At 70.9% G+C, this 47,672-nt stretch carries 52 protein-coding genes and 1 pseudogene; 30 read left to right on the top strand and 23 right to left on the bottom strand.

The features are described 5' to 3' along the window. Nucleotides 1-142 (bottom strand): annotated as a pseudogene (locus tag ACT4N7_RS20100) (4-hydroxy-3-methylbut-2-enyl diphosphate reductase); the annotation flags it as partial. Nucleotides 143-235: 93 nt separating this feature from the next. On the opposite strand from ACT4N7_RS20100, the gene ACT4N7_RS20095 reads away from it, so the two are divergent. The 4 genes from ACT4N7_RS20095 to ACT4N7_RS20080 are packed head-to-tail and all read left to right on the top strand — an operon-like array spanning nt 236 to nt 2,720. Then, nucleotides 236-850: a lipid droplet-associated protein gene (locus tag ACT4N7_RS20095; RefSeq protein WP_444830313.1), complete on the top strand. Its 615-nt coding sequence runs from the start codon at nt 236-238 to the stop codon at nt 848-850. Next, nucleotides 847-2,091 (top strand): exodeoxyribonuclease VII large subunit, encoded by a 1,245-nt coding sequence (gene xseA, locus ACT4N7_RS20090; RefSeq protein ID WP_444830312.1) that lies wholly within the window; start codon nt 847-849, stop codon nt 2,089-2,091. Before ACT4N7_RS20095 ends, xseA begins: the two co-directional genes overlap by 4 nt. A gap of 3 nt (nt 2,092-2,094) precedes the next feature. Further along, nucleotides 2,095-2,520 (top strand): sugar ABC transporter substrate-binding protein, encoded by a 426-nt coding sequence (locus ACT4N7_RS20085; RefSeq protein ID WP_444830311.1) that lies wholly within the window; start codon nt 2,095-2,097, stop codon nt 2,518-2,520. Then, on the top strand, nt 2,517-2,720 hold the full coding sequence (locus tag ACT4N7_RS20080; RefSeq protein ID WP_444830310.1) for an exodeoxyribonuclease VII small subunit: 204 nt from the start codon (nt 2,517-2,519) through the stop codon (nt 2,718-2,720). Before ACT4N7_RS20085 ends, ACT4N7_RS20080 begins: the two co-directional genes overlap by 4 nt. Here the strand turns inward: ACT4N7_RS20080 and ACT4N7_RS20075 are convergent. Next, nucleotides 2,717-3,304 (bottom strand): DUF4245 domain-containing protein, encoded by a 588-nt coding sequence (locus ACT4N7_RS20075; RefSeq protein ID WP_444830309.1) that lies wholly within the window; start codon nt 3,302-3,304, stop codon nt 2,717-2,719. The two genes, ACT4N7_RS20080 and ACT4N7_RS20075, sit on opposite strands and share 4 nt — an antisense overlap. A 136-nt stretch (nt 3,305-3,440) precedes the next feature. Here ACT4N7_RS20075 and glpX point away from each other — a divergent pair, with 136 nt between their 5' ends. Then, nucleotides 3,441-4,514, top strand: a complete 1,074-nt coding sequence (gene glpX / locus ACT4N7_RS20070) for a class II fructose-bisphosphatase (protein WP_444830308.1) — start codon at nt 3,441-3,443, stop codon at nt 4,512-4,514. A 165-nt stretch (nt 4,515-4,679) separates the two neighbouring features. Then, nucleotides 4,680-5,291, top strand: a complete 612-nt coding sequence (locus ACT4N7_RS20065) for a L,D-transpeptidase (RefSeq protein WP_444830307.1) — start codon at nt 4,680-4,682, stop codon at nt 5,289-5,291. Here ACT4N7_RS20065 and ACT4N7_RS20060 read toward each other — a convergent pair whose 3' ends face one another. Beyond that, nucleotides 5,292-6,275, bottom strand: coding sequence for an NAD(P)/FAD-dependent oxidoreductase (locus tag ACT4N7_RS20060; protein WP_444830306.1), 984 nt, complete (start codon nt 6,273-6,275; stop codon nt 5,292-5,294). 96 nt (nt 6,276-6,371) lie between these two features. Between ACT4N7_RS20060 and ACT4N7_RS20055 the strand changes: the two genes are divergently transcribed. The 3 genes from ACT4N7_RS20055 to ACT4N7_RS20045 all read left to right on the top strand — a co-directional run bounded on the left by ACT4N7_RS20055 (nt 6,372) and on the right by ACT4N7_RS20045 (nt 9,154). Next, nucleotides 6,372-7,763, top strand: a complete 1,392-nt coding sequence (locus ACT4N7_RS20055; RefSeq protein ID WP_444830305.1) for a class II fumarate hydratase — start codon at nt 6,372-6,374, stop codon at nt 7,761-7,763. A gap of 252 nt (nt 7,764-8,015) precedes the next feature. Continuing rightward, a complete protein-coding gene (locus ACT4N7_RS20050; RefSeq protein ID WP_444830304.1) occupies nt 8,016-8,570 on the top strand; it encodes a NucA/NucB deoxyribonuclease domain-containing protein in 555 nt (184 codons plus the stop codon). Next, entirely contained in the window at nt 8,564-9,154 is a 591-nt protein-coding gene (locus ACT4N7_RS20045) for a DUF6461 domain-containing protein (RefSeq protein ID WP_444830329.1), read from the top strand. The genes ACT4N7_RS20050 and ACT4N7_RS20045 overlap by 7 nt, the downstream gene beginning before the upstream one ends. Nucleotides 9,155-9,535: 381 nt before the next feature. Here ACT4N7_RS20045 and ACT4N7_RS20040 read toward each other — a convergent pair whose 3' ends face one another. The 4 genes from ACT4N7_RS20040 to ACT4N7_RS20025 all read right to left on the bottom strand — a co-directional run bounded on the left by ACT4N7_RS20040 (nt 9,536) and on the right by ACT4N7_RS20025 (nt 11,977). Then, nucleotides 9,536-10,102, bottom strand: a complete 567-nt coding sequence (locus tag ACT4N7_RS20040; RefSeq protein WP_444830303.1) for a DUF6461 domain-containing protein — start codon at nt 10,100-10,102, stop codon at nt 9,536-9,538. Further along, entirely contained in the window at nt 10,090-10,716 is a 627-nt protein-coding gene (locus ACT4N7_RS20035) for a NucA/NucB deoxyribonuclease domain-containing protein (RefSeq protein WP_444830302.1), read from the bottom strand. Before ACT4N7_RS20035 ends, ACT4N7_RS20040 begins: the two co-directional genes overlap by 13 nt. A gap of 157 nt (nt 10,717-10,873) precedes the next feature. Further along, nucleotides 10,874-11,071 (bottom strand): DUF397 domain-containing protein, encoded by a 198-nt coding sequence (locus ACT4N7_RS20030; RefSeq protein WP_444830301.1) that lies wholly within the window; start codon nt 11,069-11,071, stop codon nt 10,874-10,876. A gap of 21 nt (nt 11,072-11,092) precedes the next feature. After that, nucleotides 11,093-11,977 (bottom strand): helix-turn-helix domain-containing protein, encoded by an 885-nt coding sequence (locus tag ACT4N7_RS20025; protein WP_444830300.1) that lies wholly within the window; start codon nt 11,975-11,977, stop codon nt 11,093-11,095. An 87-nt stretch (nt 11,978-12,064) separates the two neighbouring features. On the opposite strand from ACT4N7_RS20025, the gene ACT4N7_RS20020 reads away from it, so the two are divergent. Beyond that, the gene (locus ACT4N7_RS20020) at nt 12,065-12,313 is read left to right on the top strand and encodes a hypothetical protein (RefSeq protein WP_444830299.1); all 249 of its coding nucleotides are present in this window, start codon (nt 12,065-12,067) and stop codon (nt 12,311-12,313) included. Here ACT4N7_RS20020 and ACT4N7_RS20015 read toward each other — a convergent pair. After that, the gene (locus ACT4N7_RS20015) at nt 12,259-13,191 is read right to left on the bottom strand and encodes a DMT family transporter (protein WP_444830298.1); all 933 of its coding nucleotides are present in this window, start codon (nt 13,189-13,191) and stop codon (nt 12,259-12,261) included. The two genes, ACT4N7_RS20020 and ACT4N7_RS20015, sit on opposite strands and share 55 nt — an antisense overlap. 134 nt (nt 13,192-13,325) lie before the next feature. Here ACT4N7_RS20015 and pdxR point away from each other — a divergent pair, with 134 nt between their 5' ends. Beyond that, nucleotides 13,326-14,732 (top strand): MocR-like pyridoxine biosynthesis transcription factor PdxR, encoded by a 1,407-nt coding sequence (gene pdxR / locus ACT4N7_RS20010; protein WP_444830297.1) that lies wholly within the window; start codon nt 13,326-13,328, stop codon nt 14,730-14,732. Between the two features lie 302 nt (nt 14,733-15,034). Then, nucleotides 15,035-16,549 (top strand): ATP-dependent DNA ligase, encoded by a 1,515-nt coding sequence (locus tag ACT4N7_RS20005; protein WP_444830328.1) that lies wholly within the window; start codon nt 15,035-15,037, stop codon nt 16,547-16,549. Here the strand turns inward: ACT4N7_RS20005 and ACT4N7_RS20000 are convergent. After that, entirely contained in the window at nt 16,546-17,388 is an 843-nt protein-coding gene (locus ACT4N7_RS20000) for a helix-turn-helix transcriptional regulator (RefSeq protein ID WP_444830296.1), read from the bottom strand. The two genes, ACT4N7_RS20005 and ACT4N7_RS20000, sit on opposite strands and share 4 nt — an antisense overlap. Before the next feature lie 100 nt (nt 17,389-17,488). Between ACT4N7_RS20000 and ACT4N7_RS19995 the strand changes: the two genes are divergently transcribed. Together ACT4N7_RS19995 and ACT4N7_RS19990 are read left to right on the top strand one after the other, a co-directional pair. Continuing rightward, nucleotides 17,489-18,202: an SDR family NAD(P)-dependent oxidoreductase gene (locus ACT4N7_RS19995; protein WP_444830295.1), complete on the top strand. Its 714-nt coding sequence runs from the start codon at nt 17,489-17,491 to the stop codon at nt 18,200-18,202. A 24-nt stretch (nt 18,203-18,226) separates the two neighbouring features. Continuing rightward, the gene (locus ACT4N7_RS19990; protein WP_444830294.1) at nt 18,227-19,663 is read left to right on the top strand and encodes a GuaB1 family IMP dehydrogenase-related protein; all 1,437 of its coding nucleotides are present in this window, start codon (nt 18,227-18,229) and stop codon (nt 19,661-19,663) included. 40 nt (nt 19,664-19,703) lie between these two features. Here ACT4N7_RS19990 and ACT4N7_RS19985 read toward each other — a convergent pair whose 3' ends face one another. Continuing rightward, nucleotides 19,704-21,092 carry a PhoH family protein gene (locus ACT4N7_RS19985; RefSeq protein WP_444830293.1) on the bottom strand — a complete coding sequence of 463 codons (1,389 nt, stop codon included), beginning with the start codon at nt 21,090-21,092 and terminating at the stop codon, nt 19,704-19,706. Nucleotides 21,093-21,705: 613 nt separating this feature from the next. On the opposite strand from ACT4N7_RS19985, the gene ACT4N7_RS19980 reads away from it, so the two are divergent. Further along, entirely contained in the window at nt 21,706-22,014 is a 309-nt protein-coding gene (locus ACT4N7_RS19980) for a hypothetical protein (protein ID WP_444830292.1), read from the top strand. Between the two features lie 54 nt (nt 22,015-22,068). On the opposite strand, the gene ACT4N7_RS19975 is transcribed toward ACT4N7_RS19980, so the two are convergent. Continuing rightward, nucleotides 22,069-22,845 carry an isoprenyl transferase gene (locus ACT4N7_RS19975; RefSeq protein WP_444830291.1) on the bottom strand — a complete coding sequence of 259 codons (777 nt, stop codon included), beginning with the start codon at nt 22,843-22,845 and terminating at the stop codon, nt 22,069-22,071. Between the two features lie 49 nt (nt 22,846-22,894). On the opposite strand from ACT4N7_RS19975, the gene ACT4N7_RS19970 reads away from it, so the two are divergent. Both ACT4N7_RS19970 and trhA read left to right on the top strand, forming a co-directional pair. Further along, the gene (locus ACT4N7_RS19970; RefSeq protein WP_444830290.1) at nt 22,895-23,332 is read left to right on the top strand and encodes a CoA-binding protein; all 438 of its coding nucleotides are present in this window, start codon (nt 22,895-22,897) and stop codon (nt 23,330-23,332) included. 76 nt (nt 23,333-23,408) lie between these two features. Further along, the gene (gene trhA, locus ACT4N7_RS19965) at nt 23,409-24,071 is read left to right on the top strand and encodes a PAQR family membrane homeostasis protein TrhA (protein WP_444830327.1); all 663 of its coding nucleotides are present in this window, start codon (nt 23,409-23,411) and stop codon (nt 24,069-24,071) included. 3 nt (nt 24,072-24,074) lie between these two features. Here the strand turns inward: trhA and ACT4N7_RS19960 are convergent, their stop codons facing one another. Both ACT4N7_RS19960 and ACT4N7_RS19955 read right to left on the bottom strand, forming a co-directional pair. After that, nucleotides 24,075-24,917: an N-acyl homoserine lactonase family protein gene (locus ACT4N7_RS19960; protein WP_444830289.1), complete on the bottom strand. Its 843-nt coding sequence runs from the start codon at nt 24,915-24,917 to the stop codon at nt 24,075-24,077. 25 nt (nt 24,918-24,942) lie between these two features. Then, entirely contained in the window at nt 24,943-25,566 is a 624-nt protein-coding gene (locus ACT4N7_RS19955; protein ID WP_444830288.1) for a TetR/AcrR family transcriptional regulator C-terminal domain-containing protein, read from the bottom strand. A gap of 69 nt (nt 25,567-25,635) precedes the next feature. On the opposite strand from ACT4N7_RS19955, the gene ACT4N7_RS19950 reads away from it, so the two are divergent. Further along, the gene (locus tag ACT4N7_RS19950; protein ID WP_444830287.1) at nt 25,636-26,058 is read left to right on the top strand and encodes an ester cyclase; all 423 of its coding nucleotides are present in this window, start codon (nt 25,636-25,638) and stop codon (nt 26,056-26,058) included. Here ACT4N7_RS19950 and ACT4N7_RS19945 read toward each other — a convergent pair. The 3 genes from ACT4N7_RS19945 to ACT4N7_RS19935 form a co-directional block, all read right to left on the bottom strand. Beyond that, nucleotides 26,055-26,582 (bottom strand): GNAT family N-acetyltransferase, encoded by a 528-nt coding sequence (locus tag ACT4N7_RS19945; RefSeq protein WP_444830286.1) that lies wholly within the window; start codon nt 26,580-26,582, stop codon nt 26,055-26,057. The two genes, ACT4N7_RS19950 and ACT4N7_RS19945, sit on opposite strands and share 4 nt — an antisense overlap. Nucleotides 26,583-26,665: 83 nt before the next feature. Continuing rightward, a complete protein-coding gene (locus ACT4N7_RS19940; RefSeq protein WP_444830285.1) occupies nt 26,666-27,226 on the bottom strand; it encodes a hypothetical protein in 561 nt (186 codons plus the stop codon). Nucleotides 27,227-27,314: 88 nt separating this feature from the next. Next, nucleotides 27,315-29,315: a thioredoxin domain-containing protein gene (locus tag ACT4N7_RS19935; protein WP_444830284.1), complete on the bottom strand. Its 2,001-nt coding sequence runs from the start codon at nt 29,313-29,315 to the stop codon at nt 27,315-27,317. A 57-nt stretch (nt 29,316-29,372) separates the two neighbouring features. Between ACT4N7_RS19935 and ACT4N7_RS19930 the strand changes: the two genes are divergently transcribed. Genes ACT4N7_RS19930 through ACT4N7_RS19905 form a run of 6 tightly spaced genes read left to right on the top strand, consistent with a single transcriptional unit; the run spans nt 29,373 to nt 35,400 of the window. Further along, entirely contained in the window at nt 29,373-30,782 is a 1,410-nt protein-coding gene (locus ACT4N7_RS19930) for a 3' terminal RNA ribose 2'-O-methyltransferase Hen1 (RefSeq protein WP_444830283.1), read from the top strand. Continuing rightward, nucleotides 30,782-33,319 carry a polynucleotide kinase-phosphatase gene (locus ACT4N7_RS19925; RefSeq protein WP_444830282.1) on the top strand — a complete coding sequence of 846 codons (2,538 nt, stop codon included), beginning with the start codon at nt 30,782-30,784 and terminating at the stop codon, nt 33,317-33,319. The genes ACT4N7_RS19930 and ACT4N7_RS19925 overlap by 1 nt, the downstream gene beginning before the upstream one ends. Next, nucleotides 33,316-33,993: a nucleotidyltransferase domain-containing protein gene (locus ACT4N7_RS19920; RefSeq protein WP_444830281.1), complete on the top strand. Its 678-nt coding sequence runs from the start codon at nt 33,316-33,318 to the stop codon at nt 33,991-33,993. Before ACT4N7_RS19925 ends, ACT4N7_RS19920 begins: the two co-directional genes overlap by 4 nt. Continuing rightward, nucleotides 33,974-34,720, top strand: a complete 747-nt coding sequence (locus tag ACT4N7_RS19915; RefSeq protein WP_444830280.1) for a nucleotidyltransferase domain-containing protein — start codon at nt 33,974-33,976, stop codon at nt 34,718-34,720. The genes ACT4N7_RS19920 and ACT4N7_RS19915 overlap by 20 nt, the downstream gene beginning before the upstream one ends. Before the next feature lie 12 nt (nt 34,721-34,732). Next, complete coding sequence (locus tag ACT4N7_RS19910) at nt 34,733-34,984, top strand: ribbon-helix-helix domain-containing protein (RefSeq protein ID WP_444830279.1); 252 nt, start codon at nt 34,733-34,735, stop codon at nt 34,982-34,984. A 5-nt stretch (nt 34,985-34,989) separates the two neighbouring features. After that, complete coding sequence (locus tag ACT4N7_RS19905) at nt 34,990-35,400, top strand: type II toxin-antitoxin system VapC family toxin (protein WP_444830278.1); 411 nt, start codon at nt 34,990-34,992, stop codon at nt 35,398-35,400. Between the two features lie 91 nt (nt 35,401-35,491). On the opposite strand, the gene ACT4N7_RS19900 is transcribed toward ACT4N7_RS19905, so the two are convergent. Together ACT4N7_RS19900 and mca are read right to left on the bottom strand one after the other, a co-directional pair. After that, entirely contained in the window at nt 35,492-35,728 is a 237-nt protein-coding gene (locus ACT4N7_RS19900; protein WP_444830326.1) for a hypothetical protein, read from the bottom strand. Between the two features lie 11 nt (nt 35,729-35,739). Further along, nucleotides 35,740-36,621, bottom strand: a complete 882-nt coding sequence (mca, locus tag ACT4N7_RS19895; protein ID WP_444830325.1) for a mycothiol conjugate amidase Mca — start codon at nt 36,619-36,621, stop codon at nt 35,740-35,742. A gap of 127 nt (nt 36,622-36,748) precedes the next feature. On the opposite strand from mca, the gene ACT4N7_RS19890 reads away from it, so the two are divergent. After that, a complete protein-coding gene (locus ACT4N7_RS19890) occupies nt 36,749-37,189 on the top strand; it encodes a DUF4307 domain-containing protein (RefSeq protein ID WP_444830277.1) in 441 nt (146 codons plus the stop codon). 178 nt (nt 37,190-37,367) lie between these two features. Beyond that, complete coding sequence (gene greA, locus ACT4N7_RS19885) at nt 37,368-37,862, top strand: transcription elongation factor GreA (RefSeq protein WP_444830324.1); 495 nt, start codon at nt 37,368-37,370, stop codon at nt 37,860-37,862. A gap of 48 nt (nt 37,863-37,910) precedes the next feature. On the opposite strand, the gene ACT4N7_RS19880 is transcribed toward greA, so the two are convergent. Continuing rightward, on the bottom strand, nt 37,911-38,396 hold the full coding sequence (locus ACT4N7_RS19880) for an Lrp/AsnC family transcriptional regulator (protein ID WP_444830276.1): 486 nt from the start codon (nt 38,394-38,396) through the stop codon (nt 37,911-37,913). Nucleotides 38,397-38,551: 155 nt separating this feature from the next. On the opposite strand from ACT4N7_RS19880, the gene hppD reads away from it, so the two are divergent. Together hppD and ACT4N7_RS19870 are read left to right on the top strand one after the other, a co-directional pair. Further along, a complete protein-coding gene (gene hppD, locus ACT4N7_RS19875) occupies nt 38,552-39,754 on the top strand; it encodes a 4-hydroxyphenylpyruvate dioxygenase (protein WP_444830275.1) in 1,203 nt (400 codons plus the stop codon). 136 nt (nt 39,755-39,890) lie between these two features. Continuing rightward, complete coding sequence (locus ACT4N7_RS19870; protein ID WP_444830274.1) at nt 39,891-40,154, top strand: hypothetical protein; 264 nt, start codon at nt 39,891-39,893, stop codon at nt 40,152-40,154. A gap of 8 nt (nt 40,155-40,162) precedes the next feature. Here ACT4N7_RS19870 and ACT4N7_RS19865 read toward each other — a convergent pair whose 3' ends face one another. From ACT4N7_RS19865 to ACT4N7_RS19855, 3 genes are all read right to left on the bottom strand, one after another. Further along, nucleotides 40,163-41,320: a cystathionine gamma-synthase gene (locus ACT4N7_RS19865; protein WP_444830273.1), complete on the bottom strand. Its 1,158-nt coding sequence runs from the start codon at nt 41,318-41,320 to the stop codon at nt 40,163-40,165. Nucleotides 41,321-41,434: 114 nt separating this feature from the next. Further along, complete coding sequence (locus ACT4N7_RS19860) at nt 41,435-42,712, bottom strand: hypothetical protein (protein WP_444830272.1); 1,278 nt, start codon at nt 42,710-42,712, stop codon at nt 41,435-41,437. 105 nt (nt 42,713-42,817) lie between these two features. After that, the gene (locus ACT4N7_RS19855) at nt 42,818-44,197 is read right to left on the bottom strand and encodes a cystathionine beta-synthase (protein ID WP_444830271.1); all 1,380 of its coding nucleotides are present in this window, start codon (nt 44,195-44,197) and stop codon (nt 42,818-42,820) included. Nucleotides 44,198-44,356: 159 nt separating this feature from the next. Here ACT4N7_RS19855 and ACT4N7_RS19850 point away from each other — a divergent pair, with 159 nt between their 5' ends. Together ACT4N7_RS19850 and ACT4N7_RS19845 are read left to right on the top strand one after the other, a co-directional pair. Further along, complete coding sequence (locus ACT4N7_RS19850; protein WP_444830270.1) at nt 44,357-45,145, top strand: SGNH/GDSL hydrolase family protein; 789 nt, start codon at nt 44,357-44,359, stop codon at nt 45,143-45,145. Nucleotides 45,146-45,228: 83 nt separating this feature from the next. Continuing rightward, a complete protein-coding gene (locus tag ACT4N7_RS19845; protein ID WP_444830269.1) occupies nt 45,229-46,449 on the top strand; it encodes an acetyl-CoA C-acetyltransferase in 1,221 nt (406 codons plus the stop codon). 61 nt (nt 46,450-46,510) lie between these two features. Here the strand turns inward: ACT4N7_RS19845 and ACT4N7_RS19840 are convergent, their stop codons facing one another. Beyond that, nucleotides 46,511-47,323: a Bax inhibitor-1/YccA family protein gene (locus tag ACT4N7_RS19840; protein WP_444830268.1), complete on the bottom strand. Its 813-nt coding sequence runs from the start codon at nt 47,321-47,323 to the stop codon at nt 46,511-46,513. Nucleotides 47,324-47,672 lie beyond the last annotated feature (349 nt).

Genomic DNA, 47,672 nt, shown 5'->3' with positions numbered 1-47,672 from the left:
TGTTGTGCACGATCTCCTTGCGCACATACACCGGCGGACCGTAGGTCTCCAGCGCCTTCTCCACCGTGATCACGGCTCGATCGACACCGGCGCAGTAGCCGCGCGGCTTGGCCAGCAGCACACGCTTGGTCGCAGCACTCATGCCCCCAGGGTACGGACGCCCGACCGCGCCGCCGCCCGGGTGTGGCCGGACCCTCGCTGTGCAGATCGGCCGGACTCGGGCAGGCTAGTGGCCATGAAGCCTCTCCCCCTGCCGTTGCGGATCGCGGCCGGGCTCGCGGTCACCGCGGTGGAACGTGCCCGCGACCTGCCGATGCGGATCGCCGGGCTGCCGGTGACGGTGGCCAGCCAGGCCCTGCAGGTGTCCATGCGGGTGCAGCAGCACGTGACCGAACTCGCCATCAAGGGCGACGGGGCGCTGGCCGCGCTGCGGCCGGTCGAGGAGACCCCGGATTGGGCGACGTTCGACGAGGACGCCGACACCGACCGCTACGACGTGAGCCGCCCCGCCTTCGACCGCGTCGAGGACCACGAGATCGACGCGGAGATCGTTGCCGAGACAATCGGCGCCGAGACAGACGCGGACATCGACCCGGACGACAGCGACCTGGCCGATGTGGACGCGAGCGCCGCGGACCCGTGGGAGCAGGAGGAGAAGGCGATCGCGGAGACGCCCGCCGCGGTGCCGAACTACGACGAGCTGTCGCTGCCGCAGTTGCGCGCCCGGCTGCGCGCGTTCGCCGTGTCCGACCTGGAGGAACTGCTGGCCTACGAGCGCGTGCGGCAGAACCGGCCGTCGTTCGTCGGCATGCTCACCCGCCGCATCGCGACGGTGCGCGACCAGCGGTGACCGCGCCGACCGCCGAGGAGCCCTGGCCGGTCCGCACGGTCGCCCGCAAGATCGCCGACTGGATCAACCGGCTCGGCACGGTCTGGGTCGAGGGCCAGGTGACGCAGATATCGGCCCGCCCGGGCACCGGCACGGCGTTCCTGACCCTGCGCGACCCGGCCGCGGACGTCTCGATGACTGTCACGTGTTCGACCGCGCTGCTGCGTCAGCATGAGCCGCCGCTGGTCGACGGCACGCGGGTGATCGTGCACGCGAAGCCGACGTTCTTCCTCAACCGCGGCACGCTGAGCCTGCGTGCGGACGAGATCCGCGCGGTGGGGATCGGCGAGTTGCTGGCGCGCATCGAGCGGCTGCGCAAGCTGCTCGGCGCCGAGGGCCTGTTCGACCCCAGACGCAAGCGTCGGCCGCCGTTTCTGCCGACCAGGATCGGCCTGATCACCGGCCGGGCGTCGGCCGCGGAGCACGACGTGCTGGCGAACGCGACCGCGCGCTGGCCCGCGGTGCGGTTCCGGGTGGAGAACGTCGCGGTGCAGGGCGCGCTCGCGGTGCCGCAGATCCTCGACGCGCTGTCCATTTTGGACAAAGACGCCGAGGTCGACGTGATCGTGATCGCCCGGGGCGGCGGCAGTGTGGAAGACCTGCTGCCGTTCTCCGACGAGGAGTTGTGCCGCGCGGTGGCCGCCTGCCGCACTCCCGTGCTCAGCGCGATCGGCCACGAGCCGGACACCCCGCTGCTCGACCATGTCGCGGACGTGCGGTGTTCGACGCCGACCGACGCGGGCAAGCGGGTCGTCCCGGACGTCGTCGAGGAGTCCGCGCGGGTGCGCCAGTTGCGCGACCGGGCCCGCCGCGCGCTGCACGGTTGGGTGGACCGCGAGTACCGCTTGCTGGCCTCTTTGCGCAGCAGGCCGGTGCTGGCCGACCCGCTGACGCCGCTCGACCGGCGCGCCGACGAGGTGTCCGCGCTGGCCGAGCGGGGCAGGCGGGCGCTGCTGGGCGGGCTCGCCGCGGAGCAGTCGACGCTGTCCAACACCCGGGCCCGCTTGACGACCCTGGGACCAGCCGCCACCCTTGCGCGTGGGTATGCGGTCGTCCAGCACACCGACGCCGACGGGACTCCCCGGGTTCTCCGCTCCATCGAGGACGCGCCGGAGGGTGCCCGGCTGCGAATCCGGCTCGCCGACGGCGCGCTGCACGCGGTCGCCACCGGCGATCGGGAATCGGCGGGTGAAGGGAGCTAGGCGGTGGCGAGACTCCATCGGGAACCGACGTTCCTGCCGCTCACCCTCGCCACGGCCCACTCGCTGTCCCGCGCGCCGGGCAGCGGCCTCGGCGACCACATGGTCCACATCAGTGCGCTGCGGGTGGACGCCGCCGCCGCCGAGTGCTGGGCCGCGCTGCTCGCCGGGTGCGACGCGCCGGGCCGCCACCTGCTGCCTGCCCGGCTGCGCGAACTCTCCGCGGCGGCCTCGGCCTACGCGGGCGAGTCCTGGTGGCACGGCGACGGCGCGTACCACCGCGGCCGGATCGAGCAGGCGCGGGTCACCATCGAGGAAGCCGTCGCGGAGCGCGACGGCGCCGAGTTCGCCGAGGCGTTCGTCGGCTACGACCAGGCGGTGGCCACCGCGCTGGTGCGAGTGCGCAACCGAGTGAGGAGTCCCGCAGGGTGAGCGAGCCAGGGTACGAGCAGGCGCGCGACGAACTGGCCGCCGTGGTGGCCAAGCTGGAAGCGGGCGGACTGTCCCTTGAGGACTCGCTGACCCTGTGGGAACGCGGCGAGGCGCTGGCGAAGGTCTGCGACCGACACCTGGCGGGCGCCCGCGAACGCGTAGAAACCGCCCTTGCAGCGGTGGAAGCGGGCCCCGACTAGTTCGCCGCGAGCGGTGTCGACGCGGGCAGTGCGGACGCCAGCGCGCGGAACTCGTCCTCGGTGCCGCTGCCGGTGATCAGCGTGCGCACCCCGGCGAAATCGGCGACCCACGCCCGCTCGTCGCGCCTGCCTGGGTAGACCGTCCACTTGGTACCGGCGACCTCGATTTCGCCCACCGGACCGGATTCCCGCCCGGTCTCGACCCGCACCAGGTCGGCGGCGGGCGCCGCGGACTGGCTCAATTGGACGAACCGCGCGGGCGTGAGCCAGCCCGCGCGGACCACCACCGACACCGGCTCGACCGGCGACGTGCTCGTCGAGTTCGCGCGCCACCCGGCGGGCACCTCGGGCAGCCGCAACGGGAAGTCGACGCCGCGCGCGGCGCGGCCGAGGTCGGCGCGCAGGTCGACGGTGGGCGCGGTGGCCGGGTCGGCCTCGGGTGTGCCGGGGCTGAACGAGCAGCCGCGGTTGAAGAACAGCAGCGCCCCGATGATCAGCAGCAAGGCCAGCAGCGACAGCACCATGTCGCGCAAGGTCTGGTTGGCCCGGTCCTTGCGCCGCGGAGGTTCGGGGGTCTGCGCCACGGTTCCATCGTCGCAGGCGCCCGCGTCCCGGGTGACGAGGGGCACGGCCGCGCGTGTGCGCGCCGACTGGTCCAGGTCTGGGAGGATGCGGATTGGTCTGTAATCGCCAAGGCCGCGCGTCGACCCGGGAGGCAGTATGAGCACCTCGACCCCGTCCACCAGCGCATCCGCACCGCGCAGACGGGAGGCGCCCGACCGCAACCTCGCGCTGGAGCTGGTTCGGGTCACCGAGGCCGCGGCGATGGCCGCGGGTCGCTGGGTGGGTCGCGGCGACAAGAACGGCGGCGACCAGGCCGCGGTGGACGCGATGCGCAAGCTGGTGGGCACGGTCACGATGCGCGGCGTGGTGGTGATCGGCGAGGGCGAGAAGGACGAGGCGCCGATGCTGTTCAACGGCGAGGAGGTGGGCAACGGCGAGGGCCCGGACTGTGACGTCGCGGTCGACCCGATCGACGGCACCACCCTGATGGCCAAGGGAATGCCGAACGCGATCGCCGTGCTTGCCGTGGCCGAGCGGGGCGCGATGTTCGACCCGTCGGCGGTGTTCTACATGGAGAAGATCGCGGTCGGCCCCGAGGCGGCCGACGTGGTGGACATCACCGCGCCCGTGGCGGAGAACATCCGGCGGGTGGCGAAGGCCAAGCACAGCGACGTGTCCGACGTGACGGTGTGCATCCTCGACCGGCCGCGGCACCACGACTTGGTGCGCGAGGTGCGCGAGGCGGGCGCGCGCATCCACTTCATCTCCGACGGCGACGTCGCGGGCGCGATCTCCGCCGCCCGCCCCAACACCGGCGTCGACCTGCTGATCGGCATCGGCGGCACCCCGGAGGGGATCATCGCCGCCGCCGCGCTCAAGTGCATGGGCGGCGCGATCCAGGGCAGGCTCTGGCCCACGGACGACGCGGAGCGGGCCAAGGCGATCGACGCTGGCCACGACCTCGACCGGGTGCTGCTCACCGACGACCTGGTCCGCGGCGACAACGTGTTCTTCTGCGCCACCGGCATCACCGGCGGTGACCTGCTGCGCGGCGTGCACTACCGCGCGGGCGGCTGCACCACCCAGTCCATCGTGATGCGCTCGAAGTCCGGCACCGTGCGCATGATCGACGGCTTCCACCGGCTGACGAAGCTGCGCGAGTACTCCTCGGTCGACTTCGACCGCACCGACGAGGAAGACGGCGACGAGTCGCTGCCCCCGCTGCCGTAGCCGCCCCCGGGGCTCGGTCCACGACAGTGTGACCGGGCCCCCGATCGGGTAACGGATTGATCGCGGTCGGCAACCTTCTGTACGACGCAAGCGTCTTCTCGGTGAGGGATTGTGTCACCGCAGGGTCGGCCACGGGGTGCCGACTGGGGCAGGCGAGGAGCCGACATGCAGGTCAAGAGGGTGGCCCTGGGGGCAGCGGTCGCCGTGGCCGCGCTGCTGTCCGCGTGCAGCACCGGGACGGCCGCGCCGCAGGCGCAGGTCAACACCACGACGACGACCACGAGTTCCGCCGCGCCCACCACCACGATGACGGTGGCGCCGACCACGACCACCACCACGGTCGCGCCGACCACGACCAAACCTCCGGTGACCACCACCAAGCCGAAGCCGAAGCCCACCAGCAAGCCCGCGCCGAAACCCGCCCAGGGCGCCCCGTGCAGCGCCACGGCCGACGCGTGCATCGACCTGTCGGCCAACCAGTCGTGGCTGCTGGCGGACGGCAAGGTGATCTACGGGCCGGTGCCGATCACCCACGGCCGCGCGGGCTACCGCACGCCGCCGGGCACTTTCCGGGTTTCCTTCAAGAACATCGACCACAAGAGCAGCATCTTCAACAACGCGCCGATGCCCTACTCGGTGTTCTTCAACGGCGGCATCGCCTTCCACGAGGGCAGCCTGCGCCAGACCTCGCACGGCTGCATCCACCTGTCCAACGCCGCCGCGAAGATGTTCTACAACAAACTCCGCGTCGGCTCCGTCGTCCAGGTGGTGCGCTAGTCACTCCGCGTTGCTGGAGTGGCCGGGGAACAGGTGTGCCTCCGGGTTGAGCGCGACCGCGATGTTGTTGACCGCCGTGGCGGCCTCGCCGAAGCCGGTCGCGATCAGCTTCACCTTGCCCGGGTACGCGGCGACGTCGCCCGCGGCGTAGACGCGGTCGCGGATCGTGCGCATCGTGGTGTCCACGGCGATCGAACGCTGCGTGATCTCCAGGCCCCACGACTCGATCGGGCCGAGGTCGGCGGTGAAGCCCAGCGCCGCCACGACCGCCTGCGCGGGCAGCACCAGCGGCCCGTCGACGCCCTTCACCGCCAACTCGACCTCGTGCAGCCCGGAGTCGTTGCCGCGCAAGGCAACCACCTCGGCGTCGACGATGACGCGGACGCCGAGCCCCTGCACCTCGCGGACGGTGGTGGCCATCGCGCGGAACTTGGCGCGGCGGTGGACCACGGTGACGCTGGTGGCGATCGGGTGCAGCGCGAGCGCCCAGTCGAACGCCGAGTCGCCGCCGCCGACGACCACGACGTCCTGGCCGCGGTGCACGTCGAGGGCGGGCACGAAGTGCACCATGCCGCGGCCGAGCCAGCCGTCGCCCGCGGGCAGCGGGCGCGGGGAGAACTCGCCGATGCCCGCGGTGATCAGCACCGCCCCGGCCCGCACCACGGTGCCGCCGTCCAGCCCCACCTCCAGCTTGCCGTCCACTTCGGACAGTGCGTGCGCCCGCCTGCCCAGCAGGTAGGTCGGTTTCCACTGCTCGGCCTGCTCGACCAGCCCGGCGACGAGATCGCGCCCGCGCACCGCCCGGAACCCGGCCACGTCGAAGATCATTTTCTCCGGGTACATCGCGGTGACCTGGCCGCCCGGCTCGGGCAGCGAGTCGACCACGGCCGTGGTCAGGTCGCGGAACCCGGCGTAGTAGGCGGCGAACAGGCCCGTGGGGCCTGCGCCGACGATGAGGATGTCGACGTCGGTCGGCGCGGTCATGCGTACCTGCTCTCGGGCGGGGCGGGCGTCCTGGGCGTCAGCCTATGTGCGGAAGCTGACCATGCCCAACATCGTCAACGGGGCGAGACTGGTGCCATGGCCGACTTCCGCATCGAGCACGACACCATGGGCGAGGTCCGCGTGCCCGCCGCCGCGCTGTGGCGCGCGCAGACCCAGCGCGCCGTCGAGAACTTCCCGATCTCCGGGCGTGGCCTGGAGCGGACCCAGATCCGGGCGCTCGGCCTGCTCAAGGCCGCCGCCGCGCGGGTGAACGGCCGTATCGGCGGGCTCGACGCCGACCTGGCCGAGGCGATCGCCGCCGCCGCGCAGGAGGTCGCCGACGGCGCCCACGACGACCAGTTCCCGATCGACGTGTTCCAGACCGGCTCGGGCACGTCGTCCAACATGAACGCCAACGAGGTCATCGCGACCCTCGCCACCCGCGCCCTCGGCCGCGACGTGCACCCGAACGACCACGTCAACGCGTCCCAGTCGTCCAACGACACCTTCCCGACGACGCTGCGTCTCGCGGCCACGGAAGCGCTGGTCGCCGAGGTGATTCCGGCGCTGGAGCGGCTCGCCGAGGCCATCGAGGCCCGCGCGGCGGAATGGGCGGAAGTAGTCAAATCGGGTCGCACGCACCTGATGGACGCCGTCCCGGTGACCCTGGGCGACGAGGCCGGAGCCTGGGCCGCCCAGGTCCGCTACGGCGTCGAGCGGCTGCGGTCGGTGCTCCCCCGCCTCGGCGAGCTGCCGATCGGCGGAACGGCCGTGGGCAGCGGTCTCAACGCGCCAGCCGGGTTCGGCGCGGCGGTGTCGGCGGAGTTGGCGCGCGTCACCGGCCTGCCGGTCACCGAGGCCCGCGACCACTTCGAGGCACAGGCCACCCAGGACTCGGTGGTCGAGGCGTCCGGGCAGCTCCGCACGGTCGCGGTGTCCCTGTTCAAGATCGCCAACGACCTGCGTTGGCTCGGTTCGGGCCCGCGCACCGGCCTCGCGGAGTTGCGGCTGCCGGACCTGCAACCCGGGTCGTCGATCATGCCGGGCAAGGTCAACCCGGTCATCCCGGAGGCGACGATGATGGTCGTCGCCCAGGTGATCGGCAACGACGCGGCCGTGGCATTCGCGGGTACGCAGGGCAATTTTCAGCTCAACGTGATGCTGCCGGTGATCGCCCGCAACATCCTGGAGTCGGCCCGCCTGCTCGCCGCCGTCGCCCGGCTCATGGCCGAGAAGGTGATCACGGGTGTCGAGGCGGACGTCGACCGACTGCGCGAGTTCGCCGAGTCGTCCCCGTCGATCGTCACGCCCCTCAACGCCTACCTGGGCTACGAGGAGGCCGCGTCGATCGCCAAGCAGTCGCTCAAGGAGCGGCGCACGATCCGTGCGGTCGTCCTGGAACGCGGCCACGTGGACAACGGCAAACTCACCCTGGCCCAACTCGACAAGGCCCTGGACGTCCTGGACATGGCCCACGGCGGCCATTGACCCTCACGTCGTGACAACTGTCCGTGGTCTTTGCGACACTCCCTGTGGCTGTACCGGCCAGGCTTCTGCCGTTCTGGTCATGTACTGCCAGGCGGAGTAGTCCCGGACGCGCCACGCGGCGCACCACCATCGGCCCGAGCACCGGGGAGGCATGCGCACATGAGCAGTAGAACGCGAGGCAAGGTTCGGAACAAGATTGTCGGAATCCTGGTAGTCGTGATCGTCGTAACACAGGTTCCGCCAGTCCGACGCGTGGCCGTCGACGTTCCGATACTCGGCGGTATCGTCGCCCAGGCTCCGTCCGTCATCGAACTGTTCCAACCAAACATGAACTACGCGGTAGCGCCCGGCGCCAATCCCCTCGTCAAGCAGTGCGCGCCGACCCAGATACTCAACGACAAGAAATGTGACAAATACAAAATTGTCATCATCGATGCCCGCAAAATGTCCTACATCGCACGCAATATCCAAACGGCCTGGCTGGACGGCAAGGCCTTTATCCTGCACAAGGACTCGATCGGTCGCGACTCTCGATATACCGAGGTCTGCAAGCGGAACTTCACCAAGAAGTATGAAAATGGATCTTGCGACGAATATCCTTTTGCTTCGTCGCAAGAGGGCGGAAAGGGCGCCCGGACCGAAGAGGTTCATCCCGACGAGCAGAACTGTCAGGGCGGAACACTCAGCACCTCCTACCGGTATCAGAATATCAAAGACGGCGAGGCATATCTAGTGGTGATTTCCAACCCTGATCAGATCGCGAAGCAGCCGTGGCAAGGTCAGGCCGTGAGGCCGATCCAATGCTAAATCGGCATCAGTGGGCAGACAAGGAGTACGACCTGGCCTGGACCGTCGCGGTCGTATCAGACCGCAATCCCGACGACGTCGTAAAGGCATACGGAGGTGATCCGTCCAGCCCCATGGATCAGGCAACCTTCGAGGAATCATGGGTGCCCGAAGACAACTTTGGAGAATATTTCCATGTCCAAATTTTGACGCACGGCGGCTACGTCATCGCGATAGAACAAAACGGATGGACGGGCAGCATTCCCGAGGTGGCTCGTCGCGCGTCTGCGGGCGGCCGGTTCTTCAGCGTCCACTGGAACGTCAACGGCGTATACCGGATCGTTCAGGCAGCCGAAGGTCAAGTCTCGGCACTATTCGATCCGATGTCCGCGAACGGGCCGGTCGAACTGGGCGAAGTTCGCCCTGCCTGGGCGAGCGAAACCGTGTTCGAAGTGGACCACCTACGCTCGACTTGCCTACACGTCATGGAACAGCAGACCGGGCTGGCATTCGATCGGAACTGGCTGGACCGAAGGCTTCCACTCTATCGAATCCCGCCGCCGAGAGTGCTGTTGGCTGGAATCGAAAACGCTTGGATCGCGTAGTGTTGAACGTTGGGTAGGCCCAGGTCCGCGAGGGCTTGCTGATTGGCTTGCCCAAAGGCCAGCGCAGCGGCGGCGACAGCCTGGTTCGCCGCCATCCACGCCGCGTGCACAGCGCACCGCACGCGCATGTCCTCGACGTCCAAGACAACCCTCCACCCAGGATTCATCGATGTGTCCTCAGCCATTGCCCGCTGTTTCCGCCACCCCGAGCAAGACGGCCTCGGCACTGGACGCCACCGTGCCGACGTCGTCGTTGTCGGCGAGAGCTTCAAGTTCCGCCTGTGCCACTGCCTCCCGTCCTGTCCCGCGCCACTTGAGTCGGTGGATATTGAACGGGACTAGGAAGTGATCAGAGGTTAGACGTGTTGCGACGGCTGGGAACTACGCTGGAATCCGGTAGGTCGGCAGCGGACCAGTGAGCCAGGCCGGATCCAGTGTCAGACCGGTCTGTTGCTCAACGACCGCCAGCAAGACCGCGTGCAAGTTGTCGTCGGTGAACACCACATCCGTGATCCAGTCCGGGTAGGTCTCACCAACCGGGGCCGGGTACTGGACGGTGAGCGGATCGAATGAGGCCAGCACCTTGCCGTCCCTGGCCTGCGTCAGTTTGTAGTTGGCGTTGAGGTTCCAGAAGATGCTCAGGTAGCCCCCGCCGCTTCGGGAGGCACGTTCGGCGACCTCGGCAACCTGGCCGCGCCAGCCGTTGTTCTCGACAGCCACGACGAAGCGGCCAACCTGCCGTACTTGCAGGAGTGAGTACGCGCCTAGCTCTTTCGGCGGCACCTGGGCGCGGGTGAACGGCAGAGTTTCGGCGGGGTGGCCTGGGTCGCCGCCGTAGGCGCGGATCACCTCGTCCGTTGTGCGGCCGGTGACGACGGCCAGCGTCCACGCCAGGTTGGTGTCTTCGTCTGCCCAGGCGTAGCGGCGAACCTGTTCTAGCCCAAGCATGTGTCCACCTTTACTTCCTGGCCTGCCCATGGCGCTGCGGCGATCTTGTCGGGATTGCTGATGACCACCAGGTAGGCGTCGCCTTCGTTGATCGGCAGGCGCTGATAGGCGGAGCTGATCGTGCCGCCCTGGCAGAACTGCTCATCCTCGTGCACTTCCTCCGCCCGTGCACCTGAACCGCCCTCACGGCTGGAGGCGAAGGAAAACTCATCGCACGAGCCACGAGGATAGGTCTTCTTGAACGACGAGCCGCAGACCTTGCCGCGCTTGGCACGGGCGTTGGCCGACTCGCGGTGCAGGATGGCGGGCTGCCCTTCGGCCCAGGCCAACCTGATGTTGCGGGCGATGAAAGACATCTTGCCCGCGTCGATGACGACCACCTTGACGTCACCACACTGGCGGGTGGTCAGGGTGACTTGTGCCGTGCACTGCTCGACCTTGGACTTACCGTCACCACCGACAAGGAGTTGGTGGCCGTTGTCCGCGACGATCACCGGGTCGTTACTGCCGAGCAGGTCTCCCACAGTGTCCGTGACCGCGTCCAGGCCGAAGTAGGCGATCAGTCCGGCAACGGCCAACACGGGCAGGAGCAGACCGGTCTTGGTCTTGGCCATACTGCCTCCTGATGGCTACGGACGGTGTGCCGTCGGACACTGGTTGTTGATGGCGTAGAGCCGGAATACTGCTCGGGACAGCCCGGAACTCGCCGCGTTACGTTGGCTGCCATCAGACTCGTGCGCGGCGCACCGCCTGCCGAGGTCTTCGGCGTCCTCAGATTGATTCGGCGCGGACGGTGGTCAGCAATGCGGTGACGGAGGCGGCGGGCATCAGCAGCGCCGGGCCTGCCGGGTTCTTCGAGTCCCGCACGGCGGCCACCGCGCCGGGGAACGCCACCTCCACACAGTTCGAGGTGTTGGTGCTGCGGGTGCTCTTGCGCCAGCGGGCGGTGCTCAGGTCCAGCGCAGACATGCCGCGCTCCTCTCGTCTTCATCAGCTCGACTCGGCCGCGATCGCCGCGAGCCGCTCGGCCGTTGCATCGGGTGCAAGGGCCGCGTTCAGGATATTCCGCAGCGCCAGCCGATAGCCCGCGAGGTCGGCATCCTCTTCCAAGAACATGCCGGTGTCCTGGTTCTCCACGTGCACCAAGGCTGGTTCCTCGGCGAACTCCAGGATCACGAAGGGACCTCGCAGTCCAGCGTGAGCGCCCGAACTAGTCGGCACCAATCGCACACCGATGTTGCGCCGCTCCATCAAGTCCAACAGGCGGCGCAACTGGCGGGCCATCACGCCCTTGCCGCCAACCGGCATCCGTAGCGCCGCCTCGTGGACCACAGCAAGGTACTGCGGGGCATTTGACCTGGTCAGCAGGGTTTGCCGTGCCATCCGGGACGCAACCAGGTTGTCCAGTTCGGCATCGGAAAGCGTCGGTTCAGTGCCCTGGATCAGGGCGGCGGTGTATTCGTCGGTCTGCAAGAGTCCGGGCACCACCAGCGGCTCGTAGTTCTGGATTCGGGTTGCCTTGTTCTCGAAGTCGATCAAGGCGCGCCACAGGGTGGGGAGTCCGGCCTGGCGTTCCCACCAGCCTTTCTGGTCGCCGCGTTTGAGCAGGTCCAGGAGTTCCTGGCGGCGTCTGGCCGACACCTCGAAGAAGCCCAGCAGCGCGGCGACGTCCTCCACCTGCAAACCACTGTTCCCCGTCTCCATCCGGCTGATCTTGCTGGCCGACGCGCCGAGCCGCTCACCTACCTCGGCGCAGCTCAATCCCTTGTCCTCGCGCAGTTTCCGCAGTTCGGCGGCGACTGTCCTGGACCTGACCGACGTGTGTGGGTTTCCCGGCATGGCGGCATCTTCGCGGCTTGCGCGGCTCAGTTGCAATCACACGATTGGGTTATAGCGTGCACCGCATGCAACGAGCGACGCTGACTTCCCCCAATGGGCTAGAGGATAGCTGGAGGCTCCACAGTGGATGAACAGCAGATCGCCGCGATGCACCAGGAGATCATGAACCGCGTCCCGGTCGAGAAGACGTGGTCGGTGGGCGGACGCGACGGGCAAGGGGCGGCCAGGATGACCATGCGCATGCCCGACGTGACGATCACCGATGGCGAGGGCAGGCACATCGTGCTCACGCCGGGACAGTCCGCCGTGATCGGCCGCTACATGAGCGAAACGCTGGACTGGCTCGAAGAGTTCGACCCGGAATCGGCGTGACCCCGGCGCAGTCCGACAACGCAGCCCAGTCCGACGACGCACACGCCTGCCACCGCCGCCGCCGTCAGCGGCTCCGCGCCCAACGCCACCGACACGACCAGACCGGCCACCGGCATGACCCCGATCAGCACGCCCGCCCGGTCCGCGCCGAGCACCCCGACGGCGTGGTACCAGATGCAGAAGGCGACCACGGTGAGCACGGCGACGACGAGCAGCGCGGTGGCCTCCCGGCCGGACGGAGCCCGCCACGCCGCTGAATCGTCCACAAAGGACGCAAGAGCGGCACCCGACACCGCCGCGATCACGTGGCACCACAGGGAAACCGACAGTCCGCCCCGCCTGCGCACCACCGCGACCGCGAACAGGGTGAAGCCCGCCTCGCACAGCATGGTGAGCACGGCCAGCAGCAGGCCGGGACCGGACCAGGTGCCGCCGCCGGAGAGGATCACCACGCCCGCGACCACGACGCCCGCGCCGAACAGCGTGCGGACGGCGGGCCGGGTGCGCGCCAACAGTGGCACGGCGACCGCGAGCACCAGTGGACTCCCGCCGAGGACGGCGGCCACCAGGCCGGGGTCGGCGTGCCGCTGGGCGGCGATCATGCACGCGTTGAAGCCGAGCATCCCCACCGCGACGATGGCGAGCAGCGCGGGCACGTCCGCCAGACGCGGGCGGGTGAGCCGGGAGCCGCGCGCGAGCGCCCAGCCGAGCAGCAGCACCGCGCCGAGCCCGTACCGCATCGACTGGCCGGTGAGCAGCGGGTAGTCCACCAGCATGCCGGACACCGGCACGGAGCCGCCGATCATCGCGGAGGTGAGCAAGCCCGCGCCGATGGCGGTACGGGTCGAGCGGGGCGGGGCGAGGTCGCTGACGGTCACCCGACGAGCCTGTCCGCCGAGTGGTTCAGAAGTAAGCACCACCAAGGCCATCAAAAGATGGTCCACTTTTCGAACGCCCGGCCATACTGCCGGCGCACCTCAAGTCAGGTGGTTCAGAAGTAGACTCCTTTTCCATGACCGAGAGCTGGTCCACTTTTCGCGAGCTGCTGATCCCCGAATCCGACCTCGCCCGCAGTGGCCGGGGCAAGGCGCTGGAGGCGGCGCTGCGCACGGCGATCCGGGAGGGCAGGCTGCCGCAGGGCACCCGGCTGCCGTCCACCCGGGACCTCGCGGGCCAACTCGGCCTGTCCCGGGGCACCGTCACCGCAGGCTACGCACAGCTCGTCGCGGAGGGGTATCTCCAGGCGCGGCACGGGTCCGGCACCACGGTCGCCTGCACCCCGAGTCCGGTCGCGAACCGGTCCGTGCCAGCCGACGTCGTGCCGGGGTGGCGGTTCGACCTGCGGCCGGGACTGCCCGCGCTGGGCGCCTTCCCGCGCGCGGACTGGCAGGCGGCGAGCCGGGCCGGGCTCGCCGCGCTGTCCGACGACGAACTCGGCTACCCGGACCCGGCGGGCCTGCCCGCGCTGCGCACCGAACTGGCCGGCTACCTCGGCCGGGTGCGCGCGGTGGCGGCGGCGGACGTGCTGATCACGCACGGCGTGGCCGAGAGCGAGACGCTGATCGCGCGGGTGCTGCGCGACGCGGGCCACCGCGCGATCGCCGTGGAGGACCCGACCCACCCCGGGTCGGCGGAGTCCTTCGCGGCGAACGGGCTGACGCCGGTCCCGGTGCCGGTGGACGAGCACGGCCTGCGGGTGGACCTGTTGGCGCGCACCGGATGCCGGGTCGTGCTGGTCACCTCGGCGCACCAGTTCCCGCTGGGCGTGGTGCTCAGCCCGGAGCGCAGGCGCGCGCTGGTCGCCTGGGCCCGCGACCGCGACGGGCTGATCCTGGAAGACGACTACGACGCCGAGCACCGCTACGACCGGCCCGCCGTGTGCTCCACCCAGGTCCTCGACAGCGAGCGCGTGGTCTACCTCGGCAGCGTCAGCAAAGTGCTGGCGCCCGCGCTGCGGCTGGGCTGGATGGTGGTCCCGCCCGCGCTGCGCGACCGGCTCGTGGACCGCAAACGGTTGTCGGACCTCGGTTGCTCGCCCCTGCCGCAGGCCGCGCTCGCGCACCTGGTGCGCTCCGGCGGCTACGACCGGCACCTGCGCCGCACCCGACTGCTCTACCGACGCCGCCGCGACGCGCTGCTGGCCGCCGTCGACGCGGAACTGCCCGACTGGCGGCCCCACGGCGTCGCGGCGGGCCTGCACCTGGTGCTGCGACTGCCGGACGGCACCGACGACGCGGCGTTGCAACTACGGCTGGCCAAGCGCGGCGTCAACGCTCCCGCGCTGTCCGGTTACGCCCTCACCCGCGCGCCGTTTCCCGGCCTGGTGGTCGGCTATGCCGCGCTCAGCCCCGACCGGCTGCGCGGCGCGGTGCGCGAGATGGCCGACGCGGTCAGGTCGCGCGGTGGTCGAAGAACTTGACCAACACGCCCGTGGTGTCGCCTCCGTGGGGATGGGTTCGGGCGGCTGGGCGGGGCTGCGCACGATCGCCACCTGGGGCGGCGCGGCTGCCGGGGGCGCGGCGGGTTCCCGCGCGGCACAACCGGCGGCACCGACGACCGCGACGCACATCGCGGCAATCACACGGCGGGCAACGCGCATCGGAACGCTCCACTGGGTACGAGATTTCGGACTCCCACAGCACAGGACGGCCGGCGTGGGCCGAGGTTCCCTCGTGGGCGCGCCCGGCGATTGTCGGTGGGCGGGGGCAGGATGGTGCCGTGCTGAGGTTCGGCGAGGTGGTGGCGGTGTCGACCGAGGTCGGGTCGACCCGGTCGCGGCTGGCGAAGGTGGCCGCGCTGGCGGGCGTGCTGCGGCGGGCCGACGGGCCGCTGGAGGTGGGGGCCGTGGTGGCGTTCCTGGCCGGGGCGCCGCGCCAGGGCCGGATCGGCGCGGGCTGGCGCACCCTGGTCGACCTCACCCCGCCGCCCGCCGACGAGCCGACGCTGACGGTCGCGGCCGTCGACGGCGTGTTGACGCAGGTGGCGGGCGCGGGCGGCAAGGGCTCGGCGGCCCGACGCGCGGAGTTGCTGGGCGGGTTGTTCGCCGCCGCGACGGCCGACGAGCAGCGGTTCCTGCGGGCGCTGCTCACCGGCGAACTGCGCCAGGGCGCCCTCGAAGGCGTGATGCTCGACGCGATCGCCAAGGCGGGCGAGGTGCCCGCCGACGCCGTGCGGCGCGCGTTCATGCTCTCCGGCAGGCTGCCCGACACCGCGTCGGCCGCACTGAGCGGGGGCGCGGACGCGCTGGCCGCGTTCCGGCTGGAGCTGGGCAGGCCGGTGCGCCCGATGCTCGCCTCCCCCGGCGCGTCGGTCACGGAAGCGTTGGCGGAACTGGGTTCCTGCCTCGTGGAGTACAAATTGGACGGTGCGCGCATCCAGGTGCACCGCGACGGCGACCAGGTCTCGGTCTACACGCGCACGCTGCGCGAGATCACCGGCAGCGTCCCGGAACTGGTCGAACTGGTGCGCGCGCTGCCGTGCCGGTCGGTGGTGCTCGACGGGGAGACCCTCGCGCTGACCGACGACGGCCGCCCGCGCCCGTTCCAGGAGACGATGAGCCGCTTCGGCAGCACCGTGGCCGAACAGGTCCGCGCCCTGTTGCTGCGCCCGTACTTCTTCGACTGCCTGCACCTCGACGGCACCGACCTCATCGACGAGCCGCTGCGCGTCCGGGTCGACGCGCTGCGCCGCGCGGTCGGCGAGCACGTCATCCCGGGCGTGGTCGAGCCGACGCCCGAGGCGGCCGAAGCGCTCGCGGTGGCCGCGCTGGCGGCGGGCCACGAAGGCGTGCTGGTCAAGGATCTCGACTCGCCCTACCAGGCGGGCAGGCGCGGAAAGGCTTGGCAGAAGGTCAAGCCGGTGCACACGCTCGACCTGGTCGTGCTCGCCGCCGAGTGGGGCCACGGCAGGCGCACCGGCCTGCTGTCGAACCTGCACCTCGGCGCGCGCGACCCCGACGGCGGGCCGCCGGTCATGGTGGGCAAGACGTTCAAGGGCCTCACCGACGAGCTGTTGCGCTGGCAGACCGAGGAATTCCCGAAACACGAGTCGCACCGCGACGACTGGACTGTCCACATGCGACCGGAACTCGTGGTGGAGATCGCCCTCGACGGCGCGCAGGTCAGCACCCGCTACCCCGGCGGCGTCGCCCTGCGCTTCGCCCGCGTCGTCCGCTACCGCCCCGACAAGAACCCCGCCGACGCCGACACCATCGACGCCGTCCGCGATCTGCGCTAAGGAGACACCATCGGCGTCACGCCGATCACGCGGAGCAGGGCGAGCGCCTCGACCTCCGGGCTGCCCGGCGCGGCCGAATACACGATGAGCACCTGGTCGTCCCCCGGCACCAGCAGGGCATCGCAGTCCAGCTCCAGCAGGCCCACCTGGGGGTGCAGGATTCGCTTGCGGTCGCCTCGTCGCGCGTCGACCGAGCGGTCCGCCCAGAGCCGCTCGAACTCCGCGGACTGCCCGCGCAACTCCTCGATCATGCGGTGGATGTCGGGATCGGACGGGTAGCGGGCCGCCGCCGCGCGCAGGTCCGCCAAGGCCGCCCGGTCGAGCCGCTCGCGCTCCGGCGGGTCCGCCGCGATCCGGCCGGGCCCGTGCACGAAGCGCTGCCAGATGATGTTGCGGCGCCGCACCGGAATCGCCGAGAAGTCGCCCAGCAGGGCGGCGGCCAGGTCGTTCCACGCCAACACGTCGGCCCTGGCGTTGAGCAGCATCGCGGGCAGGTCGGTGCAGCGGTCCATCAGCCGCAGCACGCTGGCCCGCGCGGTCCGGCTGATCCGCCCGGGCGTCGGCGGTGACCCGCCCGCGAGCAGGAACAGGTGGTCGCGCTCGGCGTCGCTCAGGCCAAGCGCCCTGGCCAACGCGGCGAGCACCGACGCCGACGGACGCGGCCCGCGGGCCTGTTCGAGCCGGGTGAGGTAGTCCACGGAGATCCCCGCGAGCTGGGCGACCTCCTCGCGGCGCAGACCGGGCGTGCGCCTGCGGGTGCCCGCCGACAGGCCGAGTTCGCCGGGCGAGCGGCGCTCGCGCCACAGTCGCAGCATCACGCCCAACTCGGTGCGGTCCATGCCCCCAGGATGCCCCCTGCCCGCCCGCTCAGCCTGGTACCGCCGGTCCCCGGCTCGACACGCCCTGGTCGGCGCCTGCGGACCGGAGCAGGCTCGGGCCATGACGGAACGAACGATCGCACTGGTGACCGGCGCCAACAAGGGCATCGGCTTCGAGGTGACCCGCAGGCTCGCCGAACTGGGCTGGACGGTGTTGCTTGGCGCGCGCGACGCCGAGCGCGGCGCGGCTGCCGCGGCGCTGCTCCCTGACCTGGACGTGGCCGTGCTGGACATCGACGTCACCTCCGACAAGTCCGTGGCGGCGGCGGCCGAGCGGGTCGAAGCCGACCACGGCCGGGTCGACGTCCTGATCAACAACGCGGGCATCGGCGGCGGGTGGGGCTCGGCGCTGGAGGTGGGGGCGGCGGAGCTGCTGGCGACCTACGACACCAACGTCTTCGGCCCGGTCCGGGTGACCAGGGCGTTCCTGCCGCTGCTGCGGCGGTCGACGGCGCCCCGGGTGGTCATGGTGTCCAGCGGGATGGGCTCGCTCGCGATCACCACCGACCCGGCCCGGATCGAGTCCACGCTGGTGGGACTGCACTACCCGTCGTCCAAGACGGCGCTGAACATGATCACCACGCAGTACGCCAAGGCGCTGCCCGAGTTCCGGGTCAACGCCGCCGACCCCGGATACACCGCCACCGACCTCAACGGGAACTCCGGGCACCAGAACACCGTCGAGGGCAGCGACGCGATCGTGACGCTCGCGACCATCGGCCAGGACGGCCCGACCGGCGGCTTCTTCGACCGAGTGGGTCCTGTGCCGTGGTAGGGGTCACACCGTACGGTTGGCGCCGTGCGCATCTACCACGGGCAGCCGAACCACGACCTCACCTACGACGACGTCTTCCTGATGCCGGGCCGATCCCCGGTGGAGAGCCGATTCGACGTCGATCTGTCCACATCGGACGGTACGGGGGCCACCATCCCGATCGTGGTGGCGAACATGACCGCCGTCGCGGGCCGCCGGATGGCCGAGACGGTGGCCCGCCGGGGCGGCCTGGTGGTGCTGCCGCAGGACGTCGACCCCGAGGTGGTCGGCTGCATCGTGACCTGGGTCAAGAACCGGCACACCGTGTGGGACACCCCGCTGGTGCTCACCGCGGGCGACGCGGTCGCCGACGCGCTGAACCTGCTGCCCAAGCGCGCGCACGGCGCGGTCGTGGTGGTCGACGCCGCGGGCAGGCCCATCGGCGTCGTCGACGAGACCGCGTGCCTGGGCGTCGACCGGTTCACCCGGGTCGGCGAGGTCGCCGACCCCGACGTGGTCACCCTGCCCATCGACACCCCGCCGCGCGCGGTGTTCGACCGGCTGCACGGCCGGTCCGCGTGCATCGCGCTCGCGGTGGACGGCGACGGCAGGCTCGCGGGCGTGCTCACCGAGCGCGGCGCGCTGCGCGCGGAGATCTACACCCCGGCGCTCGACGCGGACGGGCGGCTGCGCGTGGCCGCCGCGGTCGGCGTCAACGGCGACGTGGCCGCCAAGGCCGCGGCGCTGCTCAAGTCCGGTGTGGACACTCTGGTGGTGGACACCGCGCACGGCCACCAGGAGAAGATGCTCACCGCGCTGCGGGCCGTGCGGTCGGTCGACCCGCGGGTGCCGGTGGTCGCGGGCAACGTGGTCACCCCCGATGGCGTGCGCGACCTGGTCGAGGCGGGCGCCGACGTGGTCAAGGTCGGGGTCGGCCCCGGCGCGATGTGCACCACCCGGATGATGACCGGGGTGGGCAGGCCGCAGTTCTCCGCGGTGGCCGAATGTGCCGCGCAGGCAAGGGAACTGGGCAAGCAGGTGTGGGCGGACGGCGGCGTGCGGCACCCGCGCGACGTGGCGCTCGCGCTGGCCGCGGGCGCGGCGAGCGTGATGGTCGGGTCGTGGTTCGCGGGCACCTACGAGTCCCCGGGCGACCTGCAGCGCGACGAGCACGGCAGGCCGTACAAGGAGTCCTTCGGCATGGCCTCCAAGCGGGCCGTCACCGCGCGGACCCGCACCGACAGCGGCTTCGACCGGGCCCGCAAGGCGCTGTTCGAGGAGGGCATCTCCTCGTCGCGGATGCGCCTGGACCCCGCGGCACCGAGCGTCGAAGACCTGCTCGACTCGATCTGTTCCGGCGTCCGGTCGGCATGCACCTACGCGGGCGCGCACGACCTGGCCGAGTTCCACGAACGCGCGGTCATCGGCGTCCAGTCGGCGGCGGGCTTCGCCGAGGGCCGCCCGCTGCCCGGCGGATGGTGACGGGCAGGCCGGGGAGCGCGGGCTCCCCGGCCTGCCGCGCCTACAGCGAGTGGTCCTCCAGCATCTCGGTCACCAGCGCCGCGATCGGCGAGCGCTCCGACCGGGTCAGTGTGACGTGCGCGAACAGCGGGTGGCCCTTGAGCTTCTCGATCACCGCGGCCACCCCGTCGTACCGGCCGACGCGCAGGTTGTCCCGCTGGGCGACGTCGTGGGTGAGAACCACCCGCGACCCCGAGCCCAGCCGGGAGAGCACCGTGAGCAGCACGTTGCGCTCCAAGGACTGCGCCTCGTCCACGATCACGAAGGTGTCGTGCAGGGAGCGGCCGCGGATGTGCGTGAGCGGCAGCACCTCCAACATGCCCCGGTCGAGCACCTCATCGATCACCTGCTGGCTGACCAGCGCGCCGAGCGTGTCGAACACCGCCTGCGCCCAGGGCAGCATCTTCTCGCTCTCGGACCCCGGCAGGTAGCCGAGGTCCTGGCCACCGACGGCGTACATCGGGCGGAACACCACCACCCGCCGGTGCAGGCCCCGCTCCATCACCGCCTCCAGGCCCGCGCACAGCGCCAGCGCCGACTTGCCGGTGCCCGCCCGGCCGCCGAGCGAGACGATGCCGATGTCCGGGTCGAGCAGCAGGTCGAGCGCGATGCGCTGCTCGGCCGAGCGACCGTGCAGCCCGAACGCCTCCCGGTCGCCCCGGACGAGACGGACCTGCTTGTCCGGGGTGACCCGGCCCAGCGCGCTGCTGGAGCCCGCGAGCAGCCGCAGGCCCGTGTTGCACGGATGGTCGGCACTCGGCACGTCGTAGTCGGCCAGGTCGACGGTGTTGTCGTCGGCCGCGAACAGCGCGTCGACCACCTCCTGGGGCACCTCGACGTCGGTGATGCCGGTCCAGCCGGACGGGATGACCTCCCCGGCGCGGTACTCATCCGCGTCGAGGCCGACCGCGCCCGCCTTGACCCGCAGCGGGATGTCCTTGGTGACGAGCGTGACGGCGGCGTCCTCGGCCGCCAGGTTGAGCGCGCAGGCGAGGATGCGCGCGTCGTTGGCGTCGGTGCGGAAGCCCGCGGGGAGTACCGCCGGGTCCGAGTGGTTGAGCTCGACATGCAGGGTGCCCCCCGCGTCGCCGACGGGGATCGGCCTGTCGAGCCTGCCGTGCCGCAGCCGCAGGTCGTCGAGCAGCCGCAGGGTCTCCCTGGCGAACCAGCCCAGCTCCGGGTGATGGCGCTTGCCCTCCAGCTCGCTGATGACGACGAGCGGGATCACGACCGAGTGCTCGGCGAACCTGGTCAACGCCCAGGGGTCCGACAGCAGGACGGAGGTGTCGAGGACATAAGTGCGCCGGGCTGAGTCGGCCTCCTGCGGTGCGGTGCGGGAAGAGCCTGAGGAAAGGCTGGCGGTGCGCCTGGACGAACGCGAAGCGGTCACGGCAACTCCCTCGCGGACACGGCACCGCGTCCGCTCCTCGGTGGGCCGGGCACTGACCCTGGCTGGACGTTCGACTCGACGTCGGGGTTGTCCGACGTCAGCCACTCCGTCCACGAGGGCCGGGTGCCGGCCCCCTCGCGATCGTCTCTCGCTCGCACACGACCAGGGCCTCCCGGGCCGGGCCGCAGTGGACACGACCCGACACTTCGGAAGTTACCTGCGCGGACGGACACTCGGCAGGCAGCCACACAGGTGATTTTCGAATTCGTCACCGATGGGACACGTGTACGCCACGTGGCACCCACGGGCCCACATACCACGGAGCGTGACACACGGCGTCAGCCATTCGGGTGGCAACGCCGACCACGCCGGGGCCGGGCACCCACCCTCACCAGTGTCCACTTCGGAACCCCACCGATGTGATGATCACTCACGGAGGACTTGTCCACGACCGTGCGGCCGGATCGAGTGAATGTCGCCGGAATGCGTAACACGATGGAGTTTTTGGCCTGCCGAGCTATTTCGATCCAGGTAAGTTGGCTTGCGAAGAGGCGGTTCGCGCTTTCCTGCGACCCACGGACTCCTCGACACCCCCATTTAAGGAGATTTCGACGTGCTGAAGAAGGTTGGCTTCATCGCCTCCGCGGCAATCGGCCTTTCGCTGCTGGCCGCCCCGTTCGCCTCGGCGGACAGCCAGGACTTCCCCGACCACAACCCGCACTTCGGCGACGCCGTCGACCTGTTCACCGACGGTGGTGGCGCGCTGGGCTACGGCGCCGCGGCCCTCGTCGCGGGTGCGTACACCGGCATCGCGCTCACCCCGGCCCTGATCGCCGAGTCGGCCGTCAACGTCGTCGAGGGCGACTGCGACGACGAGTGCGACTCGGGCTTCGGCGGCGTGCTGGACCTCGGCGGTCGCTGACCTCCCGGAGGACTGAGGGGCCCGCGGATTTCGCGGGCCCCTTTTCCCGTTGCGCTACGAACCGAACCGGCGGTGCCGAATTCCGTAAGCGCGCAATGCGCGCAGGAAGTCCGTGCGCCGGAAATCGGGCCAGTACGCCTCGCAGAAGTGGAACTCCGAATGCGCGGACTGCCACAGCAGGAAGCCCGAGAGGCGCTGTTCACCTGATGTTCGGATAACCAGGTCCGGGTCGGGCTGGCCGGACGTGTAGAGGTGCTCCGCGATGTGGTCGACGTCGAGCACCTCGGCCAGTTCCTCGATGCTCGTGCCCGCCTCGGCGTGCGCCAGCAGCAACTTGCGGACCGCATCGGCGATTTCCTGCCTGCCGCCGTAACCCACAGCGATGTTGACCTCCATGCCGGTTCGCCCTTCCGAGCGCCGGGCGGCCGCGGAGAGCCTTGCCGCGGTCTCGGAAGGCAGCACGTCGAGAGTGCCGATAATGCGCAGCCGCCACCGGCTGCCCGGCTCGGCCAACTCGTCCACCACGTCGCCGATGATCTCCAGCAGCGGGGCGAGTTCGGCCGCGGGCCTGGTCAGGTTGTCGGTCGACAGCAGCCACAGGGTGACCACCTCGACGCCCGCATCGTTGCACCAGCCGAGCAGGTCGGCGATGCGCCGCGCGCCTACCCGGTGACCGTCGTTGACGTCGGTGAACCCGGCTTCCCGGGCCCAGCGCCGGTTGCCGTCGAGCATCACCCCGACGTGGCGCGGCGTTCGACCGCCCGCCTGCTGGACGAGCCGCTTCTCGTAGAGGCCATAAACGATGTCGGCTACGCGCCTACGAAGACTCACGGCGAAGGAGGTTACGCCGTGCGGGGGGCAGTCAGGGCAGTATGGGGAGGTGCACCGAGCGCGGATCGATCCGATATGGCAGGACCTCACGGTCATCGAGCGGCTGGTCCGCGAGTCGCGGACGGTCGCGGTGGTCGGCCTCAGCGCCGATCCGGCCCGGCCGAGTCACGGGGTGGCCCGATATCTGGTGGCCAGCGGGCTGCGGGTGTTCCCGGTGAACCCGGCGCTGCGCACCTGGGAAGGCCTGCCCGCGTACGCGTCGCTGGCCGACATCGGCGAGCCGGTCGACATCGTCGACGTGTTCCGGCGGGCCGAACACGCCCCCGAGGTCGCCGCGCAGGCCGTCGCGGCCGGGGCTGGGGCCCTGTGGCTGCAGATGGGTGTCATCAGCGAGCAGGCAGCCCGCATCGCCACCGACGCAGGGCTCGACGTGGTCATGGACCGCTGCCTGGCCGTCGAGCACCGCGAGGTCGTCGGCTGGTCCTGATGTGGGCCCAGCCACAGAGGTCGAGCCGAACAACCTACGCTGCCGTAGCCTCAGTGGTGTGACTGCTGCAGCGACCATGACCGGGCCGCCTGCCGGCTACACCAAGCCGCGGCTGCGCGGCGTCATCCACTTCTGGTCCTTCTTCGTGTCCGTCGCGACCGGGGCCACGCTCATCACGCTGGCCGCGTCCACCGTGTCGGCCACCGCCGCCCTCGCGACCTCGGTGTACGGGGCGACGGTGCTCGGCCTGTTCGGCGTCAGCGCGCTGTACCACCGGCGCTGGTGGGTCACCGAGCGCGCCCGTACCTGGATGAAGCGGCTCGACCACTCGATGATCTTCCTGTTCATCGCGGGCACCTACACCCCGTTCAGCCTGCTCGCCATGGACCAGCCCACGGGCTACATCGTCCTCGGCATCGTCTGGGGCGGCGCGATCGCGGGCGTGGCGCTGAAACTGCTGTGGCCGCACGCGCCGCGCTGGCTGGGCACCCCGATCTACATCGCGCTCGGCTGGGTGGCGGTGTTCGTCCTGCCCCAACTGCTGGCCAACGCGGGCGTCGGCGCCCTGGTCCTGATCCTGGTGGGCGGCCTGTTCTACACCGTCGGCGCCGTCTTCTACGCCACGAAGTGGCCCAACCCCTGGCCGACCGTCTTCGGCCACCACGAGTTCTTCCACGCCGCCACAGTCCTGGCCGCCACCAGCCACTACGTCGCGATCTGGCTGGTCATGTACGCCTAGTTCTCAGGCGTGCAGGGGGCGTTTCTCGGCCAAGCGTTCCTCGGCCAACGGGTCGTGGGCGGGCAAGAGCACCGTCGGTTCCGCGCGGGAGAACTCGGCGATGGCGTCGAGGGTCGCCAGGGACGTGGCCACGTCGTAGGACGCGCCGTCGACCACTCGGTCGCACAGCAGCTTCTCGTCGTACGTGGCGTCGCCTGCCAGGAAGTAGGTGGTGTCGTCCGCGCGGACGACTACCGACAGGTGGCCGAGCATGTGGCCGGGCGTCTCCACCGCGAAGATGCGTCCGTCGGCGGTGATCGGGTGGGTGCGGGCGAACGGGCCTGCCTGCGGGCCGGCGAAGGCGATCCGCTCGGGGTCGAACCAGCTCGGCCAGTGCTTCGGCAGGGCGCCGCTGATGGTGCCGCGCAGACCGCGGGACGCCCGCCAGTTCTCGTCGCCGACGACGATGCGGGTGTTCTCGAAGTTGTGCAGGCCGTCCGCGTGGTCGTGGTGCAGGTGCGACAGCACCACCGCGCGCAGGTCGGCGTCGGGGTCGATCCCCAGGGTGCGCAGCCGCGGCCCGATCTCGTCGTCCGGGGCGACGTGGATATCCACGCCGAGCTTGAAGAACGGGTGCCACCAGGGGAAGAAGCCCTTCGTGGCGGTCCGCGCGGTCTCCCCGCTGTCGAACAGGAACAGCCCCTCGGGGTGCTCGACCAGATAGGTGTAGATCGGCAGCGGCTCGGTCCAGGCGCGGTCCCGCAGCATGTCCAGCCTGCGGCGCCACACGGGGTGGTCCATCCGGCCCGCCCGGTGCGAGGGTCGGATGCGGATGCTGCCGGTCTTGACTGCCCTGACACTGATCACACAGATAATGTACACCTGTCCAGAACTAGCGCATGGCTCTGATCAGCGCGTCCACGCCAAAGGCGTACTCGGCGTCGTGGTCGCACGACGCGAGCAGGGCGGCGGCGCCGCGCACGGCCGGGAACCCGCTCGCCGCGAGCTGCTCGGTTCGTGCCCGCACCCCGGCGGAATCCTTGCCACTGAACGAGAGCGACGCGCCGACCTCGCGGATCAGCGACCCGGTCAGCAGCGCGACGAACGAGCGGAGCATGTGCACGGCGGTCCGCTCGTCCAGCCCGCAGTCGCGCAGAACCGCGAGCGCCGCCTCGGTGAACCGGAGCGCGGCGGCGGCGCCGAGCTGACGGGTGGCCAGCAGCGGGAACGCCTGGGGATGCGCGACGGCCGCGTCCCGGAAGGCGAACGCGAGCGCGCGGACGTCGGCGAAGCAGTCCTCGGTCCGGGCGGGCAGCGTCATCCCGGACAGCACCAACTCGGCGATGCCGTCGAGCAGGTCGGCCTTGTCGGTGACGTGGTTGTAGAGCGACATCGCCTCGACGCCGAGGGCCTTGGCCAGCGACCGCATGCTGAGCGCGTCGAGCCCCGCGCGGTCGACCAGCTCCAGCGCGGCCCACAGCACGGTCTCTCGGGTCAGCCGAGCCTTGACCGCCATGTTGACAACTTACACCGTAAGTGCTGCACTGTCCGGCACCACTTACAGCGTAAGTATGCGAGGTCGGACATGGACGAAATGGCACTGCGGGAGGCCCGCGAGGCCGTCGTGCGCGAACACATGGACTCGGAGAACGAGCACCGGTTCGACGACACGCTCGGGACCTTCGACCACCCCCGCTACGAGCTGATGGCCACCGGCGAAACCCACGACGGCGCCGACGAGGTCATGGACTACTTCAGGACCAGCCGCGCGGCCTTCCCCGACCAGCGCAACGACAACGTCGTGCTGCGCCACGCCGACGACGCCATCGTGGTCGAGTTCGACCTGCACGGCACCCACCTCGGCGAACTGCGCGGCATCCCGCCGACCGGGCGCACGTTCCGCAGCCGGATGTGCGCGCTGTTCCTGTTCGAGCCGGGCAGCGACCGCATCGTGTGCGAACGAATCTACTTCGACCAGCTCTCGATCTTGCAGCAGTTGACCGGCTAATCGAGCAGTTCGTCTTCCAGCAGGCCCATCAGGATCATGTCGTGCCAGTGGCCGTCGCGGCGGAAGGATTGGCGCAGGCGGCCTTCCTCCACGAAGCCGACCTTGCGGTAGACGTGCCGGGCGCGCTCGTTCTCCACGACCACGCCCAGTCCGATCGAGTGCAGGCGCATCTTGTCGAAGCCGTAGCGGCAGATCAGCCGCATCGTCTCGGTGCCGAAGCCGCCGTTCCAGCAGTCGCGCTCGCCAAGGTAGATGTCGAGTTCGGCGCGGCCGGTCTCCGGTTGTGCGTCCCGTAGTTGCACGACGCCGATCAGCCGGGCGTCAGCCAGCGTCTCGACGCCGAAGGTGACTTTGGCGAACGAGTTGGTTGCCCGATCGGCTATCCGCTTCCGTATCGCGGCCAGCGATTCGAGGTAGCCGTCGTCCAGCCAGCGCATCACCTCGGGGTCGCTTTCCCAGCGCCACAACGCGTCCGCGTCCTCCGGCTCGATCGGCCGCAATCGCACCAGGCTCCCCTTCGGCATCGCCGCTCCCCTCCGTGGTCCAGACCGTCAGCTTCGCGGCCGGACCGCCGGGGCGCCACCGATTTCCGGCGGCGCCCCCGGGCTCAGAGTTCCGGGCCCTTGGACCGCAGGTCGTCCACGGTCGTCATGGCCTCGCGGAGTTCGGTCAGCCAGGTGTCGGCGTGCTCGCCGACCAGGCGCACGGCCCAGGCCAGCGCCTCCGACCGCGACCGGGCCACGCCCGCGTCGACCAGGGTGTCGAGGACGAGCCGCTCCGGCTGGCGGAGTCGGGTCATCACCGGCACGGACAGGGTGGTGAACAACTCCTCGGTGTCGCCTTGCCGCGCGCCCCACGCGACCTTGCGGCCGTAGCGGTGCTCCGCCTGTCGGGCGATCTCGATCCGCTCCTCGCGGGTGTCCTCGCGGTGGCGGGCGATCCGGCCGGACTCGGCGGCGGCGCGGGCCGCGTCGTCGGCGTAGTCGCCGTCGAGGGCTGGCAGGGTGCCCACGACCAGGAGCTCCTCCCGGTCGACGGTCACGGTGGGCTCGCCGGTGAACCAGCCGTCGGGCAGTCGCCCGGAGAACCAGGCCGCGGCGTCGTCGGCGGACGGAAGATCGGACTGCTGCCAGCCGCCGCGCGGGCGGCCGCTCCAGTTCCTACGCATATCGGCTCCTTGATTACTTGATTACCTCACTACCCAAGTTACGCCGATACAGCGAGAGAGCGGTGCGTGTTCGCCAGGGGCGGACGGCTCAGGTGAGGGCGGCCACGAGATCGGCGACCGTGGTGACCGGCCGGTCGCAGACGTAGCCGCGACAGACGTAGGCCGCGGGCTTGCCGTCCACCAGCGGCCGGTCGACCAGCAGCGGCGCCGCGTCGGGCTCGCCCGCCAAGACCACCGCGCCCCCGTGCGCGTGCGCCACGGCGGCCGCCAGCAGCTCGGCGCGCTCGTCCGGCGGCCCCACCACGGCCACCTGCACAGGCCCCTGGACCAGCGGCTCGGCCACGGTGAGCCAGTGTCCGGCGAACCGCGGCACGCGGGCGACGAGCAGGCCGTTGCGGGAGACCGCCTGCTCGGCCATCGACCGGTAGAGCCCCGCGCGGTCGGCGCCCACCAGCGCGGAGCCGAGCAGCAGCGCCCCCGCCAGCGACGACGCGCCCGACGGGCTGGCGTTGTCGCCGGGGTCGCTCGGGCGCCAGACCAGGGCGTCGGCGTCGTCGGCGGTGTCGTGGTAGGCGCCCGGAGCGCCCGAGTCGGCGAAGTGGGACAGGGCGGTCTCCAGCAGATCGCGGGCGGCGTCGAGCCACCGCGGGTCGGCGGTGGCCTGGTGCAGCACGAACAGGCCCTCGGCCAGGCAGCCGTAGTCCTCCAGCACGCCTGCGGCCTCGCCCGCCACGCCGTTGCGGGAGGTGCGGCGCAGCCTGCCGTCGACCAGGTGCACGCGCAACAGCAGGTCGGCGGCGCGCTCGGCCCCGGCGACCCACGCGGGCTCGCCCAGCGCGACGCCCGCCTCGGCCAGGGCCGCGATGGCCAGGCCGTTCCACGCGGTGACCACCTTGTCGTCGCGGCCCGGCTGCGGACGCTCGGCCCGGGCGGCCAGCAGCGCGGCCTTGACCCGCCGCCAGCGGGGGACGTCGTCGACCTCGCGGCTGAACCGCAGCGTGGACGCGCCGTGCTCGAAGGTGCCCTGCTCGGTCACGGTCAGCAGCTCCGCCGCCCACGCGCCGTCCTCGGCGCCCAGGACCTCGGCGAGCTGGGCGGGGGTCCACACATAGGTCAGCCCCTCGACGCCCTCGGTGTCGGCGTCGAGCGACGCGGCGAAGCCACCCTCCGGGGTGGTCAGGTCGCCGAGCAGGAACCGGGCCGTCTCGGTGGCGACCTCGCGGTAGCGGTCCGTGCCGGTGCGCCGGGCCAGGTGCGCGGCCAGCCGCAGCAGCAAAGCGTTGTCGTACAACATCTTCTCGAAATGCGGCAGCACCCAGGCGGCGTCCACACTGTACCGGGCGAAGCCGCCTGCGAGCTGGTCGTTGAGGCCGCCGTCGGCCATCGCGCGCATCGATCCTTCCACAATGGACAGTGCCTCGACCGACCCGGTGCGCTCGTGGTGGCGCAGCAGGAACTCCAGCACCATCGTGGGCGGGAACTTCGGCGAGGTGCCGAAACCGCCGTTGACCCGGTCGTAGTCGCCGAGCAGGGACGCCGCCACACCCGCCAGCACCTCGGCGTCCACAGTGGACTCCGCGAGCGGGCCGGTCTGGCTGCCCAACTCCGCGACAACCCGCGCACCCGACTCCCGCACCTCCGCGTCGCGCGCGGACCACGCCTCGTGCACGGCCGCCAGCAACTGCCCGAACGCGGGCATACCGGGCCGCGGGTCGGGCGGGTAGTAGGTGCCGCAGTGGAACGGCTCGGCCTTCGGGGTGAGGAAACAGGTCATCGGCCAGCCGCCGTGGCCGGTCATCGCCTGGGTGGCGGTCATGTAGACGGCGTCGACGTCCGGGCGCTCCTCGCGGTCGACCTTGACGTTGACGAACCGCTCGTTCATCAGCGCGGCGATCTCGGGGTCCTCGAAGGACTCGTGGGCCATCACGTGGCACCAGTGACACGCCGCGTAGCCGATCGAGAGCAGCACCGGCACATCCCGGCGCTCGGCCTCGGCGAACGCCGCCGGACCCCACTCCCACCAGTCGACCGGGTTGTCGGCGTGCTGGAGCAGATAGGGGCTGGTCGAGTCCTTGAGTCGGTTCGCCATGGCCCTAGCCTCTCAAATGAAGCTGAGTTCGGGCGCGGAGTGCGCGACACTGCACCGGTGCTGCTGACCCTGACGACCACCCGGCCACCCGCGACCGATCTCGGCTACCTGCTGTTCAAGCATCCCGAGAAGGCGCAATCGTTCTCGACCTCGTCCGGCACAGCGCACGTGTTCTATCCCACAGCCGAACCGGGCGAGTGCACGGCCGCGTTGCTGCTGGAGGTCGACCCGATCGCCCTGGTGCGCGGCCAGGCCAACCAGGCGTTCACCCTGGGCCAGTACGTCAACGACCGCCCGTACGCCGCCGGGTCGCTGCTGGCGGTGGCGCTGGCGAGTGTGTTCCGCACCGCGATGACGGGCCGCTGCGACGCGCGCCCGGAGCTGGCGGCGAGCCCGATCCCACTGGCCGTGCGGGTGCCCGCCGCACCGTGTCGCGGCGGGGCGGCGCTCGCCGAGAAGCTGTTCGCGCCGCTGGGCTGGCGGGTCGACGCGCGGCCGATCCCGCTCGACCCGGAGTTCCCCGCCTGGGGCGACTCGCGCTACCTCGACCTGCGCCTCGACGGCGAGCTGCGGCTGGCCGACGCGCTCAAACACCTGTACGTGCTGCTGCCGGTCATGGACGACGCCAAGCACTACTGGGTGGCCGAGGACGAGGTCGACAAACTGCTGCGCGCGGGCGAGGGCTGGCTCGCCGCCCACCCCGAGCGCGACCTGATCAGCACCCGCTACCTGGCGCACCGCCGCGGCTACGTGCGCTCGGCGCTGGCGCAGCTCGCCGAGCTGGACGGGGCCGACGAGGACAGCCTCGACAACGCGCTGGCCGAGCCGGTGGTCGAGGCGAGCCCGGAGCGGCCCGAGCCGCTGGCCGTGACCCGGCGGCACGCGGTGCTGGCCGCGCTGCGCGAGGTCGGCGCGCACCGGGTGCTCGACCTGGGCTGCGGCGGCGGCGCGCTGCTGCGGGATCTGTTGGCGGACAACACTTTCACCGAGATCATCGGCACCGACGTGTCGGCGGGAGCGTTGGCCGCTGCCGCGCGGCGGCTGCGTCTGGACAGCCTGCCCGACCGCGCGCGCGACCGCATCGAGCTGCGCCAGTCGGCCCTGACCTACACCGATCCCACCCTCGCGGGCTACGACGCGGCGGTGTTGATGGAGGTCGTGGAGCACGTCGACCCGAGCAGGCTGCCCGCGCTGGAGCGGGCCGTGTTCGGCACCGCGCGGCCGACCCACGTCGTGGTCACCACGCCGAACGTGGAGTACAACGTGCGCTTCCCGACGCTGCCCGCGGGCCAGGCGCGCCACCCCGACCACCGTTTCGAGTGGACTCGGGCGGAGTTCCGCGCGTGGGCGCGGGGGGTGGCGGACCGCTGCGGCTACACCGTGCGGTATCTGCCGGTCGGGCCGGACGACCCCGAAGTGGGGCCGCCGACGCAGCTCGCCGTGTTCTCCCGGACGGGGGTGGCCTGATGGAGCTGGCGATCCCGGACATGGCGCTGGTGGTGCTGATCGGCGCCACCGGCTCGGGCAAGTCCACGTTCGCGCACAAGCACTTCGCGCCGACCCAGGTGCTGTCCAGCGACTACTTCCGCGGCCTGGTCAGCGATGACGAGAACGACCAGTCGGTGTCCGCCGACGCGTTCGAGGCGCTGCACTACATCGCGGGCAAACGGTTGCGGGCGGGCCGGATCACGGTGGTCGACGCGACGAACGTGCAGCGGGAGCCGCGCGCCGAACTGGTGGCGCTGGCCCGCGAGCACCACGTGCTGCCGGTGGCCATCGTGCTCGACGTCCCGGAGTCGGTCTGCCTACGGCGCAACGCCGAGCGGCCCGACCGGGACTTCGGCCCGCATGTGGTCAAGCGGCACCGCGCGGCGCTGCGCCGATCGCTGGGATCGTTGCAGCGCGAGGGTTTCCGCCGGGTGCACGTGCTGCACGGCGAGTCCGAAGTGGACTCGGCGCGGATCGTGGTGGAGCCGCTGCGCAACGACCTGCGCGGCGAGACCGGGCCGTTCGACATCATCGGCGACGTGCACGGCTGCCGCGCGGAGTTGGAGGAGCTGCTCGGCGAACTGGGCTACGCGATCACCCGCGACGACGCTGGTCTCGCGGTGAGCGCGAACCACCCGGAGGGCAGGCGGGCGGTGTTCGTCGGCGACCTCGTCGACCGCGGCCCGGACACCCCGGGCGTCCTGCGGCTGGCGATGGGCATGGTCGAGGCGGGCACGGCGCTCGCGGTGTGCGGCAACCACGAGCAGAAGCTGGTGCGCGCGCTGCGCGGACGCAAGGTCCGGGTGGCGCACGGTCTGGCGGAATCGCTGGCACAGCTCGGCGAGGAGTCCGCCGAGTACCGGGCGCGCGTCGAGTCCTTTTGCGACGATCTGGTCGCGCACTACCTGCTCGACGGCGGCAAGCTCGTCGTCGCGCACGCGGGGCTGCCGGAGCGCTACCACGGCCGCGCGTCCGGGCGGGTGCGCAGTTTCGCCCTGTACGGCGACACCACGGGCGAGACCGACGAGTACGGCCTGCCGGTGCGCTACCCGTGGGCCGAGGAGTATCGCGGCCGCGCGACAGTCCTGTATGGACACACACCGACGCTGGACGCCGAGTGGGTCAACGGAACCATGTGCCTGGACACGGGGTGCGTGTTCGGCGGAAAGCTGACCGCGCTGCGGTATCCCGAGCGCGAGGTGGTTTCGGTCAAGGCGCACCAGGTCTGGTACGAGCCGACCCGGCCGCTGGCACCGCCGGACCCGTTCGGCGGACGCGAGCCGAGCACCCTGGCGTTGACCGACGTCGTGGGCAGGCGGGTGGTGGACACGACCATCCAGGGCCAGGTCACCGTGCGCGGCGAGCAGGCCGCGGCGGCGCTGGAGGTGATGAGCCGGTTCGCCGTCGACCCGCGGTGGCTGCTCTACCTGCCGCCGACGATGGCGCCGACCGAGACGCACACCGAGGACGACATGCTGGAGCACCCGCGCGAGGCGTTCGCCGGGTTCCACGGCCACGGCGTGCGCGAGCTGCTGTGCGAGGAGAAGCACATGGGCTCGCGCGCGGTGCTGCTCGTGACTCGCGACGAAAGCGTTGCCCCACAACGGTTCGGCATCGACGGCGACGGCACCGTGCACACCCGAACCGGCCGCCCGTTCTTCGCCGACGCGCTCACCGCGGCGCTGCTGGCCCGGGTGCGCGCGGCCGTCACCGAAGCCGGGCTCTGGTCCGAACTGGACACCGACTGGCTGCTGTTCGACGCGGAGCTGATGCCGTGGAGCGCCAAGGCATCCGCGCTGATCACCAACCAGTACGCGACAGTCGGCGCCGCCGCCGGAGCGGCGCTCCCGGCCGCGGCGGACGTGCTCGCCGCGGCCGCCGGACGCGGCGTGGACGTGACGGACCTGTTGGCACGCACACGATCCCGGGCGGTGAACGCGGCCGACTTCCGCGCGGCCTACCGGCGCTACTGCTGGCCGACCGACGGCCTCGACGGCGTCCGGCTCGCGCCGTTCCAGGTGCTCGCCGCGCAGGGCGCGACGTTCCAGGACCGGCCGCACGCGTGGCACCTGGCCGTCGCCGACCGGCTGCGGGCCACCGACCCGGAACTGTTCGCGCCCACCCGGAACCTGGCCGTCGACACCGCCGACCCGACCTCGGTGGCGGCCGGGATCGCCTGGTGGGAAGACCTGACAGCGGCGGGCGGCGAGGGCATGGTCGTCAAACCCGCGGCCAACCTGGTGCGCGGCGACCGGGGCCTGGCACTGCCCGGCGTGAAGGTGCGCGGCCGCGAGTACCTGCGGATCATCTACGGCCCCGACTACACCGAACCCGCCAACCTGACACGGTTGCGGCAGCGCAAACTCGGCCACAAGCGCTCGCTGGCGCTGCGCGAGTACGCCCTCGGCCTGGAGGCCCTGACCCGACGTGCCAACGGCGAGCCGCTGTGGCGGGTGCACGAGTGCGTGTTCGCCGTGCTGGCACTGGAATCCGAGCCCGTGGACCCGCGGCTGTGAGCACGCTGGTCACCGAACACACCGTGCTCTCGGCCGTGGTGGGCTCGCACGCCTACGGCCTGGCCACCGAAGAGTCCGATGTGGACCGACGCGGTGTGTACGTGGCGCCGACGGCCTGGTTCTGGCGGTTCGCGAAGCCACCGTCCAGTATGGAGGGACCGGAGCCGGAGCAACTGAGCTGGGAGGTGGAGCACTTCTGCGCGCTGGCCCTCAAGGCCAATCCGTCGGTGCTGGACCTGCTGGTCAGCGAGCACGTCGAGGTGTGCACGCCGATCGGCGCCGAGCTGCGCGCGCTGCTGCCCGCGTTCCTGTCCCGCCGCGCGGCGGTGAGTTTCGAGCGGGCCACTGCGCGCCAGATCACCCGCGCCACGTCGGCGCCGGAACCCAAGTGGAAGCAGGTGATGCACTCGATCAGGATGCTCACGGTGTGCCGCACGCTGCTGACCACCGGCACCCTGGACATCCACCGCACCGACGAGCGCGACGCCCTGCTGGCCGTCCGCTCGGGCGAGGTCGCCCTCGCCGACTGCATGGCGTGGATCGAGCGACTGCGCGCGGAGATCGCGCGGGCGGCCGAGCACGGCCCGCTGCCGGAGACCCCGGACCTCGACCGCGTGCAGGACTGGCTGATCTCGGTCCGGCGGAGGGGGCTCGATGCCGATCACGGTGCCTGACCTGCGCGAGGTAGTCGCGGCGGAGCGGCTGACGCCGCTGTTCGCCACCGTGTCCGGCGCGCACCTGTACGGCTTCCCGTCCGAGGACTCCGACGTCGACCTGCGCGGGGTGCACCTGCTGCCCGCCGCTGACGTCGTGGGCCTGCGCGTCGGCCCGGACACGATCGAGCGGTCGTGGGTGCGCGATGGCGTGGAGATCGACCTGGTCACCCACGACCTGATCAAGTTCGCCCGGCTGCTGCTCACGCCGAACGGGTACGTGCTGGAGCAGTTGCTGTCCCCGCTGGTGGTGCGCACGGGGCCGGAGCACGCGGAACTGCTCGACCTCGCGCCCGGACTGCTGACGAGCAGGCACGCGCACCACTACCGGGGTTTCGCGCGTAACCAGTGGAAGCTGTTCGAGCGGACCGGCGAGATCAAGCCGCTGCTCTATACCTTCCGCGCGCTGCTCACCGGCATTCACCTGATGCGCACGGGCACCGTCGAGGCCAACCTGCCCGCCCTCGGCGGCCCGGCCTACCTCGCCGACCTGATCGCCGCGAAGCGCGCGGGCGAGCACCAGCCACTCGCCGACCCGCGCACCCGCCCGCACGCCGAGGCCGACATCGCCGAGCTGAACACGGCACTCGACGAGGCCCAGTCCGCGACCCGGCTGCCCGTGGACCCGACCGTGGGCGAGGCCATGCACACCCTCGTCGTCCGCACCCGCCTGTCTACCTACACATGATACTGTATGTGTATGTCCTTCGAAAAACGGCTGCAGATCCTCCTCGACCAGGAGCGGTACGAGCGGGTGTCCGCGCTCGCCCGCAGCCGCGGCGTGTCGGTGGCCGCCGTCATCCGCGACGCCATCGACCACGGCCTGGGCACCCCGATCGACGTGCGGTGGGCCGCCCTGGACGTGATCGTCAACGCCGAGCCCTGCCCGGTCCCCGACGACCCGGACGAGTTGGTCGCCGAGTTGCACGGGATGCGGGGCTCGCGGCGGTGATCGTGGTGGACACGACGGTGCTCGTCTACGCGGTCGGCGGCGAGCACCCGCTCAAGCAGCCCTGCCTCGACCTCATCCGGGCCCGCACCGACTCCCTCACCACGACGGCGGGCGTCCTGCAGGAGTTCGTGCACGTCCGCTCCCGGCGGCGACCGAGGTCGGACGCGGTCGAGCTGGCGTCGGCCTACCTGAAACTGTTCTCCCCGCTGCTCGACGTGCCCGAGCCCGCTGTGCACGAGGCACTGGACCTACTCGAACGCCACGAAGACCTCGGCGCGTTCGACGCCGTACTCGCCGCAACAGCGCGGCTGGCGGGCTGCACCGCCCTGGTCACCGCCGACCGCGCCTTCGAGGCAGTCGACGGCTTAACCGTCGTCTACCCGGACACCGCAGGCGTCGGCGCCCTCCTGGTCTGAGCGGAGCTGCCTACGGGGTCGAGACGAACCGGATAAGCCAGGCGGCTGGGTGTGCGGGCGAGGAATCGGTGTCCGGTTGTCGGCCTGACGCTCAGGCGGGTTTCGGGTCGTCGCCGTCCTGGGCGGGTGGGTCGTCGAAGCTGGCGGGGACGCGCTTGAGGTGCTTGGTCATCGAGCGGATCAGGAACGCGACCGCGATGAAGAACAGCACCAGGATCAGGAACCCCAGCGGCGACGACTTGCCGAAGTCCTCCCCCTGCCCACCGGGATCGGCGGGCGTCGGCGGGGGTTGGGTCTGGACCAGGACGATCGCCGTGGTGGCCGACAGATCCACCGCGATCACAGCGACACCTTCGCCGAGATCCCGGAGAACAGGTCGTCCTCGGGCAGGGTGCTGTCGACCAGGGAGCGGACCAGTTCGTACTCCTCGAACGGCCACACCGACCGCTGAATCTCCATCGGCACCGCGAACCAGCGGCTCTCCGGGTCGATCTGGGTGGCGTGCGCGAGCAGCGCCGCGTCGCGCACCTTGAAGTAGTCGGCGCACTCGATCCGGGTGGTCACCCGCTCGGAGATGTCGCCGCGCTCGGGCTTCCAGTTCTCCAGCCACTCGCCGTACGGGGACTCCAACTCGGCGGCGAGCAGCGCCTCGTGCATCGCGACCAGACGCGCGCGGGAGAAGCCGTGCGTGTAGTACAGCTTCAGCGGCGACCACGGCTCCCCGGCCTCGGGGTGCAGGTCGGGGTCGCCCGCCGCGTCGAAGGCGGCCACCGACACCTCGTGGCAGCGGATGTGGTCGGGGTGCGGGTAGCCGCCGTTCTCGTCGTAGGTGATCACGACGTGCGGCCGGAAGTCGCGAATGGCCTCGACCAGGGGCGGCACCGAGACCGCCAGCGGCACCACCGCGAAACAGCCTTCGGGCAGCGGCGGCTTCGGGTCGCCCTCGGGCAGGCCGGAGTCGACGAAGCCCAGCCAGCGGTGTTCGACGCCGAGGATCTCGGCGGCCTTGGCCATCTCCCGCTTGCGCACGGCGGGAATGTCGGCCAGCACGTCGGGGCGGTCCATCGCCGGGTTGAGGATGTCGCCGCGCTCACCGCCGGTGCAGGTGACGACCATGACCTCGTGCCCCTCGGCCACGTACTTGGCCATGGTGGCGGCGCCCTTGCTCGACTCGTCGTCCGGGTGGGCGTGCACCGCCATCAAACGCAACTTCTCGGCCATGACCTCGCTCTGCCCCCTCCTGATCCGTGGCACCGCGCGGCGCGGATACTCGACCCGGATACTCGAACGCACCGTGGTGGGTCCATTGTTCCCACCGCGCGGACCGCAGCCGTCAGGAGGCCCCCGGATGACCGTGGCCGATCGCGCCCTGCCGGAAGGCCGCTACGGAAAGCCGCGCGCGCGGCGCTCCCGGCGGACCACAGCGGTCCTGGTCGCGGCCGGGCTCGCGGCGGGCGGTGCGGTCGCCTACCTCGCGTACACCAACCTGGGCACCGCGCCGATCGAGACCGAGCGCACAGCGTTCGGCAACCTGCCGGGCAACCGCATGCAGCTCACCTTCGACGTCACGCGCACGACGCCCGAGCGGCCCGCCGTGTGCATCGTGCGGGTGCGCGGGATCGACGGGCAGGAGGGCGGGCGCAAGGAGGTCTACATCCCGCCGGGCGCGCCGTCGGTGCGAATGTCCACAGTGATCAGCAGTGCGTCCGAACCGGTGACAGCCGACGTGTTCGGCTGCTCCTATCAGGTGCCCGCCTACCTGTCCACAGTGCAGCCGCCAACGGGGTGAACTGCGGCCCCATCAGGCAGTAAATCGGACATTTCGGGCGCGATAGCACGCCTGTTCGTGCTAGAATCGTCTACCTGCACGGCCCCTAGGCGGGCCGTGTTTTTTCCATTCCGGGTGCCCGATGAAACCCGGGGCTGCCTGGCCCGAAACCACGGGCCCGGAGTACGACGAGGAGTTGGTGACCGTGAGCGACACCCAGGTGACCTGGTTGACCCAGGAGGCCTACAACCGGCTCAAGCACGAGCTCGACGAGCTGATTGAGAACCGCCCGGTCATCGCGCAGAAGATCAACACCAGCCGTGAAGAAGGCGACCTCAAAGAGAACGGCGGATACCACGCGGCCCGCGAGGAGCAGGGGCAGCAGGAGGCGCGCATCCGCCACCTGCAGGAGTTGCTGCGCGGCGCCAAGGTGGGCGAGGCACCCGCCAACGACGGAATCGCCGAACCCGGCATGGTGTTGACGGTGCGCTACCAGGGGGATGAGGACGAGGAGCGGTTCCTGCTGGCCACCCGCGAGGAGGGTGGCGAGGGCGCCCTGGAGGTGTACTCGCCGGAGTCACCGCTCGGGCGCGCGCTGCTGGGAGCCAAGGAGGGCGAGACCCGCGAGTACGAACTGCCCAACGGCAAGACCCAGAAGGTCACGCTGACCAAGGCCGTGCCCTACAGCGGCTGATCCCGGACCATGACATCGGGCTCCCCGCAGGCGGCGGGGAGCCCGATGTCATGTTCGGACCGCGCGCTCCAACAAGGGCCGCACCCGGGGCGGCACCGGGGTCGACAGCGCGATCGAGGTCGAGGTGCGGCTCACCCACTCGACGTTGACCACGCGATCGATCACCCGCTGCAGGTCGTCGTTGTCCCGGGCGACCATGCGGACCAGCAGGTCGCCCTGGCCCGTGGTGGCGTGCACCTCGCACACCTCGTCGATCGCGCGCAGCCGCTCGGCGACCTCGCCGCGCCTGCCCTGGGCGATCTCCAGCACCGCGAACGCGGTCAGCCCGAAGCCCATCGCCGCGAGGTCGAGGGCGGGCGGAAACCCGCGCAGCACGCCGCGACGTTCCAGCCGGTCCATCCTGGCCTGCACCGTGCCGCGCGCCACACCGAGCCTGCGCGAGCATTCGAGCACGCCGAGGCGCGGTTCGTCGGTGAGCAGCAGGAGCAGTCGCGCGTCCAGCGCGTCGACCTCGCCGCCTTGATCGTTCGGCACCCCGATCACCTCCTGGTCAGAGTGTCCATTTTGCCGAACCGATCCCGGTAGATGCTGGTCAAGGTGTCCAGTGTTTCAGACCAGCCTTGCACAGGATGCCCTGTCGGACACATGCTCAAGTCTACCGCGAAGGGTCAGTGACCAGGAGGTTTGCGATGACGGGGACGCTCGGGCTCAGCGAGCACGGAATGGACGAGGTGAGCTACGACCAACTCCGCCAGCTCGTCGGCCTGGTCGACTACGACGAGACCCGGGACCCGTTCCCGGTCAAGGCCATGGACGCCGTGGTCTTCGTCGTCGGCAACGCGACCCAGACCGCGCTGTTCTACCAGGCGGCGTTCGGCATGCGGCTCGTCGCCTACTCCGGCCCGGAGTGCGGCAACCGCGACCACAAGGCGTTCGTGCTGAAGTCCGGCTCGGCCCGGTTCGTCATCAAGGGCGGCGTGGCCCCCGAGAGCCCGCTGATCGAGCACCACCGCGAGCACGGTGACGGTGTCGTGGACCTCGCGCTGGAGGTTGTCGACGTCGACAAGTGCGTCGCGCACGCCCGCGCCCAGGGCGCCACCGTGCTGGACGAGCCGCACGACGTGTCCGACGAGCACGGCACCGTCCGAACCGCCGCGATCGCCACCTACGGCAAGACCCGGCACACGCTGATCGACCGCTCCCGCTACACCGGCCCGTACCTGCCCGGCTACGTCACCCGCGAGGGCACGCTCACCCGCGCGGCGGACGCGCCGAAGCGCCTGTTCCAGGCCGTCGACCACTGCGTGGGCAACGTCGAACTCGGCCGGATGGACTACTGGGTCGACTGGTACAACCGCGTCATGGGCTTCGTCAACATGGCGGAGTTCGTCGGCGACGACATCGCCACGGAGTACTCGGCGCTGATGAGCAAGGTGGTGTCCAACGGCAACCACCGGGTCAAGTTCCCGCTCAACGAGCCCGCGATCGCGAAGAAGAAGTCGCAGATCGACGAGTACCTGGAGTTCTACGGCGGCCCCGGCTGCCAGCACATCGCGCTCGCGACCAACGACATCATCAGCACCGTCACGGCCATGCGCGCCGCGGGTGTCGAGTTCCTCGACGTGCCGGAGTCCTACTACGAGGACCCGGAGTTGCGCGCCCGCATCGGCGAGGTGCGCGTGCCGATCGAGGTGCTCAAGGAACACGCCATCCTGGTCGACCGCGACGAGGACGGCTACCTGCTGCAGATCTTCACCAAGCCCATCGGCGACCGCCCCACCGTGTTCTACGAGATGATCGAGCGGCACGGCTCGCTGGGCTTCGGCAAGGGCAACTTCAAGGCGCTGTTCGAGGCGATCGAGCGCGAGCAGGAGCGGCGCGGCAACCTCTGAGACCCCGGGGGTTCGGGAACGTGGCTCCTGCCCGCTTCGGCGGCAGGAGCCACACTCAGCAGTCCCTCAGGTAAGCGCGCAGCCGGACGGGTACCCTCGGCGACGGGCGGATATTCGGGCGTGGGGAGACAGCGGCATGGCCTTCGGCACACGGATGGCGGGTGTTGGCCCGCTGGCGGGCGCCGTGCTCGCCGCGATGGCGCTGGCCGGTGTCGCGGTCTTCACGGTGCACACCGCGGGCTGCGCCGACGCGGGTGCGTACATCCAGCGCGGCGACCAGGTCGAACTCGTCGGCGGCTGCGTCGACGCGGCCGACCTGCCCGCCGCACCCGGCTCCGACACCGCCCCGGCGGCCGACCCGGGTGCGGGCATCGACCGGTTCCGCCAGGTCAGCCCCTGACCAACCCGTCAGCCGAGGGCGTCCAGGAGGTCACGGACCAGGTCGGTGCTGTCCTCGATGCCCACCGACAGGCGCACGATGTCGCCCGCGATCTGCAGCGGTGAGCCGGTGGTGCTGGCGTGCGTCATCTTGCCGGGGTGTTCGATCAGCGACTCGATGCCGCCGAGGGACTCGCCCAGGATGAACAGCTTGGTGCGCGCGGCGAGCGCGAGGGCCGCCTGTTCGCCGCCCACGACGGAGAACGACACCATCCCACCCGAGCGGCGCATCTGCTTGGCCGCGATCTCGTGGCCGGGGTGGTCGACCAGGCCCGGGTAGTAGACCTTGGTGACCTTGCGGTGACCCAACAGCGCTTCGACAACGCGCTCGGCGTTGTCGCTGTGCTTCTCCATGCGCAGGGCCAGCGTCTTCGCGCCGCGCAGCACCAGCCACGAGTCGAACGGGCTGGGGACGGCGCCGGTGGCGTTGCGCAGGAAGGCGAACTGCTCGTTCAACGTCGGGTCGGAGGTGATGAGGGCGCCGCCGACGACATCGGAGTGGCCGCCGAGGTACTTGGTGGTGGAGTGCAGCACCACGTCGGCGCCGAGGCCGAGCGGGGACTGTAGGTACGGGGTGGCGAAGGTGTTGTCGATGACCAGCTTCGCGCCCGCTTCGGCGGCGACGGCGGCCAGCGCGGCGATGTCGGCGATGCCGAGCAGCGGGTTGGTCGGGGTCTCGGACCAGATGACCTTGGTGGTGGGCCGCACCGCGGCACGCGCGGCCGCCGGGTCGGCCAGGTCCACCGAGGTGTACTCGACGCCCCAGAGGGAGAGGACCTTGTCGAGCAGGCGGAAGGTGCCGCCGTAGGCGTCGCTGCCGAGGATGACGTGGTCGCCGGGACGGGTCATCGAGCGGAGCGCGATGTCGGCGGCGGCCATGCCGGAGGCGAAAGCCAGACCGTGTTTGCCACCCTCAAGCGAGGCCAGTGCCTGCTCCAGCGCGGTCCGGGTGGGGTTCGCCGTACGGGAGTATTCGTAGCCCCCCTCGCGCACGCCGCCGACACCGTCCTGGGCGAAGGTGGAGGTCGCGTAGATCGGGACGATCACCGCGCCGGTGCGCGGGTCGGGGTCCTGCCCCGCGTGGATCGCCCTGGTCTCGAAGCCCCACCGGGCGCTGTCATCTGCCATGACTTCAGGTTACGGCCATGACGAAAGCCCGCCGGCATATGGGACGGTTTCATACCCGGGGAATAACGGCGGTGGCCCCGGCCATCGGCCGGGGCCACCCCTTCGACTATCCGATCACCACTGCTGCGGCGGCGGCTGACCGCCGGGCGGCGGCTGCTGTCCGTAGCCACCCGGCTGGCCGTAACCGGGCGGGGGCTGCTGGCCGTAGCCCTGCTGCGGCTGGCCGTAGCCCTGCTGCGGGGGCTGCCCGAACCCTTGCTGCGGCTGCCCGAAACCCTGCTGCGCCGGCTGCCCGAAGCCCTGCTGGGGCTGGCCGAAACCCTGCTGCGGCTGGCCACCGGCGGGCGGGCCGCCGAAGCCGCCGAGCCCGCCGCCGCCCAGCGGCGGTCCGGCGAACAAGAACTGCTTGGTCTGCGGGAAGAACGCCAGCGCACCGGCACCCGCGATGAGCAGGCCGAACAGCAGCGGGGTGACGACCTCGCCTGCGAAGGAATAGGTCGCGCCGAGCAGGATCGACGAGATCACCAGCAGGGCGCCACCGCCGAGCACCACGAAGTGCGCGAAGTTGGTCTTCTTGAGGAACAGCAGCACCGCGCCCGCGATCGCGCCGACACCGCCGACAATCTGCAGCAGCGAGAAGAGGACTCCCGCACCGCCGCTGGGCGCCACGCTTTCACACTGGTCGCGGAAAGTACCGGTCAACCCGGCACAGACGTCACCGATGCTGGCGAAGTCCGACAGCAGCGAGATGCCCATGATCGCGGCGATCAGGCCGAGCAGGGCGACCACGCCCTGCACGATCATGGCGATCATGGCGGTGTTGTTGCCCGGGCCGCCGAAGGTCGGCGCGGCACCGAGGCCGCCCTGCTGGGCGAACCCGCCGTGCTGCGGCGGCGGGTACCCGCCCGGCTGCTGGCCGAAGCCCTGCTGCTGCGGCGGCTGTCCCGGGAATCCGCCCGGCGGCGGCCCGTAGCCCGGCTGACCGTAGGGCTGGCCGGGCTGCTGGCCGAAGCCACCGGGCGGCGGCGCCTGCTGCTGCTCGCCCGGCGGGGCGTACGGCGGACCCTGCGGGACGGTGCCGGGCGGCACCATCTGGGTCGCCTCACCGCCGCCGCCCGGGCGCACCACCTGGGTGCGGTCGGAGCCGTCGTCCTCCTGGCCGGGCACGGGCTGACCAGGCCGAATCGCCTGGGTGCGCTCGACGCCGTCGGCGCCCACGTTGTCGCCGGACGGCGGCGCGTACTGCTGCTGGCCCTGCTCGGGCGGCGGTGCGGGGTAGCCGGGCTGCTGGCCGTACTGCGGCTGCCCCTGCTGCTCCTGATTGGGCTGCCCAGGCCATTGCTGGGGCTGGCCGCCCTGCCACGGCTGGTTCGGCGGCTGCGGAGCGCTCATCGGGTTTCCCACCCCTTTTGACCTGGAATGTCATCTTGCATCGCGGGTAACGCTATCGGATCAGCCATGGGGGTGCCGGAATCGACTCGATTCCCGCGCGCCAAATTATTTGCCCGCGAGGAAGCCGAGCAGGTCCTGCCTGGTCACCACGCCCGCGGGCTTGCCGTCGAGCAGCACGAGGGCGCCGTCCGCCGCGGACAGCGCGATCATCGCCGCGCTCACCTGCTCCCCCGCGCCGATGGTCGGCAGTGGCCCGGACATGTGCCGGTCGAGCCGGTCGGCCAGGGCGGCCTTGCCCGCGAACAGGGCATCGAGCAGGTCGCGCTCGTTGACCGCGCCGACGACCTCGGCGGCCATCACCGGCGGCTCCGCGTTGACCACCGGCATCTGGCTCACGCCGAACTCGCGCAGCACGGCGACGGCCTCGGCGACGGTCTCGCCGGGGTGGCCGTGGATGAACGCCGGGAGGTTGAGCCCGGAGCTGCTCTTGCGCCGCAGCACGTCGCCGACGGTGGCGCCGGAGTGCTCGGGCGGCAGGAAGCCGTACTGGGCCATCCAGGAGTCGTTGAACACCTTGGACAGGTAGCCGCGCCCGCCGTCGGGCAGCAGCACGACCACCACGTCGTCGGGGCCGAGCCGCTCGGCCAGGCGCAGCGCGGCGGCCGCAGCCATGCCGCAGGAGCCGCCGACCAGCAGACCCTCCTCGCGGGCGAGCCTGCGGGTGATGTCGAAGGACTCCTTGTCGGTCACCGCGATGATCTCGTCGGCCACCGTGCGGTCGTAGGTCTCGGGCCAGAAGTCCTCGCCGACGCCCTCGACCAGGTAGGGCCTGCCCGAACCGCCGGAGTACACCGAGCCCTCGGGGTCGGCGCCGATCACCTGGACGCGGCCGTCGGAGACATCCTTGAGATAGCGGCCGGTGCCGGAGATCGTGCCGCCGGTGCCCACGCCCGCCACGAAGTGCGTGATCCGGCCGTCCGTCTGACGCCACAGCTCCGGGCCGGTCGTGTGATAGTGGCTCGCCGGGTTCTCCGGGTTGGCGTACTGGTTGGGCTTCCAGGCGCCGTCGATCTCGGTGACGAGCCGGTCGGAGACGTTGTAGTACGACTCCGGGTGTTCCGGGGCGACGGCTGTCGGGCACACGACAACCTCGGCGCCGTATGCCTTGAGCACGTTGCGCTTGTCCTCGCTGACCTTGTCGGGGCAGACGAAGACGCACTTGTAGTCCTTGCGCTGGGCGACCAGGGCCAGGCCGACGCCGGTGTTGCCGGAGGTCGGCTCGACGATGGTGCCGCCGGCGCGCAACTCGCCCGACCGCTCGGCCGCCTCGACCATCCGCAGCGCGATGCGGTCCTTGACGCTGCCGCCGGGGTTGAAGTACTCGATCTTCGCCAGCACCAGCGGGGCCAACCCCGCCGCGACGGAGTTCAGTTTCACCAGCGGCGTGTCGCCGACGAGATCGATGATGTGCTCGACGTACTCCACCGGGGGACTCCTTTTGGGTTTTCTCACGTCGTGGACCAGTCGCCACCTTATCCGGCCAGACGTATCCGAACGTGTGGTGACCAGCTCTTTAGGTAACGGGGAACCGGGAGTGTGTGCGATACGTCCATAGGCATCACCACGCGCGGAGGGAGGACGGCGATGGTCGGGTTTCGAGGTTTGCGGGTGCTCGCGGTGGCCGCGGGGTCGGTCGGCGGGCTGTCCGGCGCGGCCTACGGGCTGCTCAACACGCAGTCGCGGCAGGCGCGCACGGTCATCGGCGTGCCGCGTGAGCTGCCCTTCGTCGCGGACGGGGTGTTCGCGCCCGCCTCGTCGGGTCCGCCGTTGACCTTCGCGGTGTTCGGCGACTCCATCGCGGCGGGCCTGGGCGCGGAGTCGCCGGACGGGCTACCCGGGGTGCGGCTCGCCCGCGAACTCGCGGCGGCGTCGGGCGGCCCCGTGCGCCTGGTCACCTACGCGGTCAGCGGCTCGCGCACGACCGATCTGGTGCCGCAGGTGGACGCGGCGCTGCGGACACCGCCGGACGTGGCGCTGATCATGATCGGCGGCAACGACGTGACCGCCAGGATACGGATCCGCACCTCCGCCGCGCTGCTCGCCGCGCAGGTGCGCAGGCTGACCGACGCGGGCACCGCCGTGGTCGTCGGCACCTGTCCCGACCTGGGCGCGATCCGGCCGATCCCGCAGCCGCTGCGCGCGGTGGCGCGACGCTGGAGCCTCGCACTGGCCCGGGCGCAGACGCGCGAGCTGGCGCGCACCGAGGCCACCTCGGTACCGCTGGCGGCGCTGCTGTCGCCGCGGTTCATGGCCGACCCGGACGAGCTGTTCAGCCCGGACCGGTTCCACCCCAACGGCGCCGGGTATGCCCTGGCCGCCGAGGTCGTCCTCGCCCCGCTGTGCGCCGCCGCCAGGGTGCGGACAATGGCCTGAGCCGCGGCGTTCCAGCGCGTGACCCGGGTGATTACCTGCAGGTAACCTCCGTGCAGAACCGGAAATCGCGAAGGAGCACCGCCATGCCAGAGGCCGTCATCGTCTCCGCTGTCCGATCCCCGATCGGGCGCGCCGGGAAGGGTTCGCTGGTCGACATCCGCCCGGACGACCTCACCGCGCAGATGGTGCGTGCCGCGCTGGACAAGGTGCCCGCCCTCGACCCGACCGAGATCGACGACCTGATGCTCGGCTGCGGCCTGCCCGGCGGCGAGCAGGGGTTCAACCTGGGCCGGGTCGTGTCGGTCCTGCTGGGCTACGACCACCTCCCCGGGTGCACCGTCACCCGCTACTGCGCCTCGTCCCTGCAGACGACCCGGATGGCGCTGCACGCCATCAAGGCGGGCGAGGGCGACGTGTTCATCTCGGCGGGCGTGGAGACGGTGTCCCGGTTCGCCAAGGGCAGCTCGGACTCGTGGCCGGACACGCACAACCCGATCTTCGCCGAGGCCACGGCGCGTACCGCGAGCGTCGCCGAGAACGGCGCGGGCGAGTGGCAGGACCCGCGCGCCGACGGGCGCGTCCCGGATGCCTACATCGCGATGGGCCAGACCGCCGAGAACCTGGCCCTGGCGAAGGGCGTGACCAGGGAGGACATGGACCACTTCGGCGTCCGCTCGCAGAACCTCGCCGAGCAGGCCATCAAGGACGGCTTCTGGGCGCGCGAGATCACCCCGGTCACGCTGCCGGACGGACGGGTCGTGGACACCGACGACGGCCCCCGCCCGGGGATCACCTACGAGAAGACGGCCACCTTGCAGCCGGTTTTCCGCCCTGACGGCCGCGTGACGGCGGGCAACTGCTGTCCGCTCAACGACGGCGCCGCGGCGCTGGTGATCATGTCGGACACCAAGGCGACGGCGCTCGGCCTCACGCCGCTGGCCCGGATCGTGGCCACGGGCGTCTCGGGCCTGTCGCCGGAGATCATGGGCCTTGGCCCGGTCGACGCGTCCAACCGGGCGCTGGCCCGCGCGGGCATGACCATCGGCGACATCGACCTGGTGGAGATCAACGAGGCGTTCGCCGCGCAGGTCCTGCCCTCGGCCCGCGAACTGGGCGTCGACGAGGACAAGCTCAACGTCAACGGCGGCGCGATCGCCGTCGGCCACCCGTTCGGCATGACCGGCGCCCGGATCGCGACCACGCTGATCAACTCGCTGCAGTGGCACGACAAGCAGTTCGGCCTGGAGACCATGTGTGTCGGCGGCGGGCAGGGCATGGCGATGATCCTGGAACGCCTGAGCTGATCGCGGACGCGAAACAGGGCGCCCGGCCGAAGCCGAGCGCCCTGTTTCGGGTGGTTCCGGGTCAGTCGCTTTGCAGCATGTACAGCAGCCGCAGCATTTCCAGGTAGAGCCAGACGAGCGTGGTCATCAGGCCGAACGCGACGTACCAGGCCCACTTCGACGGCGTGCCGGTGCGGATCATCTGGTCCGCCATGTCGAAGTCGAGCAGGAAGTTGAACGCCGCGATGCCGATGAACAGCAGGCTGATCCCGATGCCGAGCGGGCCCGCGTCGCGGATGCCCATGTTGACACCGAACATCGACAGCACGAGGTTGACCAGCATCAGACCGGCGGCGCCGATGGTGGCGCCGATGATCCACTTGGTCAGCTTCGGGGTGACCTTGATCGCCCCGGTCTTGTAGACCACGAGCATGGTGATGAACACCAGCGCGGTGCCCAGGATCGCCTGGAACGCGATGCCGGGCACGAACGACTCGAACACGCCGGTGATGGCGCCGAGGAACACGCCCTCCGCGGCCGAGTAGGCCAGCACGAGCGCCGGGTTCGGGGTCTTCTTGAAGATGATGACCAGGGACAGCACGAGGCCGACGAGTAGACCGGCGATCATCGGCGGGTACGGCGAGATGGCCCCGCCGAGCACTGCGACAGCCGTGACGATGCCGACGACCAGGGCGAGGCCCAGGGTCATCGCGGTCTTGGTGACGACGTCGTCGACCGTCATCGGACGGTCGCCGGTGGTCGGCGGCGCCGGATAGCCGCCGTGACCCGGCATGCCCGGCTGCTGATAGCCCTGGGCTTGGGGCTGGATGCCCGTGTACGAGCCGTAGCCGCCGGTCGGCAGGTTACGGAACGCGGGGTTGCTGGTAGAACGCACCTGATCCTCCTGGGCCTGAATGGCGCCTTCACGGGGTCAACGATCGATTGGGCCGACCAGTTCCCGCTGGGTAAAACCTACTTTACCCACTTGTCCGCCACGCCGAGTCGGAACCGGGGATTCCCCAGTAACGATCTCGGCGGGACGAGCCGAGCGTAGTCGCCGAACCCGCCTGCCGGGGCGAGGCTTGCGCCATCCGAACTGTAACGCTGCCACCCGACCCCCCTAAAGCGGACAAATCGGCCCCCCTTCACCCGATCGAGGTCGCCCCGGTGGCGGATTGCGGCCTATCGGGGGACGAACGAGGCTCGGTCGAGTGCGTGCTGTGACGGGCTGACGCCCGGCACAC

The sequence above is a fragment of the Actinokineospora sp. genome, assembly GCF_052390155.1.
Taxonomy (GTDB): domain Bacteria; phylum Actinomycetota; class Actinomycetes; order Mycobacteriales; family Pseudonocardiaceae; genus Actinokineospora.
The sequence above is the reverse complement of the archived record's forward strand: the minus strand, read 5'-3'. Positions and strand labels throughout refer to the sequence as shown.

What these genes read in the sequence shown, in the direction of transcription:
- ACT4N7_RS20095 (WP_444830313.1), top strand. Translation starts at nt 236, where the DNA reads ATGAAGCCTCTCCCCCTGCCGTTGCGGATCGCGGCCGGGCTCGCGGTC.
- glpX (WP_444830308.1), top strand. Translation starts at nt 3,441, where the DNA reads ATGAGCACCTCGACCCCGTCCACCAGCGCATCCGCACCGCGCAGACGG.
- ACT4N7_RS20065 (WP_444830307.1), top strand. Translation starts at nt 4,680, where the DNA reads ATGCAGGTCAAGAGGGTGGCCCTGGGGGCAGCGGTCGCCGTGGCCGCG.
- ACT4N7_RS20060 (WP_444830306.1), bottom strand. Translation starts at nt 6,275, where the DNA reads ATGACCGCGCCGACCGACGTCGACATCCTCATCGTCGGCGCAGGCCCC.
- ACT4N7_RS20055 (WP_444830305.1), top strand. Translation starts at nt 6,372, where the DNA reads ATGGCCGACTTCCGCATCGAGCACGACACCATGGGCGAGGTCCGCGTG.
- ACT4N7_RS20045 (WP_444830329.1), top strand. Translation starts at nt 8,564, where the DNA reads ATGCTAAATCGGCATCAGTGGGCAGACAAGGAGTACGACCTGGCCTGG.
- ACT4N7_RS20040 (WP_444830303.1), bottom strand. Translation starts at nt 10,102, where the DNA reads ATGCTTGGGCTAGAACAGGTTCGCCGCTACGCCTGGGCAGACGAAGAC.
- ACT4N7_RS20035 (WP_444830302.1), bottom strand. Translation starts at nt 10,716, where the DNA reads ATGGCCAAGACCAAGACCGGTCTGCTCCTGCCCGTGTTGGCCGTTGCC.
- ACT4N7_RS20030 (WP_444830301.1), bottom strand. Translation starts at nt 11,071, where the DNA reads ATGTCTGCGCTGGACCTGAGCACCGCCCGCTGGCGCAAGAGCACCCGC.
- pdxR (WP_444830297.1), top strand. Translation starts at nt 13,326, where the DNA reads ATGACCGAGAGCTGGTCCACTTTTCGCGAGCTGCTGATCCCCGAATCC.
- ACT4N7_RS20000 (WP_444830296.1), bottom strand. Translation starts at nt 17,388, where the DNA reads ATGGACCGCACCGAGTTGGGCGTGATGCTGCGACTGTGGCGCGAGCGC.
- ACT4N7_RS19995 (WP_444830295.1), top strand. Translation starts at nt 17,489, where the DNA reads ATGACGGAACGAACGATCGCACTGGTGACCGGCGCCAACAAGGGCATC.
- trhA (WP_444830327.1), top strand. Translation starts at nt 23,409, where the DNA reads ATGACCGGGCCGCCTGCCGGCTACACCAAGCCGCGGCTGCGCGGCGTC.
- ACT4N7_RS19955 (WP_444830288.1), bottom strand. Translation starts at nt 25,566, where the DNA reads ATGGCGGTCAAGGCTCGGCTGACCCGAGAGACCGTGCTGTGGGCCGCG.
- ACT4N7_RS19950 (WP_444830287.1), top strand. Translation starts at nt 25,636, where the DNA reads ATGGACGAAATGGCACTGCGGGAGGCCCGCGAGGCCGTCGTGCGCGAA.
- ACT4N7_RS19945 (WP_444830286.1), bottom strand. Translation starts at nt 26,582, where the DNA reads ATGCCGAAGGGGAGCCTGGTGCGATTGCGGCCGATCGAGCCGGAGGAC.
- ACT4N7_RS19940 (WP_444830285.1), bottom strand. Translation starts at nt 27,226, where the DNA reads ATGCGTAGGAACTGGAGCGGCCGCCCGCGCGGCGGCTGGCAGCAGTCC.
- ACT4N7_RS19935 (WP_444830284.1), bottom strand. Translation starts at nt 29,315, where the DNA reads ATGGCGAACCGACTCAAGGACTCGACCAGCCCCTATCTGCTCCAGCAC.
- ACT4N7_RS19925 (WP_444830282.1), top strand. Translation starts at nt 30,782, where the DNA reads ATGGAGCTGGCGATCCCGGACATGGCGCTGGTGGTGCTGATCGGCGCC.
- ACT4N7_RS19915 (WP_444830280.1), top strand. Translation starts at nt 33,974, where the DNA reads ATGCCGATCACGGTGCCTGACCTGCGCGAGGTAGTCGCGGCGGAGCGG.
- ACT4N7_RS19910 (WP_444830279.1), top strand. Translation starts at nt 34,733, where the DNA reads ATGTCCTTCGAAAAACGGCTGCAGATCCTCCTCGACCAGGAGCGGTAC.
- mca (WP_444830325.1), bottom strand. Translation starts at nt 36,621, where the DNA reads ATGGCCGAGAAGTTGCGTTTGATGGCGGTGCACGCCCACCCGGACGAC.
- ACT4N7_RS19890 (WP_444830277.1), top strand. Translation starts at nt 36,749, where the DNA reads ATGACCGTGGCCGATCGCGCCCTGCCGGAAGGCCGCTACGGAAAGCCG.
- hppD (WP_444830275.1), top strand. Translation starts at nt 38,552, where the DNA reads ATGACGGGGACGCTCGGGCTCAGCGAGCACGGAATGGACGAGGTGAGC.
- ACT4N7_RS19870 (WP_444830274.1), top strand. Translation starts at nt 39,891, where the DNA reads ATGGCCTTCGGCACACGGATGGCGGGTGTTGGCCCGCTGGCGGGCGCC.
- ACT4N7_RS19865 (WP_444830273.1), bottom strand. Translation starts at nt 41,320, where the DNA reads ATGGCAGATGACAGCGCCCGGTGGGGCTTCGAGACCAGGGCGATCCAC.
- ACT4N7_RS19860 (WP_444830272.1), bottom strand. Translation starts at nt 42,712, where the DNA reads ATGAGCGCTCCGCAGCCGCCGAACCAGCCGTGGCAGGGCGGCCAGCCC.
- ACT4N7_RS19850 (WP_444830270.1), top strand. Translation starts at nt 44,357, where the DNA reads ATGGTCGGGTTTCGAGGTTTGCGGGTGCTCGCGGTGGCCGCGGGGTCG.
- ACT4N7_RS19845 (WP_444830269.1), top strand. Translation starts at nt 45,229, where the DNA reads ATGCCAGAGGCCGTCATCGTCTCCGCTGTCCGATCCCCGATCGGGCGC.